At 43.8% G+C, this 57,671-nt stretch carries 41 protein-coding genes and 1 other RNA gene (2 of these 42 cut by a window edge); 37 read left to right on the top strand and 5 right to left on the bottom strand.

Translation table 11 applies throughout. The annotated features are described in order from the left end of the window. The 6 genes from tyrR to ffs form a co-directional block, all read left to right on the top strand. Nucleotides 1-208, top strand: the 3' portion of a protein-coding gene (tyrR, locus tag FE810_RS10360; protein ID WP_138319988.1) for a transcriptional regulator TyrR. The gene continues 1,343 nt to the left of window position 1, outside the view; only the last 208 of its 1,551 coding nucleotides appear in the window; its start codon lies beyond the left edge, outside the window; the stop codon is at nt 206-208. A gap of 684 nt (nt 209-892) precedes the next feature. Beyond that, the gene (locus FE810_RS10365) at nt 893-1,879 is read left to right on the top strand and encodes a fumarylacetoacetate hydrolase family protein (protein ID WP_138319989.1); all 987 of its coding nucleotides are present in this window, start codon (nt 893-895) and stop codon (nt 1,877-1,879) included. 266 nt (nt 1,880-2,145) lie between these two features. Further along, a complete protein-coding gene (maiA, locus tag FE810_RS10370) occupies nt 2,146-2,787 on the top strand; it encodes a maleylacetoacetate isomerase (protein ID WP_138320047.1) in 642 nt (213 codons plus the stop codon). A 177-nt stretch (nt 2,788-2,964) separates the two neighbouring features. Next, on the top strand, nt 2,965-3,834 hold the full coding sequence (locus FE810_RS10375; protein ID WP_138319990.1) for a DUF3014 domain-containing protein: 870 nt from the start codon (nt 2,965-2,967) through the stop codon (nt 3,832-3,834). A 152-nt stretch (nt 3,835-3,986) separates the two neighbouring features. Beyond that, nucleotides 3,987-4,577 (top strand): lysophospholipid acyltransferase family protein, encoded by a 591-nt coding sequence (locus tag FE810_RS10380; protein WP_138319991.1) that lies wholly within the window; start codon nt 3,987-3,989, stop codon nt 4,575-4,577. A gap of 223 nt (nt 4,578-4,800) precedes the next feature. Next, nucleotides 4,801-4,897: signal recognition particle sRNA small type (gene ffs / locus FE810_RS10385), an RNA gene on the top strand. Between the two features lie 241 nt (nt 4,898-5,138). Here the strand turns inward: ffs and priC are convergent. After that, a complete protein-coding gene (priC, locus tag FE810_RS10390) occupies nt 5,139-5,747 on the bottom strand; it encodes a primosomal replication protein PriC (protein WP_138319992.1) in 609 nt (202 codons plus the stop codon). Nucleotides 5,748-5,762: 15 nt separating this feature from the next. Then, the gene (locus FE810_RS10395) at nt 5,763-6,536 is read right to left on the bottom strand and encodes a TSUP family transporter (protein WP_138319993.1); all 774 of its coding nucleotides are present in this window, start codon (nt 6,534-6,536) and stop codon (nt 5,763-5,765) included. A 555-nt stretch (nt 6,537-7,091) separates the two neighbouring features. On the opposite strand from FE810_RS10395, the gene FE810_RS10400 reads away from it, so the two are divergent. Then, nucleotides 7,092-9,977: a TonB-dependent receptor domain-containing protein gene (locus FE810_RS10400; RefSeq protein ID WP_306416912.1), complete on the top strand. Its 2,886-nt coding sequence runs from the start codon at nt 7,092-7,094 to the stop codon at nt 9,975-9,977. A gap of 283 nt (nt 9,978-10,260) precedes the next feature. Further along, nucleotides 10,261-11,802 carry a tetratricopeptide repeat-containing sulfotransferase family protein gene (locus tag FE810_RS10405; RefSeq protein WP_138319994.1) on the top strand — a complete coding sequence of 514 codons (1,542 nt, stop codon included), beginning with the start codon at nt 10,261-10,263 and terminating at the stop codon, nt 11,800-11,802. 17 nt (nt 11,803-11,819) lie between these two features. Here the strand turns inward: FE810_RS10405 and FE810_RS10410 are convergent, their stop codons facing one another. Continuing rightward, nucleotides 11,820-13,646 carry a tetratricopeptide repeat protein gene (locus FE810_RS10410; RefSeq protein WP_171022330.1) on the bottom strand — a complete coding sequence of 609 codons (1,827 nt, stop codon included), beginning with the start codon at nt 13,644-13,646 and terminating at the stop codon, nt 11,820-11,822. A gap of 344 nt (nt 13,647-13,990) precedes the next feature. Here FE810_RS10410 and FE810_RS10415 point away from each other — a divergent pair, with 344 nt between their 5' ends. From FE810_RS10415 to tviB, 26 genes are all read left to right on the top strand, one after another. Then, nucleotides 13,991-16,855, top strand: coding sequence for a TonB-dependent receptor plug domain-containing protein (locus FE810_RS10415; RefSeq protein ID WP_138319996.1), 2,865 nt, complete (start codon nt 13,991-13,993; stop codon nt 16,853-16,855). 1,054 nt (nt 16,856-17,909) lie between these two features. Then, nucleotides 17,910-18,683 carry a DUF3450 domain-containing protein gene (locus FE810_RS10420; RefSeq protein ID WP_171022338.1) on the top strand — a complete coding sequence of 258 codons (774 nt, stop codon included), beginning with the start codon at nt 17,910-17,912 and terminating at the stop codon, nt 18,681-18,683. Continuing rightward, nucleotides 18,683-20,032, top strand: coding sequence for a MotA/TolQ/ExbB proton channel family protein (locus tag FE810_RS10425; RefSeq protein ID WP_138319998.1), 1,350 nt, complete (start codon nt 18,683-18,685; stop codon nt 20,030-20,032). Before FE810_RS10420 ends, FE810_RS10425 begins: the two co-directional genes overlap by 1 nt. Beyond that, on the top strand, nt 20,032-20,556 hold the full coding sequence (locus FE810_RS10430) for a MotA/TolQ/ExbB proton channel family protein (RefSeq protein ID WP_138319999.1): 525 nt from the start codon (nt 20,032-20,034) through the stop codon (nt 20,554-20,556). Before FE810_RS10425 ends, FE810_RS10430 begins: the two co-directional genes overlap by 1 nt. Before the next feature lie 12 nt (nt 20,557-20,568). After that, nucleotides 20,569-20,973: an ExbD/TolR family protein gene (locus FE810_RS10435; RefSeq protein WP_138320000.1), complete on the top strand. Its 405-nt coding sequence runs from the start codon at nt 20,569-20,571 to the stop codon at nt 20,971-20,973. 2 nt (nt 20,974-20,975) lie between these two features. Beyond that, a complete protein-coding gene (locus FE810_RS10440; RefSeq protein WP_138320001.1) occupies nt 20,976-21,602 on the top strand; it encodes an energy transducer TonB in 627 nt (208 codons plus the stop codon). Continuing rightward, entirely contained in the window at nt 21,602-22,864 is a 1,263-nt protein-coding gene (locus tag FE810_RS10445) for a tetratricopeptide repeat protein (protein WP_138320002.1), read from the top strand. The genes FE810_RS10440 and FE810_RS10445 overlap by 1 nt, the downstream gene beginning before the upstream one ends. 214 nt (nt 22,865-23,078) lie before the next feature. Then, nucleotides 23,079-23,978 (top strand): sulfate adenylyltransferase subunit CysD, encoded by a 900-nt coding sequence (gene cysD, locus FE810_RS10450; protein WP_138320003.1) that lies wholly within the window; start codon nt 23,079-23,081, stop codon nt 23,976-23,978. Between the two features lie 108 nt (nt 23,979-24,086). Beyond that, nucleotides 24,087-25,493, top strand: a complete 1,407-nt coding sequence (gene cysN / locus FE810_RS10455; protein WP_138320004.1) for a sulfate adenylyltransferase subunit CysN — start codon at nt 24,087-24,089, stop codon at nt 25,491-25,493. Nucleotides 25,494-25,661: 168 nt separating this feature from the next. Continuing rightward, nucleotides 25,662-27,392 (top strand): SLC13 family permease, encoded by a 1,731-nt coding sequence (locus FE810_RS10460; protein WP_138320005.1) that lies wholly within the window; start codon nt 25,662-25,664, stop codon nt 27,390-27,392. A 138-nt stretch (nt 27,393-27,530) separates the two neighbouring features. After that, the gene (cysC, locus tag FE810_RS10465; protein WP_138320006.1) at nt 27,531-28,136 is read left to right on the top strand and encodes an adenylyl-sulfate kinase; all 606 of its coding nucleotides are present in this window, start codon (nt 27,531-27,533) and stop codon (nt 28,134-28,136) included. A gap of 305 nt (nt 28,137-28,441) precedes the next feature. Further along, a complete protein-coding gene (locus FE810_RS10470) occupies nt 28,442-30,517 on the top strand; it encodes a M13 family metallopeptidase (protein WP_138320007.1) in 2,076 nt (691 codons plus the stop codon). Nucleotides 30,518-30,712: 195 nt separating this feature from the next. Next, entirely contained in the window at nt 30,713-30,937 is a 225-nt protein-coding gene (locus tag FE810_RS10475) for a hypothetical protein (protein ID WP_171022332.1), read from the top strand. A gap of 49 nt (nt 30,938-30,986) precedes the next feature. Next, entirely contained in the window at nt 30,987-32,423 is a 1,437-nt protein-coding gene (locus FE810_RS10480) for a hypothetical protein (protein ID WP_138320009.1), read from the top strand. A gap of 135 nt (nt 32,424-32,558) precedes the next feature. After that, nucleotides 32,559-33,725 carry a nucleotidyltransferase family protein gene (locus FE810_RS10485; protein WP_138320010.1) on the top strand — a complete coding sequence of 389 codons (1,167 nt, stop codon included), beginning with the start codon at nt 32,559-32,561 and terminating at the stop codon, nt 33,723-33,725. A gap of 216 nt (nt 33,726-33,941) precedes the next feature. Then, complete coding sequence (locus tag FE810_RS10490) at nt 33,942-34,310, top strand: hypothetical protein (RefSeq protein WP_138320011.1); 369 nt, start codon at nt 33,942-33,944, stop codon at nt 34,308-34,310. A gap of 124 nt (nt 34,311-34,434) precedes the next feature. Then, on the top strand, nt 34,435-35,880 hold the full coding sequence (locus tag FE810_RS10495; protein WP_138320012.1) for an O-antigen ligase family protein: 1,446 nt from the start codon (nt 34,435-34,437) through the stop codon (nt 35,878-35,880). 111 nt (nt 35,881-35,991) lie between these two features. Further along, complete coding sequence (locus tag FE810_RS10500; RefSeq protein ID WP_138320013.1) at nt 35,992-37,254, top strand: outer membrane beta-barrel protein; 1,263 nt, start codon at nt 35,992-35,994, stop codon at nt 37,252-37,254. Between the two features lie 111 nt (nt 37,255-37,365). Beyond that, nucleotides 37,366-37,926: a polysaccharide biosynthesis/export family protein gene (locus FE810_RS10505; protein WP_138320014.1), complete on the top strand. Its 561-nt coding sequence runs from the start codon at nt 37,366-37,368 to the stop codon at nt 37,924-37,926. Nucleotides 37,927-37,935: 9 nt separating this feature from the next. Next, the gene (locus FE810_RS10510; RefSeq protein ID WP_171022333.1) at nt 37,936-40,224 is read left to right on the top strand and encodes a GumC family protein; all 2,289 of its coding nucleotides are present in this window, start codon (nt 37,936-37,938) and stop codon (nt 40,222-40,224) included. A gap of 86 nt (nt 40,225-40,310) precedes the next feature. Then, nucleotides 40,311-40,901 carry a hypothetical protein gene (locus FE810_RS10515; protein WP_171022334.1) on the top strand — a complete coding sequence of 197 codons (591 nt, stop codon included), beginning with the start codon at nt 40,311-40,313 and terminating at the stop codon, nt 40,899-40,901. Nucleotides 40,902-41,192: 291 nt separating this feature from the next. Then, a complete protein-coding gene (rfbB, locus tag FE810_RS10520) occupies nt 41,193-42,296 on the top strand; it encodes a dTDP-glucose 4,6-dehydratase (RefSeq protein ID WP_138320017.1) in 1,104 nt (367 codons plus the stop codon). Next, complete coding sequence (rfbA, locus tag FE810_RS10525) at nt 42,283-43,203, top strand: glucose-1-phosphate thymidylyltransferase RfbA (RefSeq protein ID WP_138320018.1); 921 nt, start codon at nt 42,283-42,285, stop codon at nt 43,201-43,203. The genes rfbB and rfbA overlap by 14 nt, the downstream gene beginning before the upstream one ends. Then, nucleotides 43,175-43,720, top strand: coding sequence for a dTDP-4-dehydrorhamnose 3,5-epimerase (rfbC, locus tag FE810_RS10530; protein ID WP_138320019.1), 546 nt, complete (start codon nt 43,175-43,177; stop codon nt 43,718-43,720). The genes rfbA and rfbC overlap by 29 nt, the downstream gene beginning before the upstream one ends. Nucleotides 43,721-43,804: 84 nt before the next feature. After that, a complete protein-coding gene (rfbD, locus tag FE810_RS10535; RefSeq protein ID WP_138320020.1) occupies nt 43,805-44,704 on the top strand; it encodes a dTDP-4-dehydrorhamnose reductase in 900 nt (299 codons plus the stop codon). Between the two features lie 244 nt (nt 44,705-44,948). After that, complete coding sequence (tviB, locus tag FE810_RS10540; RefSeq protein WP_138320021.1) at nt 44,949-46,223, top strand: Vi polysaccharide biosynthesis UDP-N-acetylglucosamine C-6 dehydrogenase TviB; 1,275 nt, start codon at nt 44,949-44,951, stop codon at nt 46,221-46,223. A 31-nt stretch (nt 46,224-46,254) separates the two neighbouring features. Here tviB and mutS read toward each other — a convergent pair whose 3' ends face one another. After that, nucleotides 46,255-48,822, bottom strand: coding sequence for a DNA mismatch repair protein MutS (gene mutS / locus FE810_RS10545; RefSeq protein WP_138320022.1), 2,568 nt, complete (start codon nt 48,820-48,822; stop codon nt 46,255-46,257). Nucleotides 48,823-49,177: 355 nt separating this feature from the next. Here mutS and recA point away from each other — a divergent pair, with 355 nt between their 5' ends. From recA to metH, 3 genes are all read left to right on the top strand, one after another. Beyond that, nucleotides 49,178-50,206, top strand: a complete 1,029-nt coding sequence (gene recA, locus FE810_RS10550; RefSeq protein WP_138320023.1) for a recombinase RecA — start codon at nt 49,178-49,180, stop codon at nt 50,204-50,206. Nucleotides 50,207-50,386: 180 nt separating this feature from the next. Continuing rightward, nucleotides 50,387-51,325 (top strand): homoserine O-acetyltransferase MetA, encoded by a 939-nt coding sequence (gene metA / locus FE810_RS10555; RefSeq protein WP_138320024.1) that lies wholly within the window; start codon nt 50,387-50,389, stop codon nt 51,323-51,325. A gap of 5 nt (nt 51,326-51,330) precedes the next feature. Further along, complete coding sequence (gene metH, locus FE810_RS10560; protein WP_138320025.1) at nt 51,331-55,008, top strand: methionine synthase; 3,678 nt, start codon at nt 51,331-51,333, stop codon at nt 55,006-55,008. Between the two features lie 171 nt (nt 55,009-55,179). On the opposite strand, the gene FE810_RS10565 is transcribed toward metH, so the two are convergent. Next, nucleotides 55,180-57,671: the 3' portion of a S41 family peptidase gene (locus FE810_RS10565; RefSeq protein ID WP_138320026.1), read on the bottom strand. It continues 784 nt past the right edge of the window; the window shows 2,492 of its 3,276 coding nt (coding positions 785-3,276); its start codon lies off the right edge, out of view — the gene reads right to left on this strand; the stop codon is at nt 55,180-55,182.

A 57,671-nucleotide genomic window follows, 5' to 3' on the forward strand; every position in this document is an offset into this window, starting at 1 on the left:
CTTTACCCGGGATCACGGTTATCTGGAGCAGGAATTTAATGGCACTTTGGAAGATGCTGTAAAAGGATTCGAAGCCGATCTGCTGCGTAAACTCTATCCGGCATATCCAAGTACCCGCCAACTGGCAAAAAAATTGAGTCTTAGCCACACGGCGATTGCCAATAAATTGCGAGAATACAACATAAACAAGAAGACAGTGAAGATTTAACTTAATAACGAGGCTAACGCCTCGTTATTGTTTTCGAGGGAGATTACCATCGGTGGAGAACATGCGCAGTTTGTTGCATGTTCGGTGACAGACTAACGTCGGTGGGAACTTGGCAATGCTTGAAGCATGCTGAGCCTCGTTATTGTTATCGAGGTAGATTACCATCGGTGGTGAACATACGCAGTTTGTTGCATGTTCGGTCACAGACTGACGTCGGTGGGAACTTGGCAATGCTTGAAGTATGCTGAGCCTCGTTATTGTTTTCGAGGGAGATTACCATCGGTGGAGAACATACGCAGTTTGTCGCATGTTCGGTGACAGACTAACGTCGGTGGGAACTTGGCAATGCTTGAAGCATGCTGAGCCTCGTTATTGTTCTTAAAGAAGATTAGCATCGGTGGAGAACATACGCAGTTTGTCGCATGTTCGGTGACAGATTGACGTCGGTGGGAACTTGGCAATGCCTGAGTTTTGCAATTAATGTAAAGCTAAGTATACGAATGTCCGTTTTTTTTCGTAAACTTATAGGCACATTCGCTGCAGAAAACCTCAGCGTGCGACTTTGGTCAAGTCTACATTTTCACGTACACTTTGCTCCAACATATACAACTATCATTAAGTTGATTAACGGCCAATTATTCCCTAGCTCATGGTTAATCAGCAATCTATGGAAGAGATACTTAGATGAAATTTGCAACATTAAAAAACAACACTCGCGACGGTCAACTGATGCTTGTTTCTCGCGATTTGAGTCAAGCCGTTAGCGTCAGTGATGTGGCAAACACAATGCAGGCGCTTATTGATAACTGGGCCGAATTGTCTGTGCAGTTAGAATCTCGCTATGAGCAGTTAAACGCCGGCCAGGTAAGTGGTGCGATAGATTTTGTTGAAGCGGATTGCGAATCGCCGTTACCACGAGCGTATCAATGGGCAGATGGCAGTGCTTATGTGAATCATGTTGAGTTAGTGCGCAAAGCGCGAAATGCTGAAATGCCGGACACTTTCTGGACCGATCCATTGATGTACCAAGGGGGTTCGGATTCATTTATCGGGCCGCGTGATGATATCGAAATGGGCTCTACCGAATGGGGTATCGACTTTGAATCTGAAATCGCGGTGATCACCGATGATGTCCCTATGGGCGTTACGCCTGAAGAAGCAGAGCCGCATATTAAATTATTGATGTTGGTCAATGATGTCTCACTGCGTAATTTGATCCCAGGCGAACTGGCAAAGGGTTTCGGTTTTTTCCAATCCAAACCCTCAAGCGCATTTTCTCCGGTTGCGGTTACTCCTGACGAGCTTGGTGATGCCTGGGATGGTAAAAAGCTGGCACTACCTTTGGTGACCCACCTTAATGATGATTTATTCGGTAAGCCCGATGCTGGCGTCGATATGACATTTGATTTCCCAACCATCGTCGCCCATGCGGCAAAAACGCGTCCTTTAGGCGCGGGTTGTATTATTGGCTCAGGTACCATTTCAAATTACGACCGCAGCGCGGGTTCAAGCTGTCTGGCAGAAAAGCGCATGCTGGAAATTATTGCCGACGGCCAACCATCTACACCATTTATGCAATTTGGTGATAAGGTTCGTATCGAAATGTTTGATCATAACGGAGACTCCATTTTCGGTACTATCGACCAAACTGTGGTTGAATATAAGAAGTAAAGTAACGTGAAATAGCGGCTGCGGGCGGCGCAAGGTGCCAACAGATGGGCAAATGCACCGCTTGTTTTTCGAAACGCACTGAGTGTCACTCGAAATGCACTGAGCGTCACTCGAAATGCACTGAGCGTCACTCGAAATGCAATAAGCGTCACTCGAAACGCTCCACTCGTTATAACAAACGCAACGCTCGTCATCCCAAACTTGATTTGGGATCTCGGTTTCTTATCACGGTTTTTTCATTTTTTAACAAAGCCAGGAATTTTATGATTTCGTTATATGGATATTGGCGCTCTTCAGCGGCTTATCGAGTACGTATTGCACTGAACCTGAAGCAAATCGAACACGAGCTTATTTCAGTACACTTGGTAAAAGATGGCGGTCAGCAACACTCAGACTCCTATAAATTATTGAACCCAAGTGAACTGGTACCAACGCTGGTGGATGGCGATTTTAAGTTAAATCAGTCCATGGCGATCCTCGACTATCTGGAACAGAAATTTCCACAACCGGCATTATACCCAGACAGCCTGCAAGCGCGCAGTCAGGTTCAGGCATTGGCGAATGATATTGCCTGCGATCTGCATCCTTTGAATAATCTGCGGGTGTTGACTTATTTAGCTGAAGATTTATCGGCAACCCCTGAGCAGAAGCAACGGTGGTATGCCCATTGGGTGGACGTTGGATTTACGGCTTTTGAAAAACGCTTGCAAAAAACTGCCGGCAACTACTGTTTTGGTAATACTGTGACAATGGCAGATCTTTGCTTGATCCCGCAAGTCTACAATGCAAAGCGATTCAACGTCGATCTCAGTCGGTTCCCGTTAATTACCAAGGTTGATGACAATTGCCAAAAACTTGCCGCATTTAACCAAGCGCTACCAGAGCATCAACCCGATTCGTCTGTTTAGGCAGTCATCTCCAAATCTAGCCTTTAACTCTTTGATTTAAAGGCTATCTGCTAAATTCATTTTTCTTTTTTTTGCTCCGTTAACTAAGCTAATAAAATAGAGTAGTATGGTTTTAAGGCTGTTGACTTAAACAGCTTTATTTTTATTGGTTCAAGTCCGAGCCGATTGGTAGGAAAAATGAATACAGAACAAAAACAATCTTCAGAAAATCAGCAGTCAGCGCCACTGGGTATTATTGTCTTTATCATTGCTCTGGTGATACTTGGTGGAGCGTATTATATGGTGTTTATCGACAACCCAACCAGTAGGCCACAACCGGAAATTGTTGATTTAAAAGACGAGAAACTGCAAATTGAACCGCAAATTTCCGAACCAGAAGATATAGACACTGCCCCGGAAACACAACCACAAGCGCCGGAAATGGTAGCGGAACCCGAACCCGCAGAACCGGCGTCTGAAGTCATCTTACCCGAACTGGATAATAGTGATGAATTGACGGTATCTTTAATTCGCGAAGCGACCATGGCACCAGAATTGCTCGATGTCCTGATCCCAAGTGATATTATTCGTCGCACTGTGGTTTTTGCGGATAATTTCGCCCGTGGCGATCTCACCATTCGCGAGGCTCCGGTTTATCCTCCCCAAGGCAAATTTCAAGCGTCGCAAATCAATGATCAAGAATTTGTTATTAGCCCAGAAAACTTTAGCCGATATGTCGATTATTTGGACCTGCTTGCCAGTTTTGAACCGGCACAACTAACGGCGGTGTATCAGCAACTCTCACCTTTGTTTGAAGAGGCGTTCCAGGAGTTGGGCTTTCCTGAACGGACGTTTAATGATGTCGCGACGGATGTCATCGACAGAATTCTGGCGGTTGAATACCCTGAAGTGAGTCCGGTGCTGACGCAACCCGATATGGTTTATAAATTTCAAAGTGAAGATTTGGAAAGTTTGCCAGATGCTGACAAACTTTTGTTGAGAATTGGTAAAGAGAATCTGTTGCAATTGCAATCAGTCGCTCATCAGATTCAAAAGCAATTGGATTGAATCTGCTAAGTAGAACAGTGAAATAAACCCGATAAATTGATAGGTCATCGTTCAGGCCTTACTAAGGTATTGAGTAGCATTGCATGACATTGCACGGCATTGCTACGACATCGATATAGACATTTGAATAAGTGCACAGGAGAAATGGATTTATGAGTACTTCTTTTCCGGATATTCCTGAAAGTGTGCCGCAGACTGATGGCGGTTTCACCCAGTGGCTTGGAAGAAAAGCATTTTCGATTTCCGGTTGGCAACTGGTAGGTTCATTCCCTGATGAACCTAAGCTTTTGGTCATTGTCGCACCACATACCTCGAATTGGGATTTTTTAGTCGGGCTTGCGATAAAAATGGCGCTTAATTTAAACGTGAGTTTTCTCGGTAAAGATGCACTTTTTAAAGGCCCTCTAGGTTGGTGGATGCGAAAGCTTGGCGGCATCGCGATTGATCGCAGCTCGCCGAATGGCGTCGTCGGCCAGATGGTTGCAGAATTTGAGCAAAGGGAAAAGCTGATGCTGGTTATTGCGCCAGAAGGCACCCGAAAAAAGGTCGATGAGTGGAAAAAAGGATTTATGTTTATCGCCAAAGATGCACAAATACCCGTGTTGCCGGTCGAGTTCGACTTTAAACATAAACGGGTTGTGTTTCATCCAACCTGCCGCATTGACGGTGATGTTGAATCTCAACTAAAAAGCATTAAATCTATTTTTAGCGCGGAGAAAGCGAAACGCCCTGATTGCTTTTAAGCCTGGGTTAATGGCTTTTTCGAGGGGCGTAATGGTTGCTGTGTTGACGCACCTTAATGCGCGAAATGGCTTAACCGCATAAGACTCAGAGACATTTGCGACCGTTTCTTGTCGGTTATGATAATTTTTAGTTATTTTTCCCGTTGAGGACTTGCATGGCAGGCCGTGATTGCGCATAATGCGCATCGCTGTAATATCTTGATTGCAGCTTCTGCGGTGCCTCTCTTGGTCCTCCCGCAATGATACTCTGTGAACTCGGCCAGGTCCGGAAGGAAGCAACCGCAGCAGACGACTCATGTGCCGGGATGCGGCTGAGGGAGGGGCCACCAATCTCTCGAAATTCACGCCCTTTTCATGGGTGACCAATTTTTCAGTCCTCGCTCCAATTTATATTGTCAGATCGAGCAGCTAATAGCTTACACGTGGCAACGGGCACCTAGATTTTGACAACTAGATTTTGACACTTAAATTACCGCATCACCAAAGTTTACATTTGTGTCTAATTAACTCTGTTTCCCATTGCCTCTGTCTTGTTTATCAATGTGCGAATGCAACGAGTCGCTAACGCTTTTGATGTTTTTCGATATCCGTTTCTAAGCGCGCGATTGCTTGTCTGCAACGCCCTAGCCGTTGATGCAGGGCCAGCACTTTATCCTGTAGAGCGGTATCCTGTTTGGTTGCCCGATTAAGTTTGTCCTGCTCATCGAACAACATCTGTTGCAAACGTTTTTCAAACCCTTGGTATTCAGCCAGCTTTTGGTAAAGTTCCTGGGTGGGTTGCATCAGCGTTTGCGTGACTTTTTTGACGTGTTTTGTGGATAGGCGCTGGCGCCGTTGCATTCGATAATCGGTATCTTGATGACGGCTCTCATTGGCTTTAATTGCGGTTATCAACGATGAAATTTGGTGTTGTAATTGTTCAAGTAAGTTAAACCCCAGTTCTTGTTGATTGTTGTCGAGCAGGGTTTGCAAATGATCGAGTTTGGTTTTAATGCCGGGTAGGTAATCGCTGTAATTATCATAGGAACGATTGAATAAACGGTCATCGAATAGCGCCTGACGTTTTAAATAATAATGGGATTTACGCCCTTTGTTTCTATCGTCGGCAAGCTTTGCATCTTCCACCAGATGCTCCAGTAATTGGTGAAGCCGTTTTATTTCTGAACGCATTTGCTTTCCTGTGGGTTAAAACCAGGCGTCTATCGCCAGTTTTATCGCCATTAGCATGACGACGAAAATGAATACTGGGCGGATAAACTGGTTACCAAATTTAATGGCTGAATGCGCACCGATCCAGGAACCTAAAATCATAAATAGCCCCATTGACAAACCTAAGACAAAATTGACTTGTCCAAGGTAAATGAACGTGAGCAGTGATGTAAAGTTACTGATAAAATTCATTGAACGGGCGAGGCCAGAACTTAACAGGATATTCATCTTGTACAAAGCAAGCGATGAAACCGTCCAGAATGTCCCGGTGCCGGGACCTGCAACACCATCGTAAAAACCCAATAATGTTCCTTGTAGCCATTGGATGACTTTGAACCTGGTATTGTTCTGTGGTAACTGATTAATTTCTTCGGTGGCCGTTTTTACTGTCATCGTATAGATGGCACAGACTAAAATCACCAAAGGCAATACTTTTTCTAACAACTCTGCGCTGATTTGATGCACTACCATAGTGCCGATAAACGCACCAATGGCGGTAGCAATCGCCGCCTGAACCCAAAACAAAGGGTTGAATAATCGTTTTTTAAAAAAGGTCAGTGAGGCCGTGAGCGAGGAAAAACTGGCGGATAACTTATTGGTGCCCAATACAATATGAGGAGGTAAACCCGAGGTGAGCAGGGCGGGCACTGTCAGCAAGCCGCCGCCACCAGCGACAGCGTCAATGAAACCAGCGAGTAAACCGACGATAGAGAGTGTTACTAATAATGTTGGTTCGGAAAAAAACTCCAATGGTCACCTGCACTTTTTCTTAAACTGAACAATTCGCAGAACGACACGCGTCAGGATCACCTTAAAAGTTGTTCTGAATGTTTAGACTTAAGAATTGTATCAGTTCCTGTTCATTGGCCCAAATATATTCTCGATGCGCTCAATAATCGTACACATTTGTACAGTTTTACAAATTTTTAACTGTGAATATGTTTTTATGGCTGAAAAATATTAACTTGATACATTTGCTTACATAACTCATGTGATTTACCTCTAACAATTCAATGGTTTAATGTTCTTTTGGCTGGCTAGGGTAAGTTTGTAAAGATAACTTAACATCAGTTGAGGCTAATAAAAATCTAGTTTTTTAGCGATTTTATGCAGTATTTATGTAGGTATGTGTTTCTAATCGGAACCAAATTGTAAAAAATCTTATCAGAATGTGATTTAACTAGTTGACCTGTTTGAGTTGATCGGTTTAATATCGAGACCGACAGATCAGGTCGTATGGCCTAATTATAAGAAAAAATACAAAGCAAATTAGCTTTGAATTCTAACAAAAACGAATCACGTAAAGTGGTCCAGGGAGTAAACATGTATAGCAATAACAAGCTTGCTAAAGCAGTTCGTATTGCTCTTGCTTTCGGTGCAAGTGCAACAGCTGGTATTTCAGCAAATGCTTTTGCTGCTGAAGAAGCAGTAGCAGAAGAAGAAGTAGAACGCATTGAAGTGACTGGTTCTCGTATCAAGAGAACTGATATGGAATCTGCTAGCCCAGTTTTCATCACAAGTGCAGAAGAAATCAAACTATCTGGTTTTACTCGTATCGAAGATTTGTTGAATACTCTTCCACAAATCGAAGCGGGTCAAACTGCATTCCAATCTAACGGTGCATCTGGTACAGCTAACCTCGACCTTCGTGGTATGGGTCCTAACCGTACTTTGGTACTTGTTAACGGTCGTCGTCTTCCTTCTGGTGGTGTTTACTCACAAGCACCAGATATTAACCAGATCCCAGCAGCGCTTGTTAAGCGTGTTGAAGTTCTAACTGGTGGTGCTTCTGCTACTTACGGTGCAGATGCGGTAGCTGGTGTTGTTAACTTCGTAATGAACGATGATTTCGAAGGTTTCGAATTGACTGTTGGTGCTTCTGGTTACCAACATGATAACGATAACAGCTATATCCAAGGTTTGATGGACGAGAAAAATTTCGAATATCCTGAAGGCAACACTGGTATCGACGGAAAGTCATACAACATCGACTTAACGGTTGGTGGTGAGCTAGGTGATAAAGGTCACGCGGTTGCATACGCTACATGGCGTCGCAGTGACGAACTTCGTCAAGAAGCTCGAGATTTCTCATCTTGTGCGCTTAGTGGTCGTGGTAATTCTTGTGGTGGTTCAGGTAACGCTATCGTTCCTAACTTCTATCTTGGTGGCGTTGATGCAGATGGCGCTTTTGACTGGGGTAACTGGGATTACTTAACGCTTACTCAAGACAGTAACTTCCAACCTTCTTCTGGTAACTTGTATAACTACGCTCCAGTTAACCACTTTATGCGTCCAGATGAGAAGTTCACTCTAGGTGCATTCGTAAACTACGAAGTGAATGAGCATTTCATGCCGTTCCTAGAATTCAACTACATGCATGACCGCACGGTTGCGCAAATTGCTGAATCAGGTACGTTCTTCAACGAAACTTATGTATTACCTGTTTCGCAGTTGAATGCTGACCAACAGCAATATCTTGCGGATAACTTAGGTTTGACTGCAGCGGATGAATTTGCAACTTATATCGGTAAACGTAACGTTGAAGGTGGACCTCGTAAGTCAAACCTTGAGCACAATTCTTACCGCATCGTTGTCGGTACAGAAGGTGAAATCTCTGATTCTTGGTCTTATGAAGCGTTTGTTAACTACGGTTCAACGTCTTCTTCAGCCGCTTATGAAAACGATTTCTTTGCACCTCGTATCGCAACTGCAGTAGATGCAGACGCGTGTGCTGCCGATGCTGCTTGTATCTTTTATGATGTATTCCAGTATCAAGGTGTAACTGCAGAGTCTGCTTCATCACTTACCGGTGTTGGTATCCTAAACGGTATTACTACTTCATCGACAGTAAGTGGTTTCGTTACAGGTGAATTGCCTTTCGGTCTTCCAACTGCTGATAGCCCAATCGCTATGGTTGTTGGTGCTGAGTACCGTAAAGAAGAATTCGAGCGTCTTTCTGATGAAGTATACGCTCAAGGTCTATTGTTAGGTCAAGGTGGCCCAACGACTTCTATCATGGGTGGCTATGACGTTCGTGAAATCTTTGCGGAAGCGTCAATTCCTCTTCTTTCAGACATGTTCTTAGCAGAGAGCTTAACGCTTGATCTAAGTGGTCGTTATTCTGATTACGACACATCTGGCGGCGAGCCAACTTACTCAACTAAAGTTGACTGGAACATCACCGATGACTGGAAAGTTCGCGCAAGTTATGCTCGTGCGGTACGTGCGCCAAACATTGCTGAGCTATTTGCTCCGCAAAGCCAAGGTTTATGGGGTGGTGCTGATAACTGTGCCGGTCCAACTCCTAAATACACGCCTGAACAATGTGCTCTTACGGGTGTAACAGCAGGTCAATACGGTAACATTACTCCAAGCCCGGCTAGCCAATATAATGGTCTATTCGGTGGTAACCCAGAGTTGCAACCTGAAGTGGCTGATACCGTATCTTTCGGTGTTGTTGCTAACCCACTTGACAGCTTAAACTTCACAGTAGATTACTGGGATATCGAAGTTGAAGACGTAATCGGTACTGCAGGTGCTCAAAATACTGTTGATATCTGTGCTGAAACTGGTGATGCGGCATACTGTGATAACGTTGTACGTAGCGGCGCTGGTAGCCTTTGGTTAGGTACTGCTGGTTATGTTCAAGCAACAAACATCAACCTTTCAAGCATGCACTTTGAAGGTATCGATACAACTATTAACTTCATGCAAGAAGGCCTTCTTGGTGGTACTTTACGTGCTAACTTAAACGGTACTTACATGATGAAGAAAGAGTTTGATGGCGTAGATTGTGCTGGCACAATCGATAACGGTTGTTTCGCGCAACCTGAATGGCGTCACTCTGCGAAAGTATCTTATGATATGGATACTTTCTGGACTGCATCGATCATCTGGCGTTACTACGGTGAAGTTAGCTATTCCGGTTTGGAATATGATGATGAAGGCAATTATGCCGGTGGTGATGAGTTCGTTGGTTCAAATGGTGGTCTAGACAGTGCAAGCTTTATTGACTTGAAAGCCGCATTTGACGTATCGGATAATCTAGGTGTTCTAGTTGGTGTTAACAACGTATTTGATAAAGAGCCACCAATGGTTGGCGGCGAATTATCTACGAATGCTAACGCTGTATCTGGTTTCTACGACACATTAGGTCGTTACTTGCACGTGAGCGCTACTCTTAAGTTCTAAATTAAACAGAACTTAATGATATAAAAAGTGAGCTTCGGCTCACTTTTTTTTTGTGTTTTTATTCTTTATTCAAAAAGTGAAGTTGCCTGTCGCATTTTTCCCGGCGAGTTAAACGCCCATGTTTTGGGAAGCTTTCTCCTTATTTAATTGCACAGCCATTTTGACAGTCGTTAGCGTAGTTGTAAGCACAGTCAATTGCTGTAAAAAATAGTCCTATCGGCGTTTTAAATCACCTTAGCGTCAAGGTATACTGAGCCATTAGCAAAGTTAATTGAAATCGTTCATGGCCGATATAGATCAAAAGACAGTAGATAAGTTGGAGCACAATATCGCTCGCAACCCGGGCAATCGCTCTGCATATGAGCAACTTGTTCACTACTTTAATCAACATAAACAATGGCGAAGGGCAGTGGAGTGTTATCAGCGGTATTTAACGCTGCAACCGAAGGATCCCGAGGGACATTTTAATCTTGCTTACCAGCTAAAGCTTGCGCAGGATTATGAGCAAAGTATCGAACATTACCTACAGGCATATAGGCTAGGTATCAGCCAGCCGGAAGAAGTATTTCTGAACGTTGCCCTTATCTATAGTGACTTTTTGCGGGATAATGCCAGTGCTAGAAAATATCTGGAAAAATCGTTAAACCTGAACAGTGAATATGTGTCAGCATTATATAACCTGGCAAATCTTGAAGAAGATTTAGGCAACCGGCAACAAGCAAACACATTGTTTAAGAAAATCCTGGCTATTTCCCCAAATGCCATCGATTGCCATTCGCGAATCGTCCAGTTGCGGGATTATCACAATGACAATGACAGTTACGATGAACGGGATGAGCATATTTCTATGCTTAAGAAGTTTTGTCTTGCTGCTCCAAATCGAAATACCATTCAATCTCATATCAGTGCCCGGTTCGCGCTTGGCAAAGCCTTTAATGATCTACAGCAGTTCGAACAAGCCTGGGATTGGTATCAGCAGGCAAATACATTGAATCGCTATATTTTGCCGCCTTATGAAAGCGAAAAAGTAGAATCTGCCTTCAGCCAGATAAAGCAGCACTTTAACCCTGAATATTTTGAGCAACAATCCCTCGCGAATCCGCAACAACCCATATTTATTTGTGGCATGTTTCGTTCCGGCTCTACCCTGGTTGAACAGTTACTGGCAGGACATTCGAGCATCACCGCCGGCGGCGAACGAGAGTTTTTACCGCGTCAAATTAAAGGCTTAATGCCTAACTTTCCATTTGGACTTGAAGGTGTTGATGCTAAGCAATTGCAATCCTTATCTGAGGCATATTTGCAAGACTTACAAGACGCGTTTCCTGATGCCAGTTTAGTCACCGATAAACGCCCCGATAACTTTGTCTATGTTGGCTTAATCATGGCGATGTTCCCCAACGCGAAAGTTATTTTTACTCGCAGACATCCTCTGGACAACTGTCTTTCTAACTATTTTCTGCAGCTAGGTCCTGGGTATAATTACGCTGCTGACATTCAGCATTGCCTGCATTATTACCAACAACAACAGGCATTGATCGAACACTGGTGCACTTTATTTCCTGATAATGTTTATGTTTTTGATTACGAACAATTGATAGAATCGCCGGTAACCGAAGTTACAGATTTGCTGGAATTTCTGGGGCTTAAGTTTGAGCCCAGTTGTCTGGATTTTCACACGTTAAAAAATACGGTGAAAACTGCGAGTGTTTGGCAAGTTCGTAAGCCTTTGTATCGCAGCTCCAGTGGCCGCTGGAAAAACTACCAACCTTGGTTAAATGAAGTGTTGGGTCATGGTGAGCTAGCAAGGCTGGCTCACCGTTAAAAAGCGGGTATATATTTTTATACGGGTTGTATATCCAGGGCAGTCGTCATTCTTGATTGACTCGCGGCAAAAGGAAATGTGCCGTGCCACATATAGCTTGGAAAGAAAACGATGTCGCCTGCGGTTGGGCACAGTGACATTGCTACTTCTTCATTTTCTCCCATATCCAATGACGTTTCCCCGAATTTTATCCACCCTTGTTGCTCAGGATCCTGAGCAGACATGATTTGAGGTATTGAAATATAGACAGGTGCGGATAGCCAGCCATGCGGATGAATATGATTAGTATGAAAGCCCTGGTCACGCAAATTTACCGACCAACTGCCTTCAATCTTAAATGTCCGGTGATTGCGGCTTAAAAATGGGTGAGTGGTGTCAACAGGCAACGCTTGCAAATAGGCCTGAGTCTGTTCTCGTATTGCAAGATTTAGCTCCTGAATGACTTTTATCGGTTTCAATAACAAGTGGCCAGTAGTTTGTGACCCCATGCGAACGCTCTGATCAAGGGGACTTTTTTCGGCTAGATGCAATTGATTTAAGCAGGTCTTAACTTCATTTAGAAAATGTTCGAGATTATCGTAGTGAGCTGGGGCGACGATGCGATGTTTTTTCACTAGTGTTTGGTAATTATTCAGCCAGGCGCCCCTTTCATCGCCTGTCAAACGCCAGCAAATTCCCAGATATGCCCAGACTTCTTGATTGTTAGGTTCAAGTTTTGCTGCGATATCAAGATGCGCTAATGCTTTTTTATATTCGTGAACTGCAATATATTGGTTGGCCAAATCAATCCGAAAGCGGGTATTATCAGGCTCGCTGTTGACACAGGATTGAAACCAGAACAGGCATTTTTCACGCCAATTTTCAGGCGTTTTGGTATAGGTGTGCAGTGTAGCCAGAACGTGAGTCAGGCTTGGGACATTGCCGAATGTTTTTAAAGCTCGATTGGTTTCTGCTATTGCCTGTTCGTATTGCTTAGTAAACAACAGTTGAGAAATAAATGAGTAGGTTAACGGGAGACTTGGTGCACTTAATGTAGGAGTAACCTTAAGGTAACTTTCATTAAAGCTCTCTGTTTCTGCAGTTTCCCATTTTAACTTGTTTAAAGTTTCGTGAGCCAACACATATTCGGGGTGGATCTCAATGGCTTTTTGCAAGCTTTGCGAGGCCTGATCAATCTGGTTTAAATCGTAATAAGCACAGCCCAGATTAAAGTGAAACTCTGCAGATTGTGCCCCTTGCTTCTTGATTTTCTGATAACAGGCTAATGCCGCGTCCGGTTCACCTTTGGTGCGTAGTGTCGACCCTTTGTTAAACCAGGCCTGGAAGTTGTCTGCCTGTTCGTTTATTACCTGGTCGAATTGGTCTATGGCGTTGTCAAAATCAGAATTTCGCTTGTATGCATTTCCCAAAGCAATAGCAATGTTAAGGTTCTTGGGCTGAAGTTTTTTCGCCTGTTGCAGGTGTTGCAATGCAAGGTTGTAGTCTTCGGCATTGGTCGCCGCTAACCCAAGATTATAGTGGGCGTTCGCATTTTGTGGTTGCAGTTGTAAACACTTACGGTACAGTTCGACCGCTTTGTTAAATTGCCCTTTACTGAGCAAATGATTGGCATAATTAAAATACAGGCTAGGGTTGTTGGACTGCACCTTTATCGCTTGTTCAAATAACTGCTCGCCTGATTTCACGCTACCTAAGCGTAACTTAGCCATTGCTAAAATATGAAGTGCATCCGGTTGATTGGGAATTGTCGCCAATATTTTTTGACATATTGTCTCAACGCCAGAAAAGTTGTTTTGCTGGAAATTTTGAGATGCCTGTTGAAGTAGAGTTGCAAGTTGCGCCATGTGGTTTACAACGATAATTACCGATAGGGCATTATTGATAAAAATACTGCAGAGTTCAATAAAAGCCTGCGAAGACGCAAAATAACGCACTGTTTTAACGTGTTCTTTTAGTTTTACATATACGTCATGGTCGTAGCGATGCATTCAAGCTGATGATATTGCGCCTAAATTTTTAATGGCGCCATTGACTCGCTAATCAACGGGATTTGGTTTTAGAGTTTTTCGCGAATAACCGCAGTATTTGTGGTTTTCCTCAAACTTTACTATGTTCTAACTCGTAACAGTTTGTTTTATTGCATTTTAATTATATAAAAATTAGACCAGAAAAGGTCCAGGGAGAAACTATGAATACTAATTCATTTAGTAGTCACGGGTGTTCTTTAACGTTATTAAGCAGTGCAGTATTAATCGCGTTAAATTCACTTTCTACAGCTGTATATGCTCAGGATGAAGAAATAGAAGAAGTCGAGCGAATTGAAGTTACCGGTTCTCGGATCAAAAGAACCGATTTAGAAACTCCAGTCCCAGTTACCGTTATCGGTCGGGATGACATCTTAGAAACCGGTGCATTAAACGTCGCCGATGTTCTCAATCAATCTCCGGTTGCCATTGCCGGTTCCGATCAATCCAATACCTCTTTTACCACCGGCTCGGTTGGCTTGAATACTACGGCGCTTCGTAATCTGGGACAATCGAGGACATTAGTTTTAGTTAATGGACGTCGTTTTGTGTCCGGTGTTGCGCCCTCTACGGGATACGCGGTTGATCTTAACTCAATACCGGCATCCATGATTGAACGTATTGAAATCCTTAAAAGTGCATCATCTGCCATTTATGGTTCTGACGCAGTGGCCGGTGTGGTTAATATTATTACCCGCAAGGATTTTGAAGGCGTGGAACTGAACGCGCAAACGGGTATTTCCTCGGAAAGTGACCGGGAAAAGTATTCGGTAAATATGACCGCAGGTAATAGTTGGGATACTGGTAGTGTCACCATGGCTATCGGTTACGATGACGATAAAGGATTAAAGTCTTCAGACCGTGACTTTTCCGAGTTTGATCAGGCCATCGTATTGGATGACGACGGCAATGAAATGATCGGTAATATCTTTTCATCGTATCCTCCGGCAGGCCGAGTAGGCGGCTACAACACCGATGGTACACCATTTGATTTTGCCAGTACCGAAGGCAGTGACCGATTCAACCGAGCGTCATACCGGCAATTGGTAACACCGATTGAGCGTAAGTACGCGGCATTGAATTTGAAACAAGAGTTAGCGGAATCCGTTGAAATGTTTACCGAAGTGAACTGGAATACTTCCAAAACTAACGGCTCGACGATTGAACCTACGCCTTTTGATGCAATTTCAGATGTTTACCTTCCGGATCGTGGTGGTGAGGTTGGATTGTTAATCAGCAACCCTATGGTTCCTCAAGGACTTCGAGATGCACTGTTGGCGGACGGCTATGCTGCTGACGATCCATTACCCGGGTTAGTTCGCCGTATGGTTGAATTTGGTGCGCGCTCAACGAATGTAGAACGTGATACGGTTCGTATTGCATCGGGGTTCGATTGGGATGTGAGTGATAGTTGGGTTGTGAATGCGTTTATTAGCTGGGGGAAAACCGATCAACGTCAGGAAAATGGCGGTCAGGTCAACGTTGAAAGAGCAGCCAAGGCATTTGATGTCGTCGAAGATGGTATGGGTGGATTGAAATGCCGCGATGATTTAGCTGTTTTGCAAGGATGCGTGCCATTAAACCTGTTTGGTGAGGGGACGGTGACACCTGCAGCCGTTGACTACATTCAGGTTCCTGCCAAGGTATTTGGCCAAGCGGAGCAATTTGTCGTGGGCGCCAGTATCGCCGGCGAATTGCCTTTAGAGTTGCCTGGTGGTTACATCGGCACAGCATTCGGGGCAGAGCACCGTCTGGAAAAAGGCGTGTTTCAACCCGGCGATTTAGCGCAAACCGGAGCATCGAGTACCAACCGTTCTGAACCTACCAATGGCAGTTTTTACACCAATGACATTTATGGTGAGGTAAGTTTACCGATTTTTGATGCGTTTTTGGTAGATGCTGCGGCACGGTACTCTGATCATGAGATCGTTGGTGGGCAAACAACCTGGAATCTAGGCTTAGAGTTTTCGCCTTTTGAAAGCTTAATGTTAAGAACATCATTGGCTACGGCGGTTCGTACGCCAAATATTGCGGATTTGTATGGCGGTCGTGGTGAGACGTTTGCCAGCGTTTCAGATCCTTGTAATAACTTACAGTCCGACGGTTCCGATGGTATCGACGCGAATGTTCGTGCAAACTGTCTATCAATTCCCGAAATTGCAGCTCGTGTTGCCGCTCAGGGCGAATTTGCATTAACGCAAATTGAGGCACAAAGTGCTGGCGGGACGATTGGGGGCAGCACATCGGTTCAGGAAGAAACTGCAGACACTTTTAGTGCAGGCTTTGTCTGGCAAATCTTGGATGATTTATCAATGACGGTCGATTATTACGATATTGCGATTGAAGACGCTATCGCGACGACCAGTCGTTCAACAGTATTGAGTCGGTGTTTTGATGTTGAATCGAGCCAGTTTGATGCGACCTGTACCGATGCTTCCGGACAGATTGGTGCAATTCGTGATGCCAATGGTGCGCTGGTCGAAGTCAATTCAGGTACGTCGAATGAGAATAACTTTGATACCAAAGGGGTCGATTTCGAACTTTCGTATCGTTTAGAAACTGGGATGGGGGATTTTACCGCAGACCTAGTTTGGAATCATTTGATTGAATATATCCAAACCAGCATTGAAGATGGTTCGGAAATTGACTTTACGGGCCAAGTATTTACCCCGGAAAATCGTGCGAACCTAAATTTGGGCTATCAATTGGATGATTGGGCATTTGCATGGCGCATGCGTTACTGGGATTCATCAAAGGATTCTGTTGATGGCGGTAACTTCAATTTCACAGACTTTGCGCCGTTAGCAGACGCCAATGTGTTCCCGTCGGTCGTATATCATGACATATTCGCGAGTTGGTATATAACTGATGACACCAGCCTGACCTTGAATGTAAGGAACCTGTTTGATAAGAAACCACCATTTGCGGGGCAGGGTTTTGCCAGTGGTGGCACCGGTATTAATACAGTATCGGAAGCGTATGATGTGACGGGTCAGTATTTTCAATTTAGTCTGACTATGACGTTCTAAATACGATTTCCCAGAACTTAGTCCGCTAAAGCGTCAGTATATCTGGCGCTTTTTTTTGCGCTTCATTTAATACAACCAGCCGCTTTGTCATCATTTGACTTGCAAATACCGCTTTGTAATTTAACACGCAACTTTGCTGATAATCGTTTGGCGAAAGGACAGTAACCAAGTTTTGCCGGCAGACCCATATCCGTCTGACCCGATTAAACCTGCGCGAGTAATAACGCAGTCTTATACATTGGTCATCATTCGATTGGTTAAAATGCAGTGAACTCCTTCGGTGAAAAGCCAATACCAATATTATCCGCAGTCGTCTTTAGTCCCGATGTAGACATCCGCTTAGAATCAATGACTCAGGTATGATTGGACGTGCTAAACTTAAAGGCATAGCTGAGCATGACATTGACTTGGATCTCTTACATTTAAAATGTGGGTCTGGTAGTGGTTGAAATGCGGTATCTGGTCGGCAAAATCTAACAATACACTTCGCATTGCGGCCATAACACGATGTGTTAGACAGAGAAATGTCTTTGGAAACTGTCAAAGTGATAGTCGCGTCAATAATTCCCTGCTTTGTGTTTAGCAAAAGGCTATTTGTTAAACTAGAGTTAACCCCATTGGATGACAATATCGTGTTTTATTTGGTCATATTTGCCTTGAAAACCCGCTTGCTTGGACAACCTTAGTTCCATTTAAATTTGACTTACTACGAACAACTTAGTAAAAAAGAAACAGGTCAATAAGATAATTGTGTGTTTATTGGCAGATTTTAATAAAAAAAAAGCGATAAAAGGTTATTTTTTAAGCGCTAAGTGTATGCAAAGCAAAATGTTTGACTTTAACGTCAAGCTATTGTCTTATATACAGCTGTATTTTCAAAAAAGCAGAATAGAAAGAACAATTTTGGAAACTTGTTTGCATGAATATGTTGCGATGAGGTTAACAAGATTGTGTTTCTATTTTAAAACAACTGAGCACTGAATAATTAAATTCAGCACCACCATTTTTGGTAGTGATAAAGTTAAATAGCAATTGGTTGGGAACTATGTCCAAAATAAGCAAGAAAAGCCTAATCGCTTCGTCGATTGTTGGCGCCATGGCTTTGGCAGGTAGCAATTTCGCTTCCGCAGCGAGCCTGAACGAACTACAAAACGGCGAAGCTGCCATCGTGAAAGCTTCAGCTAAATCTCAAACTAAGATCAATAGCATCTACGAGCAAACTCAAGAATTACTTGCCGAGTATCGTACTGTTGTTGACGAAACTGAGAACTTGAAAGTGTATAACGATCATGTTCAACGTCTTGTTAACGATCAGCAAGCTGGTATTGATTCTCTGGTTCGCCAAATCGGTACAATTCAGGAAACCAAGAAAGGTGTGGTTCCTTTAATGTATAAGATGATTGAGTCTTTGGAGCAATTCATTGAGCTTGATATTCCGGTTAACCTGAAAGACCGTACTGAGCGTTTAGAACGTCTTAAAGATGTGATGAGCCGTCAGGGCATCTCAGTGGCTGAGCAATTCCGTCTAGTACTTGAAGCTTATGAAATTGAAACCGATTACGGTTCAATGTTCTCTGCGTACCAAGGTGACCTTGAATTTGAAGGCACGAACATCACCGTAGACTTCGTTCACATGGGACGTACAGTTTTAGTCGCTCAATCACTTGATCTGAAAAATGCTTGGATCTGGGAACATAGTTCTCGTGAGTGGAAAGCTTTGGAAGATGAGTACCTAAGCCCAATCACTAAATCAATTCGTATGGCGCGTAAACAAACTGCTCCTGATCTTGTCAAACTACCAGTATATGCAGCGGGGGCTGGTGAATAATGAAAACTATTATTAAAAGCGCAGTAATCACTGCAACTTTAGCACTAACTGCAGGCATGTCTGTAGCATCTGCTAACACTCTTGATGACTTGTTAAAGCAAGTAAAATCAGATCGTGTATCTGAAGCAAAACTTGATAAGCAACGTGAACAAGAATTCCTATCTGCTCGTGCTGACAAGCAATCTCTTTTAAACAAAGCGAAAGCTGACTTAAAAGCGCAAAAAGATCGTAACGCTCGTCTTACGAAGCAATTCGCTGACAACGAAACGACCTTGACCACCAGAGAAGCTGAACTAGAAGCTGCGAAAGGTGATTTAGGTGAGATGTTTGGTGTTGTTCGTCGTGCATCTGGTAACGCTTATGGTCGTATCGCGACTTCTATCGTTAGCGCTGAATACCCAGGCCGTGAAGCGGTTCTTGATAAACTAGCTAACGCAAAAGAAATCCCAGTTCTTGCTGAGTTAGAAGAGCTTTGGTTTGCCCTGCAAACTGAAATGACTGAGTCAGGTAAAGTTTCTACGTTTGACGCAGAAGTCACTATGCTTGACGGCGGCAAAGCAAGCCAAACAGTTACTCGTATCGGTTCATTTAACCTGTTATCTGATCAAGGTTATTTAAACTACAACGATGTGCAAAAGCAAATTCAACCACTAGGTAAGCAACCGGATAATGCGGTTGGTACGGTTTCTCCGTTCATCGACAACACTAGCGGTTATGCACCTCTTTTCATTGACCCTTCTAAAGGTCAAATTCTTAAGCTTGAAACTCAAAAGGCGACTTGGTCTGAGCGTTATCACCAAGGTGGTACAGTTGGTTATGTAATCACTGTTGTTCTTATCCTGGGTTTCTTAATTGCGCTTGAGCGTATGGTTTTCCTTGGCGCTGTTGGTGCGAAGATCAAATCACAACTTAAGAATACTTCTCAACCGAACACCAACAACCCATTGGGTCGTATGTTAACGGTTTATGAAGAGAACAAAAACATCGATGCAGAATCTCTTGAATTGAAACTTGATGAAGCTGTATTGCGCGAAACGCCTAAGGTTGAGCGTGGTATCAATATCATTAAGATTTTCGCTGCTATCGCACCTCTATTAGGTCTACTAGGTACAGTTGTTGGTATGATTGGTACGTTCCAATCAATCACACTATATGGTACCGGTGACCCGAAAATCATGGCTGGTGATATCTCTATGGCACTTGTAACAACGGCTATGGGTCTAATCGCTGCATTACCTCTAATCCTTGTACACAGCATCGTAGCTGGTCGTGCGAAATCCATTTTCCACATCCTTGACGAGCAAAGCGCGGGTATCGTTGCTTCAATCGCCGAGAAGGAGAAGCAATAATGTTATTCCTGATAGAGCTTTGGGAATCTGTCAGGGAATTTATTGCGACAGGCGGCTTTGTATTATACTTCGTCGCCTTGGCACTCTTCTTAATGTGGATCTTGATGATTGAGAAGTATTGGTTTTTAACTTCGGTTTACCCAAAAATGAAGCGCGATATTATCGCGCGTTGGGAAGCCCGTACCGATACAACATCTTGGTATGCACATCGAATTAGAGATGCATGGATTTCTGAAGCGGCAGAGATATTAGATGCACGTATGTTAACCATTAAGACTTTGGTTGCTATGTGTCCCCTTATTGGTCTGTTGGGTACCGTAACTGGTATGATTGCAGTATTTGAGATTATGGCTGTACAAGGTACAGGTAACCCGCGCCTTATGGCTGCTGGTATCTCAATGGCTACAATCCCAACGATGGCTGGAATGGTTGCGGCCCTGTCTGGAGTGTTTTTCAGCTCTCGATTGGACGGCAAGGTTAAAATGGCCAAGGCCAAGCTTGTAGATAGCTTGCCTCATCACTAGAGAGATTTTCTAATGGGACGTAAACGTACTCGTGAAGAAGACGAAGCAGCAATTGATATGACGCCGATGCTCGACATCGTATTCATTATGCTTATCTTCTTTATCGTAACTACTTCTTTCGTTAAAGAAGCAGGGATTGATGTGCAGAAGCCGAAAGCGGCTAATGTAAGTAAGAAACCGTCCGCGAACATCTTTATAGCAGTTCGTGAGAATGGAGAGATTTGGATGGACAAACGTGTAGTTGATGTAGAGCGTGTATCTGCGAACATCGAAAAACTACTCGCTGAACAACCAACGGATATAGTAATCATTCAGGCTGACAAAGGTGCCCGCCACGGTGTCGTTGTTAAAGTTATGGATGCAATTAAGGATGCAGGAATCGATAAGATTTCTATTGCTGCAGCAACAGGTGCATAACTATGGTTCGCTTTTTAGTATCAATACTATTGGGCGTGGCTGTAACCTTTGGTCTGTTTGTTTTCATGGCATTTCTAATTTCAGGTGGTGCAAAACGTAACGCTGGTGATCAAGAACAAGTGATCATTGACATCGTTTCTACACCGCCTAAATCGAATGTTCAAGAACGCAAGCGCGTACCACCGCCGCCGCCACCGCCACCGAAGACTCCGCCGAAGCCACAAGCTCCGGAGCCTGATACAAGTAATAACAACGCTGGATTGTCGTTTAACGTCCCTGGTGTTGAATTATCCGGTGCTTCTGCCGGGATGGAAGGTCCAGGTGCTGGTTTTGGTCGTGATGGTGAAGCTACACCAATTGTTCGAATTGAGCCAAAATACCCAATTCAAGCGGCTCGTGATGGTAAAGAAGGCTGGGTTCAGCTGAGCTTTACAATCAACGAGGTTGGTGGAGTAGACGACGTAACGGTTATTGCTGCAGAGCCCAAACGTATTTTCGATAAGGAAGCTAAACGCGCCCTTCGTAAGTGGAAATACAAGCCAAAAATTGTTGATGGTAAACCCATTAAACAACCAGGTATGACAGTACAACTTGACTTTAAGATGAGCCAGGACGGAGGTGCACAGTAATGCTTAAAAAACTTATTAGTTCATCCATGCTGGTCGCTTTTGTCGCCACAGCCACTTTGCCGGTAGCGACGCAAGTCGCCGCCGCTGAGCAGCAGGCGCCAAAGAAAAAGAAAAAGACAAAAATTGTCGGTCAGTCTGTTGGTAAGAAAGTTCAAAAAGCTTTCGAAGCCTATTCTGAAGATCGCATCGATGATGCACTGGAAATTCTTTTAGAAATTGAAACGTCAAAAGAATATGACCGTGCTTATGTCGACCGCTTTATTGCCAATATGTATGCTACCAAAGGTGGTGATGCAAATAGTGTTAAAGCCATTGAGTATCTTGAAAAGGCGACAAAAGGCGACATTCTTAATGACAAAGAGCAGTCTGATTCCATTAAGTTGCTAGCCGACTTACAGATTCAGCAAAAGATGTATCGTGAAGCACTAGCAAACTACGACGCCTGGATGAAATATACCGGCGAAGAAGACGCGAATGCCTACGTTAAAATTGCTCAAGCGCATTATGAGTTGAAAGAATTGGATAAAATGATCGAACCTGCAGATAAAGCGATTGCTTTATTTGAAGAGCCGAATCAAAACCCATTCATCTTGAAACTAACGTCTTTCTATGAGCGTAAGAAGTATCCAGAGTCTGTTAAAGTACTTGAAGAAGTGTTGCAGTTGTTCCCAGAGAACAAAACCTGGTGGACACAGCTTGGTATGTTTTACACCCTGGTTGAAGACTATGATCGTGCGTTATACACGCTTGATTTAGCCTACAAACAAGGTTTCCTGGAAAAAGAATCTGAAATCAAAATGTTAGCAAATTTATATGCTAATAATGATGTACCAATTAAATCAGCCAAGCTGATGGAAAAATACATCGATAACGGTTTGATTCCTCGCACGAGTGAGAACATGTTTACCATGGCTAACTCATTCCATGCGGCTCAGGAAGTAAAAACGGCTGCCAAATACTTCGGCGATACCGCTAAGCTTTCCAATAGTGCGAAGCATTACCGACGTCAAGGTTTGTTATTGCAACAGTCTGAGCAGTACGATGCTGCGACTAAGGCATTGCAAAAAGCGATAGACCTAGGCATTGAAAACAAAGGTGCTGTTTACATGACCATGGCAGAAGCTTACTTCTACCAGGAAAAGTTTAAACAGGCTTATGCTTCAATTAAGAAGGCTCAGGAAGATCCGAAATCTCGCAAGGCTGCTCGCAGCTGGGAGCAGTATATTAAAGATACTGCCGACCGTAAGAAAGTGAAGATTTAAATCTCCTATATTGTTTATTGAAAAAACCAGCCTCAGGGCTGGTTTTTTATTTTCTGGATTTTCTTAATTAAAGCATTCGCTCTACGCGCAATTATGGGCTATAAGTTATACATTAATGAAATAATTTGCCGATCAAGCTTTCGTAGTTTATCTGAGCAAATTATGGAATAATTACGCCTATCAAAATTGATTTTAATAACAATATCGGTTACTCATGAACTTAACACACCTAAAACAGCTGGAAGCTGAATCTATCCATATTATCAGGGAAGTCGCTGCTGAATTTGATAACCCTGTTATGTTGTATTCTATCGGCAAAGACTCTGCAGTCATGCTCCATCTTGCGATGAAAGCGTTCTATCCTGCAAAACCGCCATTTCCCCTTATGCATGTTGATACCACATGGAAATTCAAAGAAATGATTGAATTTCGTAATCGCATTGCAGAAAAATATGGCATGGACCTTATCGTTCATACCAATGAGGAAGGCCGTGCCGCCAATGTGAACCCTTTTGACTATGGCAGTGCGAAGTATACTGACATAATGAAAACCCAAGGTTTGAAGCAGGCATTGGATAAGCATCAATTTGATGCGGCTTTTGGTGGTGCCCGCCGTGATGAAGAGAAGTCGCGTGCGAAAGAGCGTGTTTATTCTTTCCGAGATAAAAACCATCGTTGGGACCCAAAAAGCCAGCGCCCTGAACTTTGGAATACCTATAACGGTAAAGTCAATAAGGGTGAAAGTATTCGCGTATTCCCTTTGTCAAATTGGACTGAGTTAGACATTTGGCAATACATCTATTTAGAGAATATCGATATTGTGCCGTTATATTTGTCGGCTAAACGTCCTGTTGTTGAAAGAGACGGGACCTTGATCATGGTTGATGATGACCGGATGCCACTCAAAGAAGGTGAAGTGCCTGAAGAAAAAATGGTTCGTTTCCGTACGCTTGGCTGTTATCCACTGACCGGCGCGGTCGAGTCAGAAGCGACAACTTTACCGGAAGTCATTCAAGAGATGCTATTGACGAAAACTTCGGAACGCCAGGGACGTGTTATCGATCACGACTCATCAGGCTCGATGGAGAAGAAAAAAATGGAAGGCTACTTCTAGCGCTAAGCAGCAGATGCTAGATAGCGTGGTTTTACTTATACAAACTGACAATGAATAAAGTAGAACAAACCATTAGCCTACAAATTCACGGAAATAATGATGAACGCAATGAACGAACAAACATTACTTGAAACCGATATTGAAGCCTACCTTAAGGTACATGAAAACAAGGATATGCTGCGATTTTTAACCTGCGGCAATGTCGATGACGGAAAATCGACGCTGATAGGACGACTACTGCACGACTCCAAATTAATCTTTGAAGATCACATGGCGGCGATAAAGTCCGATTCTAAGAAGTTTAATACGACCGACGAAGAATTTGATTTGGCGTTACTTGTCGATGGTTTGCAATCCGAACGTGAACAAGGCATCACCATTGATGTGGCTTATCGTTATTTCGCCACGGAGAAACGCAAATTTATCATTGCCGATTGTCCAGGCCACGAGCAATATACTCGCAATATGGCCACCGGCGCGTCTAACTGTGATTTAGCAATCGTCATGATAGACGCACGCTATGGTGTACAAACACAGACGAAACGCCACAGCTATATTTGTTCGTTACTGGGTATTAAACATATTATCGTAGCCGTGAATAAAATGGATTTGGTGGACTACTCCCAGGACGCTTATCGAAAAATTAAAGAAGAATACAAGACGTTTGCCGAGCAACTGGATATTCCGGATGTTCGCTTTGTGCCGATCTCTGCATTAAAAGGCGACAATGTCGTAAACAAATCCAATTCGATGGATTGGTATCCAGGTGCTACATTAATGGCGTTACTCGATACCGTGAAAGTTGATACCGATAAGAACATGGATGATTTTCGATTCCCTGTGCAATATGTTACTCGCCCGAACTTAGATTTCCGTGGTTTTTGCGGTTCCATTTCCGGCGGTATTATTCACGTCGGTGATGTGGTCACAGCCATGCCATCTGGAAAATCATCTTCGGTTAAGAGTATTGTTACTGCCGATGGTGAATTGGAATCTGCGTTTGTTGGTCAAGCGGTAACCATTACCTTAAATGATGAAATTGATGTGTCCCGTGGCGATGTATTAGTAAAATCGAATAAGCTTTCCACCGCGTCAGAGAAGTTCCGTGCAACCATCGTTTGGATGAGTGATGCGGCGATGCAACCGGGCAAAGAGTACGAATTTAAAATAGGTACCAAGAACACCTATGGACGTATTAACAAGATTGACTATCGAATCGATGTTAATACCATGGCGCATACCGATGAAAGTGAAATGCAACTGAACGAGATTGCATCTTGCGTAGTGCAAACCAATAGCCCCGTTGTAATTGATGAATATACCAAAGTACAAGGCACTGGCTCGTTTGTCATTATCGACCGACTCACCAATATTACCGTGGGTGCCGGGATGATTAGTGAAACAGTCGTCGCTGATGAGGCAAGCAGTGTTGATCGCGAATATACTCAGGCAGAAAAAGACTTAAACGCCTTTATTCGTAACAGCTTCCCAGAGTGGGACTGTAAAGCTATTTAATCCGTTTGTTCGTTAAAATCAGCAAAGCCGGTTTAAAACCGGCTTTTCTCTACTTGCCACACATTTACTCATACGTTATCTTTAACGAATTATTACAATAAGTTAGAACTTCGGTAAATTTTTGTTGTCAGTTTAATTACCGGTTCTGATAAGAGTCATAGGCCATTCATGCTAAATATCGATCAATGGTTAATGGTAGGTGTTTTTATTGCCACCTTTGCAGGATTGATTAAATACCAAAACGTCCCCGAACGAGTGTTCGCAGTTTCGACGATAGCGTGTCTGAGTTTATCGTTTGTTAGCACCAAGCAAATTTTTACCAATGCCGTTAATCCCGGTTTAATCACTCTGATTTTATTGATCACCTGCTCATTTGCATTGGAACGGACGAGTTTTTTAAGGATCCTCGCCAATCGGATGATATCCAGGCACAAACTAAAATCTTACCTGAGAACGCTGATCGGAACCGCATTTGCCTCGGCAATCTTAAATAACACCGCCGTTGTCGCTACACTCATTTCACCAATAAAGAATAATAAGTTTATCAATCCGGGAAAATTATTGTTACCGGTATCTTATGCAGCAATACTCGGTGGTACATTAACCCTGGTAGGTACCTCAACTAACCTTATTGTAAATTCCATGTTGATAGATCAAGGGTTGCCCGGGTTAAAGTTTTTTGACTTTACCTTAATCGGTCTAACGGCATTAATCGCCTGCCTTTGTGTGCTGTTTATTCGTCTTAAAACACTGCCATTCACCGAAGCCTCGACGAAAAGCGAAAAACACTATTTCGTCGAAGCAGAAGTTACCGAAGATTCGAAATTAATCGGTAAGTCGATTGAAGAAAATGGTTTACGTAATATCGATTCATTATTTTTGGTGGAAATCATCCGCCATGGACATTTAATTTCGCCAGTTACGCCGGAGGAATTTTTGCGTCCCGGTGATAAGCTGATTTTTACCGGCGATATCTCTAAAGTTTTTGTTTTGCAACAATTCGACGGGCTTAAGCTTTTTGCTGAGCAGGATGGTTTGTTACGAGAAAATCTGACCCAGGTGTTAATAAAACCGGGCAGTGCAATTATCGGGATGACGTTAAAGCAGGCCGGCTTTCGAGCGCGCTTTGATGCCGCCGTTGTCGCATTTAGGCGTGAGGGTGCAACGTTATCAGGGAAATTGGGCGAATTGGTTATTCAATCCGGAGATTTCCTGGTCTTGGCGGTAGGTAAAGATTTTATCACCCGGACTAATTTAAGTAAGAACTTTTACATAATCACCGGGGTTAAGCCGGATAACATGCTAACGGGATGGCGCGACAAATTTACCTTATTTGGGTTTTTAGGGGCGATTTCAACGTCAGTGATCTTTGAAGTCGCTTTATTAAAGTGTTTAATCTTCTTTATGGCAGCTTTGTTTGCGACTCGATGCCTGAGCATTAACGAAATTAAACGCCGATTTCCTTTGGAAATCTGGCTAATTGTGGTCAGTGCGTTAACGCTGGCAACCGCATTGGAATCGACGGGACTGTCACAGGTAATCGCACTCCATGTACACAACTTTTTATCCGGCCAGAGTGCGATCTTTGCCTTTGCTGCCGTATTTATTATCACCTTGTTAATGACAGAGTTGATCACCAATAACGCTGCCGCCGCACTGATATTTCCGATTGCGTATAACATCGCAGTGGGTCTGGGCGTTAATCCAGTGCCATTTATTATGGCGGTAGCATTTGGTGCCAGTGGCAGTTTTATCAGTCCTTATGGCTATCAGACAAACGTCATGGTGTTTAATGCTGGAAACTATCATTTGAAAGATTTTGTAAAAGCAGGTATTCCAGTGTCATTAACCTATATTGCCGTGGTGTTGTTTATGATCCCACAGGTGTTTCCGTTTTAAGCTGGAACGAAATAACAGGCGTTGCGCAGTGTTAGTGCGATGATAAATCACTAAGTTAGAATAAAACAAAATTATCAATATGCGAATGTCGCGCTTGTCGATTGAATGGCAGGGCAACAGTGCATAAAAGGATTTACTATGAAAACAGAAAATACGGTTTGGCACCCTCAATTGGTCACAAAACCTGATCGGGCTAAGTTAAAAAAACAACGTCCCTGTCTGCTTTGGTACACCGGGCTTAGCGGCTCTGGAAAGTCTACCGTTGCCAATGCCGTAGATGACTTACTGTTTGCACGCCATTGTCATACTTATCTTTTAGACGGGGATAACGTTCGCCATGGTTTGAATGGTGACCTCGGGTTTAGTGATGAAGATCGAATAGAAAATATTCGCAGGATCAGCCAGGTTGCCAAATTGTTTGTCGATTCCGGGTTGATAGTATCCACCGCATTTATTTCCCCATTTCAATCTGACCGCGATATGGCCAGAAATTTGCTGGAGCGAGGTGAGTTTATTGAGGTTTTTATCGATACGCCCATTGACGTATGTGAGCAGCGTGATCCAAAAGGACTATACAAAAAAGCCCGCGCTGGAGAAATTAAAGATTTTACCGGGATTGATTCAGATTATGATGTGCCCAGCGCGCCAGAAATTCATGTGAAAACCGCTGAGCAAGACATACTGGCCTGTGCAACTCAGATTGTGAATTATCTTTACGACAACGGCTATATCGGCCAAGAATAAACAGCTACCTCAAGTTCATTGTTCATTAGACCAGCCGAAACCTTAGGTTACGGTTGGTCTAATGAACCGTGTTTTCCCCACATCTTCTGTTATTTGCCTAGCTACTCGAGCTAGCGCGTCGGCCTTGCTCCGTAATCTATCGCTGCGGTTCACTCGATTTCTCCCAACACCAGAACATACGTGTAAATCAACAACCAATTGCGCCGCCTGTTTTGTAACAAAATTTGTGAATGAGTAGATTTGAAAAATAGTTCAAAGTAGTATCAATCTTGACTAAATCCATGCAATGAATTGGAACATTAAAAATGAAAACAATTGTAACGGGTGCGATATGCTCGTCGATTCTCATGTTAAGTGCCTGCAACAGTGAACCTGTTAGCACGGACACGAAAGCGGCTAAAGCTGAAGTAACATCACAAAAAACAATGTTGGCCTCCGGCATTGAACAAGCAAATATGGACAAATCCGTACGTCCACAAGATGACTTTTATCTGTACGTGAACGGCGGTTGGTTAGCTGCGCATCCGATGCCCGCTGACAAAACCGCGATCGGTTCGTTTTATGACTTACGTGATAAAGCTGACGAAGATGTAAAAGCCATCATCGAAGAACTCGCGGCTGCAGATACTCTGGCAACGGGTAGTGATGAGCAAAAAGTTGCGGATCTATTCAAATCTTATATGGATGAAGATAAGTTAAATGCACTGGGCACCAAACCGGTAGAGCCTTTATTCGCAGAAATCGCAGCCATTGAAAACACCGACGACTTGGCGAGCTACTTCGCGAAATCACAAATCATTGGATTGGACTCGCCACTGTATTTCTATGTCAGCATTGATGCGAAACAGTCTTCACGTTATGCCGGACATGTGTGGCATTCAGGTTTAGGGTTACCGGATCGCGACTACTACTTCAATAAAGAACAACGCTTTGTTGATATGCGTAACGATTATTTAGTACACATTGAAAAAATGTTCGCTTTGGCCGGCCAGGAAAATGGCAAGCAATCGGCGCAATCCATCATGGAGCTTGAAACCAAGCTTGCCGAACTGCACTGGACTCGCGTACAAACCCGCGATAGTGAAGCTCGCTATAATAAGTTTGCCGTGGCTGATTTGAACACGGTGACCGACAAGTTCAACTGGAATACCTGGTTAAGCGCTCTTGGCGCGAATGGCCAAGAAGATATCATTATAAACCAGCCTGATTTTGTTAAAGGTTTTGGTGAACTGGTTGCTAATGTGTCGATTGAAGATTGGAAAACATATCTGAACTGGCAGGTGATTAATGGCTATGCGTCGTATCTAAGCGCGGATCTTGACCAGCAAAACTTCGACTTTTATGGCAAGAACATCAATGGCCAACAAGAACAAAAACCACGCTGGAAGCGCGGTGTAAGTTTAGTGAATGGCAATTTGGGTGAAATCATTTCACAGGTTTATGTTAAACAACATTTTAAACCTGAAGCAAAAGAGCGAATGACCCAGTTAGTTGAAAACCTTCGGACTGCGTACGGTGAGAGTATCGATTCGCTGGAATGGATGTCGCAAGATACCAAAAAGGCAGCCCAGGTTAAATTGGCCGCATTTACGCCGAAAATCGGTTATCCAGATAAGTGGGAAGATTATTCTGCTATTGAAATTGACTCGGATACCTTGATTGCGAATTTACAAAGTGCTGATCAGGTTGGCTACCAAAAACAACTGGAGAAACTTGACGGTCCGATTCGCAAATGGGAATGGCATATGACGCCACAAACCGTGAATGCTTATTACAACCCAACGGTTAATGAAATTGTATTCCCGGCTGCAATCCTACAGCCTCCGTTTTTCAATATGGAAGCGGATGATGCGGTTAACTATGGCGGCATCGGTGCTGTTATTGGTCATGAAATGGGCCATGGCTTTGATGACCAAGGCAGTCGTTATGATGCGGAAGGCAATCTACGCAACTGGTGGACGGAAACCGATCAGGCGGAATTTAAAAAGCGTGCCAGCCAATTGGTTGAACAATACAATGGCTATCAAGTGTTTGATGACCTCAATGTTAACGGTGAGCTTACCTTAGGTGAAAATATTGGTGATTTATCGGGCTTAACCATTGCCTATCGTGCTTATAAGAATTCACTTAATGGTGCAGAAGCGCCAGTCATTGATGGTTTAACCGGTGATGAGCGATTCTTTATGGGGTTTGCGCAAATCTGGCGTGGTAAACGTACCGAGAAAGGTATGCGTCAGCGTGTCGCGACTGACCCACACTCTCCCGGTCATTTCCGTGCCCTTGGCTCCCTCTCGAATATGCCTGAGTTTATTGAAGCATACGGCATAAAAGAAGGTGACAAGATGTATATCGCACCGGAAAAACAAGTGAAAATCTGGTAATAAATTCGGGAGCTAAGGCTCCCTTTTTTATGGTGTCGATAAAGCGCTAAGGAGCAGTAAAAGCCGGAAAAGAGGAGCACAAGTGCTAATGGTTAAAGCATTATTCTTGCTTTTGTCGAGGAACCTTTTTATCATGGTGATGCATGTGGTTAACCCCCATAAGTTTCAATGAGTTAAACTTATAACGAGAATGCAGTGATGAATAAGAACAATCAAGCACAAGAAAATTCCAAGAATGATGAACTGACTCCCGAGCAGGCTCGTCGTCAGTTTATGAAGAAATATGGTAAGCTTGCTGCGGTTACGCCAATCGCGGTAACGGCGTTGATGACACCTAAAACATCAGCGGCACCGAAGTCCTGTAAAGAGCATCAGGGCAATAAACATTGTGTTAATTCTGCGTCATCAGGTTTTAACTAATTCTCATTCCCAAGTGAGTTTTGCCGGTAGTTGTTGATAAAGAGGCAAAATGCAGTCAATTCCTTTACAACATAAATATTTGAGATTGTTTATCGAAGGGGAGCAAGGCCTGATATTTTGCCAGCAGAGGCATTCTCTGTTTCGATTGCCACCATTAAGCATTGCATTGATCCTTGGGCTTGATTCCGGCGTTGGTCGTTCAGAGTGCTTAAATCAGGTCTCTCGTGCGAGCGGACTTGCACTGCCAGAAATAGAGCCTGCTATGGATGAAGTCTGGGATCTATACCATTTAGCCAGCTCCAACTCGTTACCTCGATCACCACAATCTAAATCGGCTAATCAGCCAACATTTACAGGTTCTTTATCTCGCTCAACCGCTGATATTACGAGCGTAGCCAGCTCTCAATCTTCTATGCAAACAATACACTATCGCGATGGGCTGTATTTTGAGGTATTACCGTTTAAATCCGCAACCCAGAAAAAAACGTTGTCCGTCGAAAATCAAGGGATCGCTCCTTGCTCTGAGTCGTTTGTTACCATTGATTTTGGCAGTATCGCCTTTCGTATTGAGTGCCAAGATAGTGATTTTCGCGAAATGCTACTTGCACTATTTGATAGATATATTCGCGACGATAATTTAATTCGTGCTCCCGTTACGGTTCAGTTTCAAATTCAATCGGTCGGTATCGAAGAAAACAATGACCCGCAATTTCAGAAACATTACCGAATGTTGTCGCAACAGCGGATTGTAGCCCACGAGATAACGTTTTCTGAACTTATGCCGACCATTATTGAACGAATGCAAATTCTCACATTTCAGTTAAGCGCATTTCGATTTTGTTATCATGGCGCTGCACTAATAAAAGATCAGCAACTGTTACTGTTGCCAGGGAAATCTGGTGTTGGTAAGTCGACACTTACCGCGTATCTTGCAACCAAGGGCTATCAGGTTTGTTCAGATGAAATGATCGTGCTTGATGACGATTTTAATGTATTGAACCTTCCCGCACCGCTTGCGATAAAATCCGGTGCCTGGTCAGTACTGCAAGCCTACTATCCTCAACTTGCAGAGCAACCGGTGTGGCAGCACAAAGATGGGCGTAAGCTAAAGTATGTTTGGCCACAATCGATGTTGCCCAATGCGGGCAAGGTCAATTCAGCCAGTCACTGGTGTAATTTTCAATCGGCGGATATTATCGCCCCAAATTATCAAAATGAGCGCCCGCTACAACACGAGCAAAACAACGAGCAGAACAATAAAGGCAATATGCCAGATTCGTTATCGGCAAATTTTAGTTCCTTTAGTGTTATCGACATGCTGAACTTAGTTGTTGCGGGGGGGTATCAGGTTGGCAAAGAACTAAGTGCAACTGACGTTATTGATTTGATTGGTTTTTTTGAAACGATCCGGCGAGGGCAACTAAGTTATTCGTCGAACGAAGCGGCATTTCACTTCCTATCTTCGAATACTAACGGTAAAAACTAACACGGTTAGTACTTTTCAAGAGCGCGAGTTAGCGGTATGGTTAGCAACATTACAGCCCCCTTTGAACATAACTGCGGCGCAGCGTTGCAGCTAAAACCAACATAGCAATAATAATCTAAAAAGGGCAATCGCAATATGGGCGCTAGTCAGCACATACAAATAACCCCCAATACGTTTCTGCAATTAGGGTTACTCCTGTCTGCGAATACAAAACCTACCGATATCGATCATGATTTAATGATCACCTTACAAACGGAAGAGTTGTATTTACCAATAATTGAGTTATCCAATTGCTATTGGATGACAAGTGCTTTGTGTTATCGATTAAAGAAATTACGCATTTTTCCTCAGTTACCACTTGTATTACAACAGTACTTGAATGAGGTGAGTAGCCTCTATCGGCAACGCAATATCGACATTAAAAAAGAAGCCAAACACGTGTGTGCCTTACTTGACGAGGCTGGCATCGAACAAGTATTGCTAAAAGGCGGTGCAAGTTTATTTAATGGTACGTATCCATCACCTGCGATGCGTTATATGTGCGATATTGATATTCTTGTGCCCGAGGAGAAACAACAGCAAGCATTCGAGTTACTTAAAGCCAATGGTTATCAAGCGGATGAAAGTCCTTTTGCCATCCATTCTGCAAACCATCATCATGCACCGTCTTTATGTCTGCCGGACAGTATGTGTCGTGTTGAAATTCATAAACAGGCATTAAAGTTTCCAGCCAGCCGGGTCCTGAACGATATCGATATTTGGGAGGAGGGTGATCCTTTGCCTTTAGGGGAAGGTGTGACGGTTAAACAACTAAATGCAACTCAGCAAATCATTTTGTGCATCGCCCATAGTGAAATATCCCACTCAGGGTTTGCAGAAAAAGTATTAGATATACGTCAGTTTTATCATCTGCTGTGTTTGATTCATCACTACCAGGAGAATATTGACTGGCGTCTGGTCGAAAAACATTTCCAGTTAGCAAATGTCGAGAATGTATTGCATGCAGCTTTGCAGGGGCTTTCGCTATTGTTTAATGAGGTAACACCAATTACCCGTAATGATGCTAAAAGTCGGCAACAGATTGAGCAAAGAATGAATTGTTTTTGCAACCAGTCAAAAATTCGAAAATACTGGCTCGCTATTAAACGAGTACTTTCGGGGTATAGCGCTAAGCAGATTGAATTTACCTATGACGTCAAGGGGATGTTTGGGGTTAGCAAAGGGCGATTCAAACACTTTTACAGACACTGCAAACTTATCATTAATCGCGAATATCGAGAAAATTTCTGGGCAAGTATCTAAGCAGCGAACAAGGTAAGTGACCGGGCATGTGTTTAAGTCGATGTTTAATTGAGCGTTTAAGTCGATGTTTAAGAAAGCGTAGAAGTAAGTGTTTAGTTAGCAGTAGTTTCTACATGATGCCGTAGGCAATTTACAAGCGGCAGTTTTCAATGACAGAAATTCTTGTTAGACTGAAAATTAACCAGAACAATAAACAGAGTCCCTACGGTTATGTCCATGTCGGTATTGAAAAGTATAAAAATATCTCACTTACCCGCAATTTTCCTATGCGTTATCTTTGCTGTGAATGCACAAGCACAGGAACAAAATGAACCACAGACGCCGGTAACTGCCGAGGCTAAAACGTCTGCAGTTTCGTCGGAGGAAACTGTTAAACCCGCAGACAAAAAAGCTAGCGCTGCGACCGATAATTCAAAAGAAGCGGTAAAAAAACAGCCGCAACCCGATGAACGTACGGCGCAGGAAAAAATTGCACAGAATCGTCGGGCGTTAAATTTATCACCACCCAAAGCACCGAAATCTTTAGGCGGTGGTAATGGCAATGGTGGCCTTGGTTCCGGACAAATTACCGTTTCCTCGAATTAACATCTGCTTTGTCGTCTAGTCTGTGTTCGCATTGATTGCCATGCATAAACCTATGTTGATGCCATGAATGCATTCCTAAACACATACCAATTCCAACCATACGAAATTGTCATAATCGAAATCCATGAAGGTTAACTCTCAAGCATTGCAATTTAACCTGTTTCTGGTGCTGGTTTTTTGGTTACCTATCCCGTTAGGCTCAAACAGACCTTGGGCATGGGCAGTATTGGAGCTAGGCGCATTTTGTTTACTTAGTGTTAGTTTACTGTCTTTTTCATGGCCGAAAATTAAAGAGCGATTACGCCCATACCAGGGGTATGTATATATCGTCGCGGCATTTACCCTATGGCAAGGCCTGCAATCGGTTCCTTTACCCACTTTTTTAATTAGCTGGATCAGCCCCAATAACGTGCTGTTGCAGCAGCAAATCCATAGTGGACAATGGCTAAATTCGCATTGGTTACCGTTATCTTTAGATCCTGTACAAACCCTGGTTATGTTTGTTAAGTCATGCGCGTATCTTGCAATGGCTTGTCTGGTTTTTATTCACGTCACTAACCTCAGGAAACTTAAGTTACTGGTCATGGTGATTATCGCGACAGGGCTTTTTCAAGCTACCTATGGCACGTTAGCATTGCTCAATAGTGATGACCGAAGCTGGATGCTAACACTACAGAACAGCTCTAATGCAACGGGCTCATTTATCTACAGAAATCATTTTGCCAACTTCTTGATTCTGTGCGCGAGCTTGGCCGTAGGTTGGCTGTTGAGTTACCTGTTACAACAAAGAGCCCGCTCCAATGTCCCGTTTATAAAAACATTTCTATCTAGCTATATTTCGGGCAAGTTTACCTTACGGCTGTCGCTGGTCTGCATGGTTATCGCGATAGTATTGTCCCATTCTCGGATGGGCAATACCGCGTTTTTTATGGCCTTAACCCTTACCTTGGGACTTAGTGCAATTGTGTTTGGTAAAACAAGCCGGTCTAGCCGTCGGTATGTATTGGTTCTGCTGTTCAGCGTATTGACCATCGACGCATTGATTCTCGGTAGTTGGTTTGGAATCGACAAAGTTAAGCAACGGATTGAAAACACCAGCCTTGAAAAAGAAACGCGAGATAATGTTGCTATCGATAGCATGGTGTTGATCAAAGAATTCGCCATGACTGGTGTGGGAGCAGGGGGGTTTTACGTCGCTTATCCCCGAGTGAAAAAACAAGATGTGAAAGGGTTTTATGATCATGCGCATAACGATTATTTGCAATTTGTGATTGAGTACGGATTGCCAATGTCGATATTGTTAATGGCATTGATTGTTGTTTCTATATGGCATGCATACCAGGCGATGTTGTTAAGGAATAGTCATTTTATCCGAGGTTTATCAGGAGGTTGTATCATGGCGGTTATTGGCATGATGTTGCATATTAGCGTTGATTTTAACCTGCAATCGCCGGCGAATTCGGCCTATTTTGTGATTATTCTGGCATTGTGCTGGGTTTGCCGATTTGGATTACCCTCAACGAAGGTTGCAGTGCCGGATACACCAAAAAAAACAAGCTTAAGTGTTTAAAACGAGATTTAATCCGTTTTACAGGTAAGACCAGAAGATAAGTGAATAATTTTTAATCGTTGCCATTAATAAGCGAATTAATTAACATACCCTTAAACGCTAATAAAAATAATGTCACGCCCCATGATGTTCAAGCAAACGACAACCTTATTTCTGCTGGTTTTGATCTCCTTTTCGGGCTTCGCAGTTGATCCGAAAGCCTACAAGCTTGGGAGTTTTGATTTAATACCAACCTTAGGTATTGAGCAGCGCTTTGATTCCAATATCTTAAACGCAAGTTCCAGCAAGCAAGAAGTTGACTCCTGGATCACCCAATTCAAGCCTAAAATCACCCTCGAAAATAACTATGGGGGAGATCTGTATCGCTTTGCTTATGAACTGGATTCAGCACTTTACTACGCCAGTTCGGATGATAATTATACCAATCAAGCGCTAACGGCGGATATGAAATGGGTGTTAGACCGTTATAATCGATTCTCTGTATCAGGCGATTATATTGTCGACCATGAACAACGAGGAGATGGTTACTCGATAGGTTTTGGCGAGTATTACAAAGAACCTACACAATTTACCGTGACTCAGGCCGACGCCATCTATAGTTATGGCGCATTGTCTGCATTAGCCCGTATTGATTTAAAAGCTAAAGTACGTGATGTTGCCTGGGAGAGTCTCTATGAGAGCGACCTGAATGTAGATATTCTTGATGTAGGTAATGGTTTAAACCCAGATGAGATCGATTTCACCCGCTGGCGTGAATATTCGATGAATGAGATCGGCGCCACGTTTTTCAGAAAGCTTACCGGTAAAACGCAACTTACCGCGGATCTCAGTATTAAAAACTTTAATTATGCCGATGACCCTTTTCAGCCTGATAATCTTGATAGTAAACAAGATGGTTTTTATCTCGGGGTGGAATGGGATTCTACAGGATTAACGACAGGCTACGCAAAGCTTGGTTACGAACGTAAATCCTTTGACTCTCAAAGTCGCGGCGATGCGTCAGGTGTGCGTTGGTTAGTTGGCATTTTATGGACACCACTGACCTATTCGAATTTTGATTTTTCCACTGCCAAGCAAACCACCGAACAAAAAGGTCAGGGTAATGCCATAGACAATACGTTTTTTGGTTTGAGTTGGCATCATAAGTGGCTGGAACGATTATCGAGCACATTAGACATAGCGTCGAGCAATGATAAATATAATGGCACTTCACGGGAAGATGACAATGCCATATTTGGTATTAAAGCGAATTATCATATGCGCCGCAATATCGATATAATTGCCGGCGTACATTATACCGATCGAGACAGTAATCAAGAGGTTTTCGACTACTCGGGATTGAATTTTAACGTCTCGGTCCTGTTGTCGATGTAGTTATGTTATCTTTGTAATCCGGCTATCCTTTTCGTCTTACACTGAGGGATGGCTTGGATTTACTCAAATCTGCGCAGTCGTAAATAATAAGATAATAAGTTGGCAAATATCATGATAAATTTTTCTTCCTCATTGGCATTTCTTGTTAAAACCTTAGTGATCACCTGGCTAGTTCTTATCGCCTCTAGCGTTCAGGCTGCGAATATACAAGCTCAGGAGTATCGTATTGATAGTGGTGATAAAATTGCCATCGATGTCTATGGAGAAGCGGAGCTATCCCGAGAATTATTGCTAAACGACAGTGGCAAAATTAACTACCCTTTCTTAGGGGAAATTACCATACAAGGGTTAACCCTTTATCAGGTTGAACAGAAGATTCATCAGGGCTTGAAAGGGGATTATCTGATCAATCCAAATGTGTCGGTAAGTATTATCACCTATCGTCCGTTTTTTATTGATGGGGAAGTGAAAAAGCCAGGCGGCTACCCCTATCAACCGGGTTTGACCGTTGCCAAAGCGGCGGCTCTGGCCGGAGGCTTTACCGAACGTGCGTCTTTAGACAAAATATACATAGTAAAAAGCGGCCTTGACGATAAAACACCCAAATCCATCGATCAGCACACGTTAATCGGTCCCGGTGACATTATATCCATTAAGCAAAGTTTCTTTTAAGGAGTGCCTGTGAGCGTAAATAATAAAGGGCATCTTTCTTCCGTAAACACAACACCTGATGTGGCGACAGAATTTGTTAATCACGATGAAATTGATTTGGGTAAATTGATCCGGGTCATTTGGCGGCACAAACTGGTGATTTTGAGTTTTGCCGCACTTGTTACCGTGTTAACCGCAATGGTGATGTCATCGAAAACACCAATCTATGTTGCCTCGGCGAGCTTACTGCTAGAAGCGGAACAAAATCGAGTGTTACAACTGGACGATGTCTATGGTGAATCAACCAGTGCTCAGGAATATTACTATTCGCAGCTGGAAATCATACGTTCAAGAAAAGTTGCGGAAAAAGTTGTTGATACATTGCAGTTGCACAAGCACCCTTTTTTCAATCAGCCAAGAGAAGAGCAACCGAGTCTGAAACAAACCATTGTAAATTTGGTGAATCCTCAGCCTCCGGCACCTGAATTATCGACTCAGCAAAAAGCCATGCAAAAGCGAGACGCCATCATCGGTTATGTCTGGGGTAATATGTCAGCTTCGCCTGTTTCCAAAACTCAGGTAGTTACCATCAGTTTCGAATCTGAATCGCCGCAATTAGCTGCAACTTTGGCCAATGCAATCGCGCAGGCTTACCTTGATAATCATATGGATGTTAACCTCGATCGCATTGAAAAATCGGCAATCTGGCTAAACTCCAGCATGTCAGGTTTAAAACAGAAACTGGAAAGTGCGGAAGAGCGGCTAGCATTGTTTCAAGAGCGTGAATCACTGGTCGATGTCCGGGGCATTAAGAGCCTGGCGGCGAAAGAGCTGGAAGAGCTTTCCGGACAGTTGACCCGAGCACAGCAAGCGGTTGATCAAAGTGAATTGATTAGTTCTTTGCTGCAACGAAATCAGGCAAAAGATGGCGTTTCTCTGGAATTTATCAATAGTGTACCGGAAATCTTTAATCATCCATCGGTACAAAATTTACAGCAACAGAAATTATCAATCGAGACTAAAAAGCAGGAATTAGGTTTCGTCTATGGGCCAAAACACCCAAAGATGATTGCGGTCAATGCTGAACTTGGCAAAGCACAATTAAATATCGACCAGCAAATTTCGCGGCTCATTAACAGCCTGGGAACGGATACTCGTCAAGCGAAGGAGCGGGTCACTCAAATCAATCAGGCCATCGCGACAGCAAAAGCTAAGTTTCAACGCCTCACACGTATTGAAAATCAACACCGTGACCTGTTGCAGGACGTGGAAATGAATCGTAATTTATATGAAGCCTTCTTTTCCAGATTGAAAGAAACGGCTCAGCTTGAAGGGTTTGAGACGTCCGTCGGTCGTGTTATTGACCCGGCAACAACCCCTTACTCGCCATCTAAACCCCGTAAAAAGTTGGTGGTCGTTCTGGCATTAATGCTGTCTTCAATGGTAGGTGTTGCCTGCGTATTGCTTATGGAAGCACTAAATTCGACCATTCGTAGTGCCGAAGATGTTGAACAAAAATTGTCGCAAACATTGCTGGGAATTATTCCATTGGTAAAGCTTAATCATCAACGTGACAATGGTACGGTACTGCAAAGATTGATAAAAAAATCGCAGCAGCAAGATGTAACACCACTTGCAGCCAACTATTATCTACAGGACAAAGAACAGGGCTTTAGTGAAGCAGTGCGGACCATTCGCACCAGTTTACAAATGTTGAATATTGAGTCGCAAGCCAAAGCCATTGCAGTAACCTCGACTTTACCCGGTGAAGGAAAAACGCAATTAAGCTCAAACTTGTTTTACGCGATTGGACAGTTGCAAAAGACTATCATTATTGATGCCGATATGCGTCGTCCGAGCATTGGCAAAAATTTTGCGATTGATAAATCACAGCCCGGATTAGCCAATTATATTGCAGGTACCCATGAGTTAGCGCAATGCATTGTCCAGGATAACCACAATCAGATGGATATCATGGTCGCAGGAGACATGGCTCCAAACCCTCAAGAATTGCTGTCCTCGGCAAGATTCAAAGCACTGATCACTCAACTCAGTGAAAGTTATGATCGAATTATCATTGATACGCCACCCATATTAGCGGTAAGCGATGCGATTTTAATCGCTGGTGTAAGTGATGCGCTTATCTATGTGGTCAAGGCTGAAGATACGAAAGAGCAACAAGTGAAGGCCGGCTTTAAACGCCTACGCACTTCGGGTGTTGAGGTCTCAGGCGTAGTATTGAATCAGGTTGATATGGATAAAGCGCAATCGTACCAGGCGTTTGACGGATATTATGACCAATATGGGTATAGCAGTTAACGGCATGCCACTGCAATATGCCAAAACAACAATGGCGCGAGGCCAAAAGTTAAGCGAGATATCATCACAGTACCGGGGCTCGGATAATGGTTCTTGGTCAGCTCGATTCATTTAATTGGTTCTCTATGGATAACGTGATTAAATTTATACTGATTATTATCTTAGTGATATTGACCATTGTTGCCACTTCTTTCGGAGTGGCAAATATCGCCTTTAAACAAGCTGAAGTGCGCGTGAAAAGTTGGCAGGCAATCGGTTATATTGGCAACGCGCAAGATTATCGTCAGGCGTTACGCTATGCCGATGATGCGTTGTTTTACCATCCGGGGCATAATCAATATCTAGAAATCAAAGCTCAGATATTAGAATGGGGCGCTGATGATAATATGGTAGATCGCCAAACCGCTTTGCAACACGCGAAGCAACTTTATCTGCAATCGACTTCCACACGCCCCACCTGGCCTGCGACATGGGCTGCGTTAGCCATGTTAAAATGGCGGATGCAGGAATTTGACTCTCAAATGGTGTCTTTCTTGCAAAATGCTTATGCCATGGGCAGAAATAGTCCAGAAGTTAAATTGGCATTCCAACAACTCGGCCCTGTCCTTCGCGACTACCATCCTCAGCTTTTTGCACCGCTCGAGCCTCAGTACGACGATCTTTTAAAAATAAAATAAAGAGCTTAATAACAATGCCTTAGAAACCAGTCTCATGATTTCTCTGTGAGTTCTGATGATGAATATGGCGAGATTTGGTATCTATTCTATACTGTTTTTAATAACAAAAAACGGGCTTAAGGGATAAGTCACAGCATTAAGTGGTTCACATTCAGCTTTCTTTGCATTGTGTACTGGATCATTAAACCTCCCTTGAAAATCAATTCCTGTTTGCAACGTGATTATTTGCATGACGAAACTGTCGCGGTATTTATCGCTTCGTTTGTTTGCTCTGTTAAGTATGGACATTTTATGAAAATCATCGTGACAGGCGGCGCCGGATTTATTGGCAGCGCCGTTATTCGTAATATTCTTCAACACACAAAAGATCAGGTATTAAACTACGATTGCCTGACCTATGCGGGCAATTTGGAATCCATTCCTGACTCCTTAACTGAACGTGTAGATACCGACACTCTAGCGCCAAGATATCAGTTTATAAAGGGTGATATTTGTGATGCTGAACTGTTTACGGCACTGCTAAATCAATACCAGCCCGACGCTATTATGCATTTGGCGGCTGAATCTCATGTCGATCGCTCCATTGATGGCCCGGCGCTGTTTATCAAAACCAATGTTGTCGGTACCTGTAATCTATTGGAATGCGCCAGAAAATATTGGTTAACGATGCCTGCGCAGAAAAAATCGTCATTTCGCTTTTTGCATGTGTCCACCGATGAGGTTTTCGGTGATTTACAATCTGATCAGTTGAAGTTCACAGAACAAACCCCATACGCGCCTTCAAGCCCTTATTCAGCCTCTAAAGCTGGCAGCGATCATCTGGTCAGGGCATGGGGCAGAACCTATGGCTTTCCGGTATTAATTACCAACTGTTCAAATAATTATGGTCCTTACCATTTTCCAGAAAAACTCATTCCCCATATCATTCTCAGCGCACTGCAAGGTAAACCTTTACCTGTGTATGGTGATGGTAAACAAGTGCGAGACTGGCTTTATGTTGACGATCATGCTCAGGCTTTGCTCAAAGTTGTCAAGGAAGGTGAGGTTGGTGAAACCTATACCATAGGGGGCAATAACGAAAAGCAAAATATTGAAGTGGTAAAAACCATTTGCGGCATTTTGAACCAAAAGATTAACGATAAACCCGATGGTATTGAAGATTTTTCAAACTTGATCACATACGTTCAGGATAGGCCCGGGCATGACAAACGATATGCGATCGATGCGTCTAAGATAGCAAATTCCCTGCATTGGCAACCGACCGAATCATTTGAATCCGGTATTGAAAAAACCGTGCAATGGTATTTGGATAATCCCGATTGGTGGCAAAACGTACTTACCGGTAAATATCAATTAACCAGGCTAGGAGATACTCAGTATCATGAAAGCTTATAAAGGAATTATTCTCGCAGGGGGTTCAGGAACCCGATTGCACCCGATCACAATGGGCGTTTCTAAGCAGCTATTGCCGGTTTATGACAAGCCGATGATTTACTACCCTCTGTCGGTGCTGATGCTAGCAGGGATCAAAGAAGTTCTGATTATCTCTACACCGGAGGACTTACCAGGTTTTAAGCGTTTACTTGGCGATGGAGAGCAGTTTGGTCTAGAACTGCAATATGCAGAGCAACCGTCGCCGGATGGTCTTGCCCAGGCATTTATTATTGGTGAGCAATTTATCGGTGACTCCAATGTTTGCCTGGTGCTTGGTGATAATATTTTCTATGGTCAGCATTTTACCGACAAACTGCAGTTGGCAACGGAATTTGAAACTGGGGCTATGGTATTTGGCTATCATGTTAAAGATCCTGAGCGATTTGGTGTGGTCGAATTTAATGCCCAGGGCAAAGCGACGAGCATCGAAGAAAAGCCAAAAATTCCCAAGTCTAATTATGCGGTTACCGGTTTATATTTCTACGACAACCGGGTCATCGATATCGCAAAAAATATTAAACCCTCACCTCGAGGCGAGCTGGAAATTACCGAGATTAACAATGAATATTTGCGCTTAGGTGAGCTCAACGTATCCATTTTGGGTCGTGGCTGTGCTTGGTTAGATACCGGAACCCATGATTCGTTAGCGGAAGCTGGGCACTTTGTACAAGCCGTGGAAAAGCGCCAGGGCCTGAAGGTTGCGTGCTTAGAAGAAATTGGTTTCAGAAACGGCTGGCTGTCGTCACAACAGTTAAAAACATCAATAAAACGATACCAAAAAACTGAATATGGACAATACCTCGCTTCCTTGATGCCGGCCAGTTTAGGTAAGGACTACAATGAAAGTTATCTCTACAAAAATATCTGATTTAAAAGTTATCGAACCGGTTACCTTTGGTGATGACCGAGGCTTCTTCCTTGAAACCTTTCAGTCGGATCGGTATCGCTCAAAAGTTGGCATTGAACAGGAATTTGTTCAAGACAATTATTCAAGATCTCGCAAAGGAGTACTGCGGGGCCTGCATTTTCAAATTAAAAAACCACAAGGTAAATTAGTGCGAGTCGTACGTGGCGAAGTGTTTGACGTGGCCGTAGATATCCGCAAAGACTCTCCGACATTTGGGCAATGGCACGGTGAAATTTTATCGGAAGACAATAAGCGACAGTTTTGGATCCCTCCGGGGTTTGCCCATGGTTTTGTTGTTCTTTCTGAAGTAGCGGATTTTGAATACAAGTGCACAGATTTTTATGATCCCGAGGACGAAGGTGGCTTGCTTTGGAATGACCAGGACTTGAATATCCAGTGGCCGGTACGTCAATTAGGTCGGGTACAGCTTTCCGACAAGGATAGAAATGCTACGCCCCTGAGCAAACTCTACTCTTAAGGGGTTAGCTACTCCGCTAGGAAGTAATGTGGCGCTGATTAACAAACGTCGGGTAAAAATACGTTAATTCAAGGAAAGGATCCAATGAATATTTTAGTGGTAGGAAAGTACGGACAACTGGCATCTTGTTTAAGGGATGTTGTTAAACAAGAAAAAAATACGGATACAGGCATAAACTGGCATTTTTTACCGTCAATGCAATTGAATATTGCCGAACGAAAATCGGTCCAGCAGACGTTTGCCAGAATAAACCCTCAACTTGTGATCAATACCGCTGCTTATACACAAGTAGACAAAGCCGAAGAAGAACAGGATAAGGCAATTGCCGTAAATCAACTCGGCTGCAAGTATCTCGCTATCGCCTGCGCTAATCTCAATATCCCGATGATCCATATTTCTACGGATTATGTCTTTTCTGGAGATGCTCAAACTCCGTATACACCTGGCGAGAAAACCGCTCCGGGTTGCACCTATGGTTTGAGTAAATTTCTGGGGGAGCAAGAGGTTATGACCTACCTGAATAAATTTGTGATTATTCGCACCGCCTGGGTATTTAGTGAATATGGTAAGAACTTTGTCCGAACCATGCTAAAACTGGCCCGGGAAAAGCAACAGTTTGGTGTCGTCAACGATCAAGTGGGTAACCCGACTTATGCTGGCGACTTGGCTCGTGGAATTTATCAAATAGCAGTTGCGATTAAAGGCGGTGAAAAGCAATGGGGAATTTATCACTACAATGGTGCTTCTTCGGTAAGCTGGTATCAATTTGCACGTGAAATTGTCGATATGGCCAAGGACAAAGCCGTGATCCCTTTACTACCCAAGATAGCGCCACTGACAACCTTACAGTATCCAACGCCAGCAAAACGACCCGCGTATTCTTCAATGTGTAATGAAAAAATTATGCGCAAATGGCGGGTAGTGCCCAGTGATTGGAAAAAAGGACTGGCAAAAGTCATCGAAAATGAGCAGCAACAATTCTAATTTTTGGCGAATAGCACCGGATTTTTATCGAATCTTGAGAAAGGATAAGTTGGAATCACAACAGCGCCTTGTTACACCGATTTTAAAATGACAGGTGCTATTAAAAACGTTAATAGAACCATGTTGTTATTCGCGAGAAACAGATAGCATTACCGTTAAAAAATTGCCGGTTGAAATGGCAGCTTTTGGTTTATCTTCTATACTCAACAGTAATAAAAACAAACAGTAACTCGAAGAGTCTTTTATGCCTTTTACAACAACAAAAATCGCAGTTATCGGCCTAGGCTATGTTGGCCTTCCCCTCGCAGTTGAATTCGGTAAAAAGTATCTGACCAAAGGTTTTGATATCAATCAATCGCGGATTGATGAATTAAAAATCGGTGAAGACAGCACCCTTGAGGTCAATCCTGAAAACTTAAAAAGCGCTTCTCGCCTGACCTTTACGACTGACGTAGAAGATTTACGGGCTTGTAATTTCTACATCATTACTGTTCCTACCCCAATTGATAAACATAAGCAGCCTGATTTAACGCCGCTACTTAAAGCCAGTGAAATGCTCGGTAAGGTAATAGAGAAGGGGGATATCGTTGTTTATGAATCAACCGTATATCCCGGGGCAACCGAAGAAGATTGCATTCCGGTGATTGAAAAAATCTCAGGTTTAACATACAACGAGGACTTTTTTGCAGGCTATTCTCCGGAGCGAATAAACCCGGGTGATAAACAACATACCGTCACCCAGATCCTGAAAGTTACTTCAGGCTCCACACCTGAAATTGCCCAGAAAGTTGATGATGTATATCAATCGGTGATCTCTGCTGGCACCCATATGGCATCATCTATCAAAGTTGCCGAAGCGGCAAAAGTGATTGAAAACACCCAGCGTGATGTCAATATCGCCTTGATCAATGAATTGGCAATTATCTTCAATAAGCTTGATATTGATACCCTCGAAGTTCTGCAAGCCGCAGGTACCAAATGGAACTTCTTACCGTTTCGTCCGGGTCTTGTGGGTGGCCACTGCATCGGTGTTGATCCGTATTATCTAACCCAAAAAGCACAGGATATCGGTTATCACCCGAAAATGATCTTGGCTGGTCGGCATTTGAATGATGGCATGGGGGAGTACGTTGTTAGTCAATTGGTGAAAAACATGATGAAACAACATGCCAAAGTTGAGCACGCAAATGTGCTCGTAATGGGGTTGACGTTTAAGGAAAACTGCCCGGACCTGCGTAACACTAAAGTGATTGATATTGTTAACGAATTACATGAATACAATATGAATGTGGATGTCACGGATCCCTGGTGCAATAAAGAAGAAGCGAAAGCACTTTATGGTATTGATGTCGTAAGCCGCCCGAAAAGCGACCATTATGATGCGATTATTCTGGCCGTTGCCCATCGCGAATATCTGGAGCTGACCACCAATGAAATCCGTGAATGGGGAAGACGTGGTCACTTTATCTACGACCTTAAATATGTACTTCCTCGAGAAGAAGTAGACCTCAGGCTTTAATGCCTGGGGTGCCTGTCCGTTACCATTGCGTTTACAGGGTATCCTTTAACTCATACAAATATTGCAAAGCCTGACGCGGACTTAACGCGTCAACATCTAATGCTTGCAACTTATCAATGACTGGATGGTCTTCATTAAAACTAAACTGCACGGGTGAACTTGCCGGTGTCGCCTCACTGCCAAGATTTTTATCAAGCGTTTCCAACTCTTTCAGCCTTTGTTTCGCCCGTTTAACCACCGACTTTGGAACACCGGCAAGTTGTGCCACCTGTAACCCGAAACTTTTGCTTGCCGCACCATTTTGTATTGCGTGCATAAAGACGATATTGTCGTCGTGCTCAACCGCATCCAAATGAATGTTTGCGAGTGAGTCTAATTGATCTGCCAATTGAGTAAGTTCAAAGTAATGGGTAGCAAATAGGGTAAAGGCTTGGGTTTTTTGCGCCAAATATTCGGCACAGGCCCAGGCCAGAGACAAACCATCATAGGTACTGGTACCGCGACCGATTTCATCCAATAACACTAAACTTTTATCGCTTGCATTATGCAGAATATTTGCCGTCTCGGTCATTTCGACCATAAAAGTAGACCGCCCGGATGCTAAATCATCGGATGCACCAATCCGCGTAAAAATCCGATCGACAATGCCTATTTTTGCACTTTGTGCCGGTACGAAACTTCCGATATGTGCGAGCAAAACGATCAGCGCGGTTTGTCGCATATAGGTGGATTTACCCCCCATATTCGGTCCAGTAATTATCAACATTTGTTGTTGCTTATTAAGCGTTACCGGATTGGCGATAAACGGCTGTTCACTCACCTGTTCTACGACCGGGTGACGGCCGTCAGTAATATCGATGATACGATTTTCACTAAGTACAGGGACTTGATAATTTAAGGTATTTGCACGCTCGCTTAGATTCGCCAGTACATCAAGGGTTGCAATACCATCAGCACATCGTTGCAAAGTCTCTATATTTGGTAACAACTGATCGAACAATTCATCATATAGACGCTTTTCCAAAGCAAGGAAGCGACTCTGTGAACTCAATACTTTCTCTTCATGCACCTTTAGCTCTTCGGTGATATATCGTTCGTTGTTTTTCAGGGTTTGGCGACGAATATATTCTGCAGGGACCTGATCTGACGATGCTCGACTGATTTCAATAAAAAAGCCATGGACTCGATTGTAACCAACTTTAAGGCTGCTGATCCCGGTGCGCTGACGTTCTTGCTCTTCAAGGTCCGCCAAAAACTGACTCGCCCCTTGACTGAGATCTCTCAGCTCATCGAGCTCTTGATGATAACCTTCGCGAATGACTCCACCATCACGTATTAGCACTGGAGGATTGTCATTAATGGCATTGGTTAGTAAATCATGGAGTGGCTCAATGGGTTGACAGGCAACTTTCAACTCCCGCAATAGCGGGGAAAGGTCCTCATCTAATAGCGCTTGAATTTCTGGTAACAATCCCAGGGCATTGCGAAGTCGCGCCAAATCTCTGGGGCGGGCACTGCGCAATGCGATACGGGCGACGATTCGCTCGATATCACCAACGCCTTTAATGACATCATGTAAATCTGGATAAATATCCTGATCAATGAGTCGGGTAATCGCAGTTTGTCGTTGCTTCAGTTTATTAATGTCGGTTAACGGGCTATGTAACCAACGCTGAAATAAGCGTGACCCCATCGGTGACGCGGTTCGGTCGAGCACACTTGCCAGTGTATTGTCATGACCACCGGCAAGGTTTTCGGTTAGCTCTAAATTTCTCCGGGTCGCGGCATCAAGGATCACGGCTTCACGATAAGATTGCGCTGTAATGGTGCGTATATGGGGGAGGCTGGTACGTTGTGTGTCTTTCACATATTGCAATAGACAACCGCTGGCGCAAATGCCCAATTGGTACTGTTCTACACCAAAACCCTGCAAATCTTGGGTTTCGAATTGTTGCGTTAATAATTTATAGCTGGTCTGGTGATCGTATTCCCAGTCTGGACGACGACGTAATCCCTTAAATGCAGCCAGCGCCTGGGTATACTCGAAAGATTCTGGGTAAAGTATTTCTGCCGGAGACAGACGTTGCAATTCGGCACTCAGCTGCTCCAACGTTTGTGGTTCACACAAATGAAATTTACCAGAACTCATATCCAGGTAGGAAACACCGAATTTATCATGATGGGCATAAACAGATACCAGTAAATTGTCCTGACGGTCCTTTAAAAGCGCTTCGTCACTTAGGGTCCCAGGTGTGACAATGCGAACAACTTTGCGTTCTACCGGCCCCTTACTTGTGGCCGGATCGCCGACTTGCTCACAGATAGCAACAGATTCACCTAATGCGACGAGACGTGCCAGATAATTTTCCACCGCATGATAAGGCACCCCAGCCATGGGTATTGCATTACCACCGGTTTTCCCTCTGGCGGTTAACGAAATATCCAATAAGTCCGCAGCTTTTTTGGCATCATCAAAAAACAGTTCATAAAAGTCACCCATACGATAGAACACCAGGATGTGCTCGAATTCACTTTTAATCGTCAGGTATTGGCGCATCATTGGGGTGTGATTTGAAAATTGTTCTGGATTCTGAGTCATTAATTTTTCTGTTTCTTGTGAATCTTAGCGGTCAATTAGAGCGCCTTTAGATTAGGGACGATTACTGAATTTGATGTTAAAAGATTTGCGCCTTGATAGAAAGCAATAAATACGGATTAAAGGGAATATCAAAACCTGTGAATTGCGACTGTTAACCACTGTATAAAGTGCCGTAAATAAGATGTAAATCGCAGGGTTGAAATGATGTGAACTCTGTATCTCTTTGTTTTTGTTGCCTTTCTGTGTGTCGCAAAATGTTTTTTTTGGTTTTTTTAAATTAGCTATTGATACTGTACGATTATACAGTATACTGAGCGAAGTTAATGTATAAACAAGAATACGATTGGAGAGACTAATGGATACGAACAAAGAAAAGGCCTTATCCGCGGCGTTAAGCCAGATTGAGCGTCAGTTCGGTAAAGGTTCGATTATGAAGCTGGGTGAGAACCGTAGCATGGATGTAGAGACAATTTCAACGGGTTCGTTGGGGTTGGACATTGCATTAGGTGCTGGTGGTTTGCCAATGGGGCGGGTAATTGAAATCTATGGTCCGGAATCCAGTGGTAAAACAACGTTAACATTAGAGGTTATCGCCGAAGCACAGCGCAACGGTAAAGTCTGTGCGTTCGTGGATGCAGAGCACGCATTGGATCCAATTTATGCCGAAAAATTAGGGGTGAATATTAACGACCTGTTAGTATCTCAACCTGATACGGGTGAGCAGGCATTGGAAATCTGCGATATGTTAACTCGCTCAGGTGCGGTTGATGTGATTGTTGTCGACTCGGTTGCAGCACTTACGCCAAAAGCTGAGATTGAAGGTGACATGGGTGACAGCCATATGGGTCTGCAGGCACGTATGTTGTCGCAAGCCATGCGCAAATTAACCGGTAACCTGAAACAATCGAATACTATGATGATATTCATCAACCAAATTCGGATGAAAATTGGTGTGATGTTCGGAAACCCAGAAACGACAACGGGTGGTAATGCGTTAAAGTTCTACGCATCTGTTCGTCTTGATATCCGCCGGATTGGTGCGGTGAAAGAAGGTGATGAAATTACCGGTAATGAAACTCGCGTTAAAGTGGTTAAGAACAAAATTGCACCACCATTTAAGCAAGCGGAATTCCAAATTCTTTATGGCGCCGGGATTAACAATCTGGGTGAGCTAATCGACCTGGGTGTAAAACATAAGTTAGTTGAAAAAGCTGGTGCCTGGTACAGCTGTAACGGTGAGCGTATCGGCCAAGGTAAAGCCAATGCAGGTAAATACCTGCAAGAAAACCCAGCGATGGCGAAGGATATTGATGCCAAGCTTAGAGCTATGTTATTGACGGCGAATCAAGAAAGCGAAGAGCAAGAAGCTGAAACAGAAGATTAAACGTTAATAACCGTTAAAAAAAGCCGCGAAATGCGGCTTTTTTTGTTTTTATATTAACAAATAAACTGGCGACTTTATTTTTACGCAGTTATTGGTGTTTAGACGTCTATACGTTTAGATGTTGAAAAGTCTTAATTGATTCAGTAGTATGGGTGCTTCGCTTGCCTCAGGAGATCCCGCATGCCAATAAAAATTCCCGATCAGTTACCCGCCCTAGAGGTGTTGGGGAATGAAAATATTTTTGTCATGTCCCATAATCGTGCGAATAATCAAGACATCCGGCCGATGCAAGTAGCGATTCTGAATTTAATGCCAAATAAAATCGAGGCTGAAATTCAGATCTTAAGAATGCTTTCCAATACACCGTTACAAATCAATATTGAATTGCTGCGTCTGCATTTGAATGAGTCCAAGAATACGCCTAAGGCACACCTTGACCAATTTTATCGTCTGTTCGATGACGTCAAACACAAACATTACGATGGCTTAATCATCACCGGCGCTCCTCTTGGGCAACTCGACTATGAACAAGTGTTGTACTGGGACAAGATTTGCGAGATGTTTGATTGGGCGAAAACCAATGTCACATCCACGATGTTCTCTTGCTGGGCAGCCCACGCTGCGGTGTATCATTTTTATGGAATTAATCGACAATTGAGAGCGGAAAAGCTTTCTGGCGTTTACAAACACTGCACCAGACTTCCAAAAGAAGAACTAACCCGTGGTTTCGATGAGTCTTTTGTTGTTCCTCATTCTCGTTTTGGTGAGGTGAAACCTGAAGTCTATGCCAGTGTCGATGAATTATCCATCCTTGCTGACTCCGAGGAAGCAGGGGCATATCTGGTTGCCAGTAAAGACAAAAAATTTGTGTTTGTTACCGGACACCCGGAATATGATACAACCACATTAAAGGATGAGTATTGGCGGGATATCAATGCCAGCTTATCGCCATCACTGCCGGTAAATTACTTTCCGTTAAATGATCCTGAACAAGTGCCTGCGAATAACTGGCGCAGCCATGGTAGTCTGTTGTTCAGTAACTGGCTCAATTATTACGTTTATCAAATTACTCCATACGTCCTGGATGTCGATGGACCATTTTCAGAAATAGGAAATTAGCAGTAATGTCCAATGCCTCTAATCTTTTCCAAAAACATTTAAATGAACGAATATTAGTGCTCGATGGTGCCATGGGTACCATGATCCAAAATCATAAATTAAGCGAAGCGGATTTTCGTGGCCAGCGGTTTAAAGACTGGTGCTGTGATGTTAAAGGTAACAATGACCTTTTAGTACTCACGCAAGAAAAAATCATTGCCGACATTCATCGTGAGTATCTGCTAGCTGGCGCTGATATTATTGAAACTAATACTTTTAATGCGACTTCCATTGCTATGGCGGATTACGAAATGGAAAGCATTAGCCGGGAAATTAACTTGGCTGCGGCGCAAATCGCTCGCCAGGTAGCCGATGAAGTTACCGCGCAGCAACCACACAAACCACGTTTTGTTGCAGGGGTCTTAGGGCCAACGAATCGTACCTGTTCGATTTCGCCTGACGTGAATAACCCCGCATTTCGAAATGTTGACTTTGACGAGCTGAAAGAGGCTTATATTGAATCGACGCTCGCGTTAATTGAAGGTGGCGCTGATTTGATTATGATCGAAACCATTTTCGATACCTTGAACGCGAAAGCGGCGATTGTCGCTGTTGAGGAAGTTTTCGAATCAAACGATTTACGGTTACCGGTGATGATCTCCGGGACAATCACTGATGCTTCTGGTCGAACCTTATCGGGACAAACCACGGAAGCGTTTTACAATTCACTACGCCATGCCAAACCGATTTCATTTGGTCTTAACTGCGCACTGGGACCTGTTGAATTACGTCAGTATATCGAAGAGCTTTCCCGGATCAGTGAATCCGCGGTCAGTGCACACCCTAATGCTGGTTTACCAAACGCCTTTGGTGAATACGACTTTACCGTAGAAGATATGAATGCGCATATTCAAGAATGGGCAGAATCTGGATTTTTAAACATTGTTGGTGGTTGTTGCGGTACTACCCCAGCACACATCAAAGGCATTGCCGATACGGTCGCGAATATTAGGCCACGACACATTGAAGAAAAACCCGTGGCCTGTCGTTTATCTGGGCTGGAAGCGTTAAATATTAATGAAGATAGTTTGTTTTTAAACGTTGGTGAGCGTACTAATGTGACAGGCTCTGCAATATTTCGTCGTTTGATCACCGATGAAAAATACGATGAAGCGATAGCCGTTGCTTTGCAACAGGTGGAAAATGGCGCGCAGATTATCGATATCAATATGGATGAAGGCATGCTGGACTCCAAAGGGGCGATGATCACGTTTTTAAACTTGATTGCTGGAGAGCCGGATATCGCCAAGGTACCGATTATGCTCGACTCCTCCAAGTGGGACATTCTTGAAGCCGGGTTAAAGTGCATTCAAGGTAAGGGGATTGTCAATTCAATATCCTTAAAAGAAGGTGAAACGTCATTTCGCCAACAGGCGAATATTATTCGTCGTTATGGTGCTGCGGTAATTGTTATGGCATTTGATGAGGTCGGCCAGGCGGATACCCGAGACCGTAAAGTTGAAATTTGCCAGCGAGCCTACCGTATTCTGGTCGATGAAATCGGATTCCCACCGGAAGATATCATTTTTGACCCCAACATTTTTGCCATTGCCACGGGTATCGAAGAGCATAATAACTATGCGGTTGATTTTATTGAAGCAACCGCCGAGATCAAGAAATCCTTACCCTATGCGATGATTTCTGGTGGCGTATCGAATGTGTCGTTTTCGTTCCGTGGTAATAACCCCGTGCGCGAAGCGATCCATGCGGTATTCCTCTACCATGCAATTAAACAAGGCATGGACATGGGGATCGTTAATGCCGGACAGTTAGCGATCTATCAGGACATCCCTCAGGATCTGTTAACCGCAGTCGAAGACGTAGTGCAAAATAAAGACGATGGGGCCACGGAACGCTTACTGGATGTTGCTGAGCAATATCGGGGGCAAAAATCCGGGGCGACCAGTAAAGCGGATCTTACCTGGCGTGAATTGCCGGTCAATAAGCGCCTTGAGCATGCCCTAGTCAAAGGCATCAATGAATTTATTGTTGAAGATACCGAAGAGGCGCGCGTTCAGGCAACGCGACCTTTGGATGTGATTGAAGGGCCATTAATGGATGGCATGAATGTCGTTGGTGATTTATTTGGCGAAGGACAAATGTTTCTGCCTCAGGTGGTGAAATCTGCGCGGGTTATGAAACAGGCGGTGGCACATTTGCAACCTTATATTGAGTTGGAAAAAACCGAAGTTAGCTCTAACGGTAAGGTGCTGTTGGCAACCGTTAAAGGCGATGTTCACGATATCGGTAAAAACATCGTCGGCGTGGTACTGCAATGTAATAATTTTGATGTGATCGATCTTGGCGTTATGGTGTCTTGTGAAAAAATTCTTCAGGTTGCTAAAGAAGAGAATGTTGATGTGATTGGTTTATCCGGTTTGATCACCCCAAGTCTCGATGAAATGGTGCATGTGGCGTCAGAAATGCAGCGCCAGGGGTTTGATATACCACTATTGATTGGTGGTGCCACCACTTCGAAAGCGCATACGGCGGTAAAAATTGAGCAAAATTACGATCACGGTGTGGTATACGTGCCCAATGCATCACGCAGCGTATCGGTTGTTTCATCGTTGTTATCCCGTGAATTAAAGACGCCGCTATTAGAGCGAATGACCCGTGAGTATCAAACCATTCGTGAGCGACACGCGAAGAAAGGTCCTCGTTCAAACTTAGTGAGTTTCGATGATGCCAAAAATAATCGCTTTCCCCTTAGCTTTGACCAATACACCCCGAAAACACCAAATAAACTTGGCGTTACGGTTCTTGATGATTTGGATTTGAGTGCGATTCGCAACTACATTGACTGGACGCCTTTCTTTTTAACCTGGCAGTTATCCGGCAAGTATCCAAAAATACTGGAACATCCATTAATTGGGGAAGAGGCGCAAAAGCTGTTCAATGATGCCAATGCAATGCTCGATGATATTGTGGCAAACAAATTGATTCAGGCCAAAGCTGTAATTGGCTTGTTCCCGGCGTACCGAGATGGCGAAGATATTCAGGTGTTCGGTGACGATGAAAAGCAAGACTGTTTGATGACCTTGTGTCAGCTTCGTCAGCAAACCGAGAAAAAAGCCGGGCAGTTTAACCGTTGTTTGAGTGATTATATTGCCAGTAAAGAGCAGGGTATTGATGACTATATTGGTGCCTTTGCGGTGTCTGCCGGATTTGGGGCAGATGAACTGGTAAAAGCCTATGATGAAAAACACGATACTTATAACAGTATTCTGTTAAAAGCGGTAGCCGACCGGTTAGCCGAAGCCAGTGCTGAATATTTGCATGAGCAAGTACGTACTCACTTCTGGGGTTATGCAGAGGGTGAAACCTTTGACAACGAAGCCTTGATCCGTGAACAGTATCAAGGGATCCGCCCCGCGCCGGGATATCCCGCCTGTCCTGAGCACACCGAAAAAGGTAAGCTTTGGTCGCTACTCGAGGTCGAGAACAACATCGGTATGGAATTAACCTCGAGCTATGCAATGTGGCCGGGCGCTGCGGTTAGCGGTTGGTATTTTGCCCATCCAGATAGCAAGTATTTTGCGGTTGCCAAAATTGATAAAGTACAAGCACAAAGCTACGCAGAGCGCAAAGGCATGGATCTGGCAGATGCCGAGAAATGGCTGGCACCGAATCTTGACGATTAAGCCGCGACGAAAGTGTCAAATTAACGACGTCGTGCGGCAGCCGTCATAGCTATATTGATAAAACCGTAAAACGACAATCAATAAAACAAAAACAGGGCATCGAATGATGCCCTGTTTTTGTCTGTTTCCCTTATTGGTTTATGTCTTTGCTGGTGTCGATTCAGCCGAGAATTAGTTTGCCGCGTGTTTTTGGATATCTGCAGCGGGACCGGATTTTGGCATCGGCTTCGCTTTTAGTTTCTTCACCGGCTGTTGCTTCATTTTTTCCTTTAGGTATTCGATGCCCGCTTGCAGTTGCGCATCGGTGCCAGTAAATGTTGCATAAGGGAGATTATCCACGTCAATGTCTGGTGATACACCTGTGCCCTCGACCACCCACTCTCCTTGCAACGAGTACTGAGGCAATTCAGCAACGCGTGCCATACCATTATCACTTAAGCGATTTCGTCCGGTAAGCCATACGCCTGCGCCAGAGGTCTGCTTTCCAATCAATGGCGCCAGACCAAGCGATTTTATTGCCGCTGCGAAGGTCTCACCATCGGAATACGTTAATTGGTCGGTCAGGACGACTAGATGACCTCGAAAGGTTTGTTGCATATTCGTCGTTGGCGTATTGTCTCTTTCCTGCCAGAACATCCACGCCTGACGCAGCAGTTTTTCAATGAGCCAGCTGTCGATATTACCGCCACGATTGCGACGCACATCGATAATGAGCGCGTCTTTATCAAAGTTTGCGTAAAACTCCCGGGCAAAGTGATTAATATCATTACTGGTCATTGCGTTCATATGCAGATAGCCAATGTCATCCCCGGCTTTTGCGACGATTTTTTGGTTATGGTCTACCCAATCTAGGTAGCGCAATGATGCGTCTTGGCGGGTGCTGCCGGGTATAATCACGGTTTGGTGTGAAGTCTTATCTCGTTTGATGGTCAGCAGTACTTGCTTACCCGCCTTGTTGCGCAACGCTTTGTGCATATCGACCAAAGTTGCAACGCTGTTATTATTAATGTGAGTAATGATATCGCCAACTTGTGCATTAACTTCGGCTTTAGCCAATGGTGATGCGAGTGCGGGTAACTCCGGATCAGTCTGATAGATGGCATCAATTTGAATACCGTCGTTTACTTCCAGAAAACGCCCACCAAGAACACTGCCTTTAGCCGCGTCTTTATTTATTGGCATATCACCGCCACGAACCTGTGAGTGCAGAGCATTTAGCTCACCCATCATCTGCGCAAAGATATCATTTAGCTCATCACGGGAAGTGATGCGGTTGACCAGTGGCTGATATTTCTGTTTGGTTGCCTGCCAATCCAGGCCACGCATATTGCTATCAAATAAAAACTCACGGTGCATTAACCAGGCGTCCTGGAATAGTTGCTGCCATTCATCTATCGGAGCAAAAGACACCTGCCATTGGTTGCTGTTTACCTTCGCTTTGTTGAGGTTTTTCGGTGCTGTAGCCGTGGCATCGGTGATAAAGATGTCATTTGTCTTACCTGCCTTTTTGACAACGGCTAATTGCTTGCCATTGTCCGCCAATTGAAAACCGACCACGTCCTTAATAAATGTCTCAACTTTCGGTTCTATTTGGTCAAATTTAACAAACTGAATGTCCCGTTTACCGGCGTTGCTCTCAAGCAGGTACAAGCCAGAGTCACTCGAGGCAAGGGCAGAATAATTGCCATTTTTTATGGGTGCCTGATATAAGGTATCGGTGATCCCCTGCCAGTTTAGTTCGGGTTTGTTCTTGCTCTTGCTCTGCTCGTCTTCGGTTTGGTTATTGCTAACCTCGTTAAGCTCATTTGGTTTAGCAAAGGCAAACTTTGCCTCTTTGTTTAGTGGATAGGCAAATACCAGGCCGCGTTTATCAAACGCAGGCCCCATGTTTCTGTCGCCCCATGGCGAACGCGGATTTGAGGCAAAATGACGTTGTGAAATAAAGTAAATCCAGTTGCCGTCCCGGGTAAACGCTGGTGAAAAGTCTTCGTATTTGTCACTGCCGATAAATTGCTCTTGGTTGCGCTCCAGAGAATACAGGCGGATACTACTGCGTTGTCGTTCACTGTGGGCGCCTGCGATAGCGATCAATTTGCTGTCCGGTGACCAGACTATCGAGTCAAACCCTGAAAAACCGACCCCTTGGTCGGCGATTTTGGTGTTTTTTCGTGTTTGCAAATCAAGCAACCACAAATTACCGTCGCGATCGTCATGGGCAAGATACTGACCATCGGGAGACGGGTATAGGTTCCAGCGAAAAGTATTGCCATCTTGAGTTAACTGCTGGCCTTTATCACCGCCACTGGTGGCAAAACGCCAAATTTCCTGTTCGCCGCTGGTGTCATTGATGGCATAAACGTACTTACCGTCGTTGGACAGAACTGCCGAGCGCGTGCGACTTTGCTCTGGAGTCGAAATTTCTGATAGTCGGGTGTTGTTCAGTCCTCCTACTGCAAGCTTTCCTCGGGCAGTAATCACGACGCGTTTGCCGTTGCCCGCAATCGCGGCATCATTGAAGTAATTCATTGGTGTATTTAACCAACGCTCCTGGCGCTGTGCAAAATCGGACGTCAGGCTTATATCCAGGACAGTACTCTTATTTGTATCGAGATCTAACTGGTGGATATCCGCACCTAACTGGTACACCACTTGGTTTTGATGAT

The sequence above is a fragment of the Thalassotalea litorea genome (assembly GCF_005843925.1).
GTDB lineage: Bacteria > Pseudomonadota > Gammaproteobacteria > Enterobacterales > Alteromonadaceae > Thalassotalea_A > Thalassotalea_A litorea_A.

Coding starts and splice junctions, on each gene's coding strand:
- FE810_RS10485 (WP_138320010.1), top strand. CDS start 32,559: ATGGGCGCTAGTCAGCACATACAAATAACCCCCAATACGTTTCTGCAA.
- priC (WP_138319992.1), bottom strand. CDS start 5,747: ATGCGTTCAGAAATAAAACGGCTTCACCAATTACTGGAGCATCTGGTG.
- FE810_RS10445 (WP_138320002.1), top strand. CDS start 21,602: ATGCTTAAAAAACTTATTAGTTCATCCATGCTGGTCGCTTTTGTCGCC.
- metA (WP_138320024.1), top strand. CDS start 50,387: ATGCCAATAAAAATTCCCGATCAGTTACCCGCCCTAGAGGTGTTGGGG.
- rfbC (WP_138320019.1), top strand. CDS start 43,175: ATGAAAGTTATCTCTACAAAAATATCTGATTTAAAAGTTATCGAACCG.
- tviB (WP_138320021.1), top strand. CDS start 44,949: ATGCCTTTTACAACAACAAAAATCGCAGTTATCGGCCTAGGCTATGTT.
- rfbB (WP_138320017.1), top strand. CDS start 41,193: ATGAAAATCATCGTGACAGGCGGCGCCGGATTTATTGGCAGCGCCGTT.
- FE810_RS10495 (WP_138320012.1), top strand. CDS start 34,435: ATGAAGGTTAACTCTCAAGCATTGCAATTTAACCTGTTTCTGGTGCTG.
- FE810_RS10505 (WP_138320014.1), top strand. CDS start 37,366: ATGATAAATTTTTCTTCCTCATTGGCATTTCTTGTTAAAACCTTAGTG.
- FE810_RS10425 (WP_138319998.1), top strand. CDS start 18,683: ATGAAAACTATTATTAAAAGCGCAGTAATCACTGCAACTTTAGCACTA.
- FE810_RS10405 (WP_138319994.1), top strand. CDS start 10,261: ATGGCCGATATAGATCAAAAGACAGTAGATAAGTTGGAGCACAATATC.
- FE810_RS10500 (WP_138320013.1), top strand. CDS start 35,992: ATGTCACGCCCCATGATGTTCAAGCAAACGACAACCTTATTTCTGCTG.
- cysN (WP_138320004.1), top strand. CDS start 24,087: ATGAACGAACAAACATTACTTGAAACCGATATTGAAGCCTACCTTAAG.
- mutS (WP_138320022.1), bottom strand. CDS start 48,822: ATGACTCAGAATCCAGAACAATTTTCAAATCACACCCCAATGATGCGC.
- rfbD (WP_138320020.1), top strand. CDS start 43,805: ATGAATATTTTAGTGGTAGGAAAGTACGGACAACTGGCATCTTGTTTA.
- FE810_RS10430 (WP_138319999.1), top strand. CDS start 20,032: ATGTTATTCCTGATAGAGCTTTGGGAATCTGTCAGGGAATTTATTGCG.
- FE810_RS10410 (WP_171022330.1), bottom strand. CDS start 13,646: ATGGCGCAACTTGCAACTCTACTTCAACAGGCATCTCAAAATTTCCAG.
- recA (WP_138320023.1), top strand. CDS start 49,178: ATGGATACGAACAAAGAAAAGGCCTTATCCGCGGCGTTAAGCCAGATT.
- cysD (WP_138320003.1), top strand. CDS start 23,079: ATGAACTTAACACACCTAAAACAGCTGGAAGCTGAATCTATCCATATT.
- FE810_RS10375 (WP_138319990.1), top strand. CDS start 2,965: ATGAATACAGAACAAAAACAATCTTCAGAAAATCAGCAGTCAGCGCCA.
- FE810_RS10480 (WP_138320009.1), top strand. CDS start 30,987: ATGCAGTCAATTCCTTTACAACATAAATATTTGAGATTGTTTATCGAA.
- FE810_RS10415 (WP_138319996.1), top strand. CDS start 13,991: ATGAATACTAATTCATTTAGTAGTCACGGGTGTTCTTTAACGTTATTA.
- FE810_RS10440 (WP_138320001.1), top strand. CDS start 20,976: ATGGTTCGCTTTTTAGTATCAATACTATTGGGCGTGGCTGTAACCTTT.
- FE810_RS10470 (WP_138320007.1), top strand. CDS start 28,442: ATGAAAACAATTGTAACGGGTGCGATATGCTCGTCGATTCTCATGTTA.
- FE810_RS10460 (WP_138320005.1), top strand. CDS start 25,662: ATGCTAAATATCGATCAATGGTTAATGGTAGGTGTTTTTATTGCCACC.
- FE810_RS10380 (WP_138319991.1), top strand. CDS start 3,987: ATGAGTACTTCTTTTCCGGATATTCCTGAAAGTGTGCCGCAGACTGAT.
- rfbA (WP_138320018.1), top strand. CDS start 42,283: ATGAAAGCTTATAAAGGAATTATTCTCGCAGGGGGTTCAGGAACCCGA.
- cysC (WP_138320006.1), top strand. CDS start 27,531: ATGAAAACAGAAAATACGGTTTGGCACCCTCAATTGGTCACAAAACCT.
- FE810_RS10365 (WP_138319989.1), top strand. CDS start 893: ATGAAATTTGCAACATTAAAAAACAACACTCGCGACGGTCAACTGATG.
- FE810_RS10435 (WP_138320000.1), top strand. CDS start 20,569: ATGGGACGTAAACGTACTCGTGAAGAAGACGAAGCAGCAATTGATATG.
- FE810_RS10490 (WP_138320011.1), top strand. CDS start 33,942: ATGTCGGTATTGAAAAGTATAAAAATATCTCACTTACCCGCAATTTTC.
- FE810_RS10515 (WP_171022334.1), top strand. CDS start 40,311: ATGGTTCTTGGTCAGCTCGATTCATTTAATTGGTTCTCTATGGATAAC.
- metH (WP_138320025.1), top strand. CDS start 51,331: ATGTCCAATGCCTCTAATCTTTTCCAAAAACATTTAAATGAACGAATA.